The 57,671-nt window shown below is 69.3% G+C and carries 51 protein-coding genes and 3 pseudogenes (2 of these 54 running past the window's edge); 31 read left to right on the top strand and 23 right to left on the bottom strand.

The window, feature by feature from the left end; all coding sequences use genetic code 11:
* Positions 1-141 carry the 3' portion of a MarR family winged helix-turn-helix transcriptional regulator gene (locus OH768_RS29990; RefSeq protein ID WP_406458734.1) on the top strand. It extends 333 nt beyond the left edge of the window, so 141 of the gene's 474 nt are visible here — the last part of the coding sequence; its start codon lies off the left edge, out of view; it ends in the stop codon at positions 139-141.
* Positions 142-145: 4 nt separating this feature from the next.
* Here the strand turns inward: OH768_RS29990 and OH768_RS29995 are convergent, their stop codons facing one another.
* Entirely contained in the window at positions 146-556 is a 411-nt protein-coding gene (locus tag OH768_RS29995) for a winged helix-turn-helix transcriptional regulator (RefSeq protein WP_406458736.1), read from the bottom strand.
* Between the two features lie 166 nt (positions 557-722).
* On the opposite strand from OH768_RS29995, the gene OH768_RS30000 reads away from it, so the two are divergent.
* Together OH768_RS30000 and OH768_RS30005 are read left to right on the top strand one after the other, a co-directional pair.
* Complete coding sequence (locus OH768_RS30000) at positions 723-1,613, top strand: NADP-dependent oxidoreductase (protein WP_406458738.1); 891 nt, start codon at positions 723-725, stop codon at positions 1,611-1,613.
* Positions 1,614-2,481: 868 nt separating this feature from the next.
* Positions 2,482-3,078, top strand: coding sequence for a hypothetical protein (locus OH768_RS30005; RefSeq protein WP_406458740.1), 597 nt, complete (start codon positions 2,482-2,484; stop codon positions 3,076-3,078).
* On the opposite strand, the gene OH768_RS30010 is transcribed toward OH768_RS30005, so the two are convergent.
* The 3 genes from OH768_RS30010 to OH768_RS30020 form a co-directional block, all read right to left on the bottom strand.
* Positions 3,047-3,739 (bottom strand): response regulator, encoded by a 693-nt coding sequence (locus OH768_RS30010; RefSeq protein ID WP_406458742.1) that lies wholly within the window; start codon positions 3,737-3,739, stop codon positions 3,047-3,049. The two genes, OH768_RS30005 and OH768_RS30010, sit on opposite strands and share 32 nt — an antisense overlap.
* Complete coding sequence (locus tag OH768_RS30015) at positions 3,736-4,899, bottom strand: sensor histidine kinase (RefSeq protein WP_406458744.1); 1,164 nt, start codon at positions 4,897-4,899, stop codon at positions 3,736-3,738. Before OH768_RS30015 ends, OH768_RS30010 begins: the two co-directional genes overlap by 4 nt.
* A 93-nt stretch (positions 4,900-4,992) precedes the next feature.
* Complete coding sequence (locus tag OH768_RS30020) at positions 4,993-5,826, bottom strand: DUF6597 domain-containing transcriptional factor (RefSeq protein WP_406458746.1); 834 nt, start codon at positions 5,824-5,826, stop codon at positions 4,993-4,995.
* A gap of 127 nt (positions 5,827-5,953) precedes the next feature.
* Here OH768_RS30020 and OH768_RS30025 point away from each other — a divergent pair, with 127 nt between their 5' ends.
* The 4 genes from OH768_RS30025 (at position 5,954) to OH768_RS30040 (ending at position 10,004) form a co-directional block, all read left to right on the top strand.
* Complete coding sequence (locus tag OH768_RS30025) at positions 5,954-7,045, top strand: LLM class flavin-dependent oxidoreductase (RefSeq protein ID WP_406458748.1); 1,092 nt, start codon at positions 5,954-5,956, stop codon at positions 7,043-7,045.
* Positions 7,042-7,629 carry an FMN reductase gene (locus OH768_RS30030; RefSeq protein ID WP_406458750.1) on the top strand — a complete coding sequence of 196 codons (588 nt, stop codon included), beginning with the start codon at positions 7,042-7,044 and terminating at the stop codon, positions 7,627-7,629. Before OH768_RS30025 ends, OH768_RS30030 begins: the two co-directional genes overlap by 4 nt.
* Before the next feature lie 161 nt (positions 7,630-7,790).
* Positions 7,791-8,558 (top strand): response regulator transcription factor, encoded by a 768-nt coding sequence (locus OH768_RS30035; RefSeq protein ID WP_406458752.1) that lies wholly within the window; start codon positions 7,791-7,793, stop codon positions 8,556-8,558.
* On the top strand, positions 8,559-10,004 hold the full coding sequence (locus OH768_RS30040; protein ID WP_406458754.1) for an ATP-binding protein: 1,446 nt from the start codon (positions 8,559-8,561) through the stop codon (positions 10,002-10,004). It abuts the gene before it with no gap.
* Between the two features lie 29 nt (positions 10,005-10,033).
* On the opposite strand, the gene OH768_RS30045 is transcribed toward OH768_RS30040, so the two are convergent.
* The 5 genes and pseudogenes from OH768_RS30045 to OH768_RS30065 form a co-directional block, all read right to left on the bottom strand.
* The gene (locus OH768_RS30045) at positions 10,034-11,404 is read right to left on the bottom strand and encodes a histidine-type phosphatase (protein ID WP_406458756.1); all 1,371 of its coding nucleotides are present in this window, start codon (positions 11,402-11,404) and stop codon (positions 10,034-10,036) included.
* A 332-nt stretch (positions 11,405-11,736) separates the two neighbouring features.
* Positions 11,737-11,868, bottom strand: a pseudogene (locus tag OH768_RS30050) (ArsR family transcriptional regulator); the annotation flags it as partial.
* Between the two features lie 119 nt (positions 11,869-11,987).
* Positions 11,988-12,338: pseudogene (locus OH768_RS30055) on the bottom strand (recombinase family protein); the annotation flags it as partial.
* 247 nt (positions 12,339-12,585) lie between these two features.
* Positions 12,586-14,952, bottom strand: a complete 2,367-nt coding sequence (locus OH768_RS30060; protein ID WP_406458758.1) for an ABC transporter permease — start codon at positions 14,950-14,952, stop codon at positions 12,586-12,588.
* Positions 14,949-15,641, bottom strand: coding sequence for an ABC transporter ATP-binding protein (locus OH768_RS30065; protein ID WP_406458760.1), 693 nt, complete (start codon positions 15,639-15,641; stop codon positions 14,949-14,951). Before OH768_RS30065 ends, OH768_RS30060 begins: the two co-directional genes overlap by 4 nt.
* A 202-nt stretch (positions 15,642-15,843) precedes the next feature.
* On the opposite strand from OH768_RS30065, the gene OH768_RS30070 reads away from it, so the two are divergent.
* Both OH768_RS30070 and OH768_RS30075 read left to right on the top strand, forming a co-directional pair.
* Complete coding sequence (locus OH768_RS30070; protein WP_406458762.1) at positions 15,844-17,082, top strand: sensor histidine kinase; 1,239 nt, start codon at positions 15,844-15,846, stop codon at positions 17,080-17,082.
* Positions 17,079-17,795 carry a response regulator gene (locus tag OH768_RS30075; RefSeq protein WP_406458764.1) on the top strand — a complete coding sequence of 239 codons (717 nt, stop codon included), beginning with the start codon at positions 17,079-17,081 and terminating at the stop codon, positions 17,793-17,795. The genes OH768_RS30070 and OH768_RS30075 overlap by 4 nt, the downstream gene beginning before the upstream one ends.
* 28 nt (positions 17,796-17,823) lie before the next feature.
* On the opposite strand, the gene OH768_RS30080 is transcribed toward OH768_RS30075, so the two are convergent.
* Positions 17,824-20,886 (bottom strand): Tn3 family transposase, encoded by a 3,063-nt coding sequence (locus OH768_RS30080; protein WP_406458766.1) that lies wholly within the window; start codon positions 20,884-20,886, stop codon positions 17,824-17,826.
* Between the two features lie 126 nt (positions 20,887-21,012).
* Positions 21,013-21,588, bottom strand: a complete 576-nt coding sequence (locus OH768_RS30085; protein ID WP_406458768.1) for a TetR/AcrR family transcriptional regulator — start codon at positions 21,586-21,588, stop codon at positions 21,013-21,015.
* Between the two features lie 74 nt (positions 21,589-21,662).
* On the opposite strand from OH768_RS30085, the gene OH768_RS30090 reads away from it, so the two are divergent.
* A complete protein-coding gene (locus OH768_RS30090; protein ID WP_406458770.1) occupies positions 21,663-22,712 on the top strand; it encodes a zinc-binding dehydrogenase in 1,050 nt (349 codons plus the stop codon).
* Here OH768_RS30090 and OH768_RS30095 read toward each other — a convergent pair.
* From OH768_RS30095 to OH768_RS30105, 3 genes are read right to left on the bottom strand one after another with little or no spacing between them, the layout of a single operon-like run.
* Positions 22,699-22,914: a DUF397 domain-containing protein gene (locus OH768_RS30095; RefSeq protein WP_406458772.1), complete on the bottom strand. Its 216-nt coding sequence runs from the start codon at positions 22,912-22,914 to the stop codon at positions 22,699-22,701. The genes OH768_RS30090 and OH768_RS30095 overlap by 14 nt on opposite strands.
* A gap of 10 nt (positions 22,915-22,924) precedes the next feature.
* A complete protein-coding gene (locus OH768_RS30100) occupies positions 22,925-23,110 on the bottom strand; it encodes a DUF397 domain-containing protein (RefSeq protein WP_406458774.1) in 186 nt (61 codons plus the stop codon).
* A gap of 10 nt (positions 23,111-23,120) precedes the next feature.
* Positions 23,121-23,966 carry a helix-turn-helix domain-containing protein gene (locus OH768_RS30105; protein ID WP_406458776.1) on the bottom strand — a complete coding sequence of 282 codons (846 nt, stop codon included), beginning with the start codon at positions 23,964-23,966 and terminating at the stop codon, positions 23,121-23,123.
* Positions 23,967-24,184: 218 nt separating this feature from the next.
* Here OH768_RS30105 and OH768_RS30110 point away from each other — a divergent pair, with 218 nt between their 5' ends.
* Positions 24,185-24,601, top strand: a complete 417-nt coding sequence (locus OH768_RS30110; RefSeq protein ID WP_406458778.1) for an ATP-binding protein — start codon at positions 24,185-24,187, stop codon at positions 24,599-24,601.
* 43 nt (positions 24,602-24,644) lie between these two features.
* Positions 24,645-25,361, top strand: coding sequence for a GPP34 family phosphoprotein (locus OH768_RS30115; RefSeq protein ID WP_406458780.1), 717 nt, complete (start codon positions 24,645-24,647; stop codon positions 25,359-25,361).
* 267 nt (positions 25,362-25,628) lie between these two features.
* On the opposite strand, the gene OH768_RS30120 is transcribed toward OH768_RS30115, so the two are convergent.
* Positions 25,629-26,447 carry an SAM-dependent methyltransferase gene (locus tag OH768_RS30120; RefSeq protein ID WP_406458782.1) on the bottom strand — a complete coding sequence of 273 codons (819 nt, stop codon included), beginning with the start codon at positions 26,445-26,447 and terminating at the stop codon, positions 25,629-25,631.
* 301 nt (positions 26,448-26,748) lie between these two features.
* Here OH768_RS30120 and OH768_RS30125 point away from each other — a divergent pair, with 301 nt between their 5' ends.
* The 4 genes from OH768_RS30125 (at position 26,749) to OH768_RS30140 (ending at position 30,838) form a co-directional block, all read left to right on the top strand.
* A complete protein-coding gene (locus OH768_RS30125) occupies positions 26,749-28,518 on the top strand; it encodes a DEAD/DEAH box helicase (protein WP_406458784.1) in 1,770 nt (589 codons plus the stop codon).
* A 2-nt stretch (positions 28,519-28,520) separates the two neighbouring features.
* Complete coding sequence (locus OH768_RS30130; RefSeq protein WP_406458786.1) at positions 28,521-29,069, top strand: hypothetical protein; 549 nt, start codon at positions 28,521-28,523, stop codon at positions 29,067-29,069.
* 132 nt (positions 29,070-29,201) lie between these two features.
* Entirely contained in the window at positions 29,202-29,807 is a 606-nt protein-coding gene (locus OH768_RS30135; RefSeq protein ID WP_406465504.1) for an RNA polymerase sigma factor, read from the top strand.
* The gene (locus OH768_RS30140; protein ID WP_406458788.1) at positions 29,804-30,838 is read left to right on the top strand and encodes a CU044_5270 family protein; all 1,035 of its coding nucleotides are present in this window, start codon (positions 29,804-29,806) and stop codon (positions 30,836-30,838) included. The genes OH768_RS30135 and OH768_RS30140 overlap by 4 nt, the downstream gene beginning before the upstream one ends.
* A gap of 139 nt (positions 30,839-30,977) precedes the next feature.
* Here the strand turns inward: OH768_RS30140 and OH768_RS30145 are convergent, their stop codons facing one another.
* The gene (locus OH768_RS30145; RefSeq protein ID WP_406458790.1) at positions 30,978-32,036 is read right to left on the bottom strand and encodes a LacI family DNA-binding transcriptional regulator; all 1,059 of its coding nucleotides are present in this window, start codon (positions 32,034-32,036) and stop codon (positions 30,978-30,980) included.
* A 148-nt stretch (positions 32,037-32,184) separates the two neighbouring features.
* On the opposite strand from OH768_RS30145, the gene OH768_RS30150 reads away from it, so the two are divergent.
* From OH768_RS30150 to OH768_RS30165, 4 genes are all read left to right on the top strand, one after another.
* Complete coding sequence (locus tag OH768_RS30150; RefSeq protein WP_406458792.1) at positions 32,185-33,303, top strand: substrate-binding domain-containing protein; 1,119 nt, start codon at positions 32,185-32,187, stop codon at positions 33,301-33,303.
* 183 nt (positions 33,304-33,486) lie between these two features.
* Complete coding sequence (locus tag OH768_RS30155) at positions 33,487-34,521, top strand: ABC transporter permease (RefSeq protein WP_406458794.1); 1,035 nt, start codon at positions 33,487-33,489, stop codon at positions 34,519-34,521.
* A complete protein-coding gene (locus OH768_RS30160) occupies positions 34,518-35,300 on the top strand; it encodes an ATP-binding cassette domain-containing protein (RefSeq protein WP_388113565.1) in 783 nt (260 codons plus the stop codon). The genes OH768_RS30155 and OH768_RS30160 overlap by 4 nt, the downstream gene beginning before the upstream one ends.
* Positions 35,297-36,340, top strand: coding sequence for an aldose 1-epimerase (locus OH768_RS30165; protein WP_406458797.1), 1,044 nt, complete (start codon positions 35,297-35,299; stop codon positions 36,338-36,340). The genes OH768_RS30160 and OH768_RS30165 overlap by 4 nt, the downstream gene beginning before the upstream one ends.
* 19 nt (positions 36,341-36,359) lie before the next feature.
* Here the strand turns inward: OH768_RS30165 and OH768_RS30170 are convergent, their stop codons facing one another.
* Together OH768_RS30170 and OH768_RS30175 are read right to left on the bottom strand one after the other, a co-directional pair.
* A complete protein-coding gene (locus OH768_RS30170) occupies positions 36,360-37,424 on the bottom strand; it encodes a carbon-nitrogen hydrolase family protein (protein ID WP_406458799.1) in 1,065 nt (354 codons plus the stop codon).
* Between the two features lie 19 nt (positions 37,425-37,443).
* The gene (locus tag OH768_RS30175) at positions 37,444-38,463 is read right to left on the bottom strand and encodes a phenylacetaldoxime dehydratase family protein (RefSeq protein ID WP_406458801.1); all 1,020 of its coding nucleotides are present in this window, start codon (positions 38,461-38,463) and stop codon (positions 37,444-37,446) included.
* A 209-nt stretch (positions 38,464-38,672) separates the two neighbouring features.
* Between OH768_RS30175 and OH768_RS30180 the strand changes: the two genes are divergently transcribed.
* The 5 genes from OH768_RS30180 to OH768_RS30200 all read left to right on the top strand — a co-directional run bounded on the left by OH768_RS30180 (position 38,673) and on the right by OH768_RS30200 (position 49,410).
* Complete coding sequence (locus OH768_RS30180; protein WP_406458803.1) at positions 38,673-39,638, top strand: helix-turn-helix domain-containing protein; 966 nt, start codon at positions 38,673-38,675, stop codon at positions 39,636-39,638.
* Positions 39,639-39,820: 182 nt separating this feature from the next.
* Positions 39,821-40,276 carry a hypothetical protein gene (locus tag OH768_RS30185; protein ID WP_406458805.1) on the top strand — a complete coding sequence of 152 codons (456 nt, stop codon included), beginning with the start codon at positions 39,821-39,823 and terminating at the stop codon, positions 40,274-40,276.
* Between the two features lie 623 nt (positions 40,277-40,899).
* The gene (locus tag OH768_RS30190) at positions 40,900-47,715 is read left to right on the top strand and encodes an RHS repeat-associated core domain-containing protein (RefSeq protein WP_406458807.1); all 6,816 of its coding nucleotides are present in this window, start codon (positions 40,900-40,902) and stop codon (positions 47,713-47,715) included.
* 8 nt (positions 47,716-47,723) lie between these two features.
* A complete protein-coding gene (locus OH768_RS30195) occupies positions 47,724-48,167 on the top strand; it encodes a hypothetical protein (RefSeq protein ID WP_406458809.1) in 444 nt (147 codons plus the stop codon).
* 283 nt (positions 48,168-48,450) lie between these two features.
* Positions 48,451-49,410, top strand: a complete 960-nt coding sequence (locus tag OH768_RS30200; protein WP_406458811.1) for a DUF3710 domain-containing protein — start codon at positions 48,451-48,453, stop codon at positions 49,408-49,410.
* A gap of 180 nt (positions 49,411-49,590) precedes the next feature.
* On the opposite strand, the gene OH768_RS30205 is transcribed toward OH768_RS30200, so the two are convergent.
* From OH768_RS30205 to OH768_RS30220, 4 genes are all read right to left on the bottom strand, one after another.
* Positions 49,591-49,944: an ASCH domain-containing protein gene (locus OH768_RS30205; RefSeq protein WP_406458813.1), complete on the bottom strand. Its 354-nt coding sequence runs from the start codon at positions 49,942-49,944 to the stop codon at positions 49,591-49,593.
* Positions 49,941-51,062, bottom strand: coding sequence for a hypothetical protein (locus OH768_RS30210; protein WP_406458815.1), 1,122 nt, complete (start codon positions 51,060-51,062; stop codon positions 49,941-49,943). Before OH768_RS30210 ends, OH768_RS30205 begins: the two co-directional genes overlap by 4 nt.
* A 67-nt stretch (positions 51,063-51,129) precedes the next feature.
* Entirely contained in the window at positions 51,130-51,561 is a 432-nt protein-coding gene (locus tag OH768_RS30215; protein WP_406458817.1) for a hypothetical protein, read from the bottom strand.
* Positions 51,558-51,974: a hypothetical protein gene (locus OH768_RS30220; protein WP_406458819.1), complete on the bottom strand. Its 417-nt coding sequence runs from the start codon at positions 51,972-51,974 to the stop codon at positions 51,558-51,560. Before OH768_RS30220 ends, OH768_RS30215 begins: the two co-directional genes overlap by 4 nt.
* Before the next feature lie 119 nt (positions 51,975-52,093).
* On the opposite strand from OH768_RS30220, the gene OH768_RS30225 reads away from it, so the two are divergent.
* The 4 genes and pseudogenes from OH768_RS30225 (at position 52,094) to OH768_RS30240 (ending at position 54,519) form a co-directional block, all read left to right on the top strand.
* Positions 52,094-53,137 (top strand): helix-turn-helix domain-containing protein, encoded by a 1,044-nt coding sequence (locus OH768_RS30225; RefSeq protein WP_406458821.1) that lies wholly within the window; start codon positions 52,094-52,096, stop codon positions 53,135-53,137.
* Positions 53,134-53,823, top strand: coding sequence for a YdcF family protein (locus OH768_RS30230; protein WP_406458823.1), 690 nt, complete (start codon positions 53,134-53,136; stop codon positions 53,821-53,823). The genes OH768_RS30225 and OH768_RS30230 overlap by 4 nt, the downstream gene beginning before the upstream one ends.
* A pseudogene (locus OH768_RS30235) lies at positions 53,765-53,932 on the top strand (hypothetical protein); the annotation flags it as partial. The gene OH768_RS30230 and the pseudogene OH768_RS30235, both read left to right, overlap by 59 nt.
* 101 nt (positions 53,933-54,033) lie before the next feature.
* The gene (locus OH768_RS30240; RefSeq protein WP_406465506.1) at positions 54,034-54,519 is read left to right on the top strand and encodes a WbqC family protein; all 486 of its coding nucleotides are present in this window, start codon (positions 54,034-54,036) and stop codon (positions 54,517-54,519) included.
* Positions 54,520-54,625: 106 nt separating this feature from the next.
* Here the strand turns inward: OH768_RS30240 and OH768_RS30245 are convergent, their stop codons facing one another.
* Positions 54,626-55,063, bottom strand: a complete 438-nt coding sequence (locus OH768_RS30245; protein WP_019061278.1) for a hypothetical protein — start codon at positions 55,061-55,063, stop codon at positions 54,626-54,628.
* Positions 55,064-55,633: 570 nt separating this feature from the next.
* Here OH768_RS30245 and hemL point away from each other — a divergent pair.
* Positions 55,634-56,998 (top strand): glutamate-1-semialdehyde 2,1-aminomutase, encoded by a 1,365-nt coding sequence (hemL, locus tag OH768_RS30250; RefSeq protein ID WP_406458825.1) that lies wholly within the window; start codon positions 55,634-55,636, stop codon positions 56,996-56,998.
* Positions 56,995-57,671, top strand: the 5' portion of a protein-coding gene (locus OH768_RS30255) for a histidine phosphatase family protein (protein WP_406458827.1). 13 nt of this gene lie beyond the right edge of the window; 677 of the gene's 690 nt are visible here — the first part of the coding sequence; its start codon is at positions 56,995-56,997; the stop codon falls past the right edge of the window. The genes hemL and OH768_RS30255 overlap by 4 nt, the downstream gene beginning before the upstream one ends.

The following is a 57,671-nucleotide window of genomic DNA, read 5'->3' on the forward strand; positions in this document are numbered from 1 at the left end:
TGGAACCGGCTGGGCGGTGGCTGGTTCATGCTCTTCGACGACCTCGCCGACGCCGAACTCGCCGTGATCGTCGGGCACATGAGGCGGACGGTGGAGTTCAGCGGGCAGCAGATCGCGCGGCTGCGGACGGGGGAGGTCTAGCTGGCTAGGCGGGCACCGGCTCGTCCCCGTCGTAGCGCCCCCGCGCCTCGTGGACTTCCTCGATGTGGGTCTCCGCCCAGTCCTTCACGGCGAGCAGCAGCATGCTCAGGCTGGCGCCGAGCGGGGTGAGTTCGTAGTCGACGCGGACCGGGACGGACGGGGTGACCGTGCGCGAGAGGATGCCGTCGCGTTCCAGTGAACGGAGCGTCTGCGTCAGCATCTTGGGGCTGACGCCGGCGATCTTGCGGGCGAGGTCGCTGTAGCGCATCGGGCTCGGGGACAGGGCGGCGACGACCAGGCTGACCCACTTGTCGCTGATGCGGTCCAGCAGCTGGTTGGTGGGGCAGCTGCGGATGAACGCGTCGTACTCGACACGTGCCTGTTCGCGCTTCTGGGCCGCTGTCATGGTCGCCATGGGCCGTGGCCTCCGTTCACTTCCGGTCACTTCCGGGGTAGGTACGCACCTTCAGGTAACTACTTCCCGATGGATAGTAGCTCTCCCTAGGGTTGTCGGCAGCCGAGGGGATGCCCCGGCGAAGCCCTTACATCCCTTACAACCCTTATAAGAGGAGCTGTCTGTCATGCGTGCTGCAATGGTGACGACGTTCGGCGGGCCCGAGGCGGTTCGGGTCGTGGAGACGGAAATTCCCGAGCCGGGCGCCCGGCAGGTGCGGATCAAGGTCGCGGCGGCCTCGCTGAACCCGGTGGACGCCGGAGTGCGTGCGGGCGCGTTCGGAGGCGCGGGCGAGCGGCTCGGATTGGGCTGGGACGTGGCCGGGACGGTGGACGCGACCGGCGTCGCCGGCGCGTGGCAGGTCGGCGACGAGGTGGTCGCCCTGCACTACGGCGCGGTCAAGCCGCTGGGTACGCACGCCGAGTACGTCGTCGTGGACACGGACGCGGTGGCGAAGGCGCCGGAGGGCGTGGACGCGGTGCACGCCGCCACCCTCCCGCTGAACGCGCTGACCGCCGTACAGGCCCTGGATCTCCTGGAGTTGACGCCGGGTCAGACGCTGTTGGTGACGGGCGCGGCGGGGGCCGTTGGCGGCTTCGCAGTTCAACTCGCCGCACAGCGCGGGGTGTTGGTGACCGGGCTCGCCCGCACCGGTGACGAGGAGTTCGTACGGGCCCTGGGCGCCGCCGAGTTCACGAGCGAGGGAGTGCCGACGGGGAGCGTCGACGCGGTGCTGGACGCGGCGGTCCTCGGGGAACGGGCGCTGGCGTGGGTGCGGGACGGGGGCGCGTTCACCGGGGTGATCCCGCAGGCAGCGCCGGCCCCGGAGCGCGGGGTGCGGACCGGGGCGGTGGAGGTGAGCGCGGACGGGGCCCGGCTCGCCGAACTGGTCGCCCTGGTGGAGAAGGGCGTACTGACGCTGCGGGTGGCGGACACGTACCCCCTGGCGGACGCGACCGAGGCGCACGCACGACTCGCGGAGGGCGGGGTGCGGGGGCGGCTGGTGCTGGTGCCGTAGGGGATTCGGTCCCCTCGGCACCGGGCCCGCTCGGCATCCGGTCCGGTCGGCGCCCGGTCCCCTGGCCATCGGGTCGCCTTGGCACCCCGCCTCCTTGGCACCCGGCCTCCTTGGCACCCGGCCTCCTTGGCACCCGGCCTCCTTGGCACCCGGCCTCCTTGGCACCCGGCCTCCTTGGCACCCGGCCTCCTTGGCACCCGGCCTCCTTGGCACCCGGCCTCCTTGGCACCTGGCCTCCTGGGCATCGGGTCGCCTTGGCGTCTGGGCCCCTTGGCACCCGGCCTCCTGGGCATCGGGTCCTCCTCTGCATTAGCGCCCGGCTCCCTTGGCGCCCGGTCCCCCAGGGGTGCACCCCGGGGCGCTCGCCCCCTGGCGCCGGCTCCCCCGCGGCATCCGGTCTCCCTCGGTAGCCGGTCGCCTTGGCATCCGGTTCCTTCGGCGCCCAGCCCTCCTTGGCACCCAGCCTTCGTCGGCTTCCGGCCTTCCTCGGCATCAGGACCCCTTGGCGCCCGGCTCCCTTGGCGCCCGGTCCCCCCGGGGGCGCCGGCTCCCTGGCGCCCGGCTCCCCCTCCGCATCCGGCCCCCTCGGTATCCGGTCCCGTTGGCGCCCACCCCCGGGGCATCCGGTCCCCTTGGCATCCGGCCCCTTCGGCGCCCAGCCCTCCTCGGCTTCCGGCCCTCCTCGGCATCAGGACCCCTCGGCGCCCGGCCCTCCGGGCGCCCGGCCCTCTTGGCGCCCGGCTTCCTCCGACCCGGCCCCCGAGTTGCCCCTAGGGGAGGGCTCCACCCTGCGTCTCCACCCGGATTTCCACCCGTGGGTCCGGGAGCTTTTCCGGCATCGGCGGGAGAGTCGATCTCAGGAAAACGCGTGGCGGGACGACCGCCGGAGACCGAGGAGTGCGACGTCATGACGGACATGGAGCAGGCGCTGACGATCAGCGGGGGCATCTTCGCGGTGATGATGCTGACGCAGTACGGGCGCCGGAAGTACGACCTGCACAAGGTGCTGATGCCGATCGGCACGGTGTCCGCGGTCGGCTACTTCTATCTGAAGGGGATGCCCACCCAGACCGTCGACATCGTGGTCTATCTGGTGGGCGCCACGATCGGGCTCGCCTGCGGTGTCGTCGCCACCTTCACCACCGGCGTGGAGCGCGACCCTGCCTCGGGCAAGGTCCACACCCGCTGCGGCGCGGGCTTCGTGGCGATCTGGACGGCGGTGGTCGCCCTGCGCGTCGCCTTCATCTACCTCGCCGAGCACAACACCTGGTTCCGCGACCACCTCGGCACGTTCATGGCGGAGCACCACATAGTCCAGGACGCCATCGCACCGTTCTTCGTCATCATGGCGCTGGCCATGGTCCTCACCCGGGTGTTCCTGCTCCTGGCCCGCGTGCGCCTCCTGGCTCCGGCCGGGGCCCAGGGGCAGGCCCTCACCGAGGGGTCTTCACCAGTCCGTGGATGAACGCGTACTTCACGGCATGCGCCCGGTCCCGCAGATGAGCCTTGGAGAAGAGGTTGTTGATATGGGTCTTCACCGTGGCCTCGCTCACCACCAGCCGCTCGGCGATGCCCCGGTTGGTGAGCCCCTCGCCGATCAGCGTGAGCACCTCCACCTCCCGGGGGGTGAGGTCCGGGGCGAGTCCCGCCCCCGCCCGCTGGACGGGGGCCCCGCCCCGCGCGGCGGCGGCGACGAGCCGGTCCCGTACGGCGGGGTCGAGCACGGACTGCCCGGCGGCAGCCGCCCGCACCGCGCGGGTGATGTCCTCCCGGCCGGACTCCTTGGTCAGGTAGCCGCGCGCGCCGGCGCCGAGCGCGGCGAGGATGTACTCCTCGTCGGCGAAGGTGGTGAGCACCACGACGGCGACCCCAGGGAAGCGTTCGCCGATCAGCCGGGTGGCCTCCACCCCGTCCACCCGGGGCATGTTGAGATCCATCAGGATCACATCGGGCGCGTGCTCCTCGGCCGCCCGCACGGCCTCCCCGCCGTCCTTCGCGGTCGCCACGACCTCCACACCGGACTGCAGATCCAGTACGGTCGCCAGCGCCTCCCGCACCGCGGTCTGGTCGTCGGCCACAACTACCCTGACAACAGGCTGCTGTTCGCCCCGCTGCTCGTCGCTCATCCCGGGATCACCACGCGCACCTGCCAGCCTCCTGCGTCGTCGCCGTCCACGATCGGCCCGGCCGCGACCGTGCCGCCCACCAGGTCGAGCCGCTCACGCATCCCGACCAGCCCCATCCCGCTCCCCGCACCGGCCAAGGGCCGCGAGCCCTCCGGCGGCGCGGAGTTCACCACCTCGAAGACGGTCTCCTCGGCCGGCTGTTCCGCATACTCCAGGCGCATGCGGACCGGGGCGCCGGGCGCGTACTTGTGCGCGTTGGTCAGCGCCTCCTGGGCGCAGCGCACGATCACCTGGGCGAGGCGGACGGGCAGTTCACGCGGCGGCCCGTCGACGGTCAGCGTACCGGCGTCGGAGGCGGATGCGAGCAGCGACTGCAGCGTCTCCACCAGCGGCAGCGCGTCCTCGCGCAGGTCCCCGACCGTGCGCTGCACCTCGGTCAGCCCCGAGCGGACCAGGCTCTGCGCCCGCTGGGCCGCCTGCCGGGCCCGGTCGATGTCACCGGACTCCAACAGGGCGTCGGTGACCTCCAGTTGCATGTTCACCCCGGCCAGCGAGTGGGCCAGTACGTCATGCACGTCCCGGGCGATCCGGGCCCGCTCGGCCAGCGCCTCGGCCCGTGCCACGGCCCGCGCGGCCAGTTCGGCCTGCTCGGCGGCGGCCCGCGCGGAGCGCAACGCGTCGGCGTGGGCCCGGTTGGAGATACCGACCAGCACACTGACACCGGTGAAGGCGCCCACGATCCACGAGGTGCCGCCGCCCCACGGCAGCAGCAGCGCGCCCGCGCACAGGGCGCTGGTGAGCGCCGCGAAGGGCAGCGCGCGGCGGGCTTCGAGACGGTACCCGGCGTGCCCGGTCACGAAGTAGGCGAACAGCGCCGACGCCCCGGAGGTCTCCAGGCTCATCAGCGCCGCCGCCCCGACCGCCCAGGCACACAGCACCGCGAGCTGTACGCGGGGCGAGAACGTGCCCTCGGGGATGAGCCGCGTGCACAGCAGCAGCGACTCCAGGACCAGCAGACACAGCACCGCGAGCCCGGTACCGGAGGTGCCGACCGGCCGCACGGCGAGCGCGCCGACGGTGACGGCGACGACGGTGCCGAAGATCTGGACGGGGTTGTTGTCCGCCGTGAACCACCGGTTCAGGGCCTGAGTTCGGTTCACTGCGGCTCTCTTCCCACTCCCGTCCGGGCACTCTTCCCACTGCCGTCCGGCCGGAGCGAAAGCTACCAGCGTGGAGGGTGCGTCCGTCGGCGGTCAGCGCCCGCCCTGCACTCCCTGTGAATACGCCGTCGGTGACACCCCGACCGTCGACGTGAAGTCGCGGGCCAGGTGGGCCTGGTCGGCGTAGCCCAGGTCGGCGGCGAGGCCCGCCCAGGCCACGGGTTCGTCGGCGCCCGCGCGCTCCAGGGCCTCGTGGATGCGGTAGCGCAGGATGACCCACTTGGGGCCGACGCCGACGTATGCGGCGAAGAGGCGCTGCAGCAGCCGTACGGACAGGCCCTCGGCGTGGGCGAAGTCGGTCACGCGGCGGATCGTGCGGTCGGTGCGGATGCGGTCGACGAGGGTGGTGGCCAGTTCGGCCTGCGGGTCCGGGCGTGGGTCGAGGGCCAGCAGGAAGGCGTCGAGCGCGGCGACGCGGTCGTTCTCGTCGGCCGGGTCGAGGACGGTGGCGGGGTCGGTGTCCGGGAACACCTCGGGTTGCCGTATCCGCGCGCCCGTCCACTCCGACACGGGGCGGTCGGGGGCGACGGTCCGGAATGCACCCGGCCGGAACTTGATCCCGCACACCCGACCCCGCCCCTCCAGTTTCTGGGCGAAGAGGCCGTGCGGGATGCCCGCGATCTCGACGAAGGCGTCCTCGCCGGCCAATCGCTGGAAGACGATGTGCACGGCCGGGTGCGGGACGACGTGGGAGACGTAGGGCTCGGTGAGGTCCCAGTCGATCAGCCAGTAGTGCTCGACGTACGGACGGAGGGGTGGGGCCGGTTCGGGGCGGCGGAAGTGCACGCGGGTGAGGAGTTCGGCGGGGTCGACGATTCCCCGGGTGTCGTCGGCTTCTCCGGAGGCGCTGCGGCGTGGGGCGGCCATGTGGGGATCGTAGGTCCGGCCACTGACAGTGGGCGGAAGACCGCGTCCCCGGTGCGTGGAATATGTGCGGCGGGGTGGCCGTTGGGGGGTATAGTTGAATAATCAACAACCTGGAGGGTGAACGACCATGCAGTTCGGGATCTTCAGCGTCGGCGACGTCACACCGGACCCGACCACCGGACGGACGCCGACCGAGCGTGAGCGCATCAAGGCCATGGTCGCCATCGCGCTGAAGGCCGAGGAGGTCGGGCTCGACGTCTTCGCGACCGGCGAGCACCACAACCCGCCGTTCGTGCCCTCGTCGCCCACCACCATGCTCGGCTACATAGCCGCGCAGACCGAGAAGCTGATCCTCTCCACCTCCACCACCCTCATCACCACCAACGACCCGGTGAAGATCGCCGAGGACTTCGCGATGCTCCAGCACCTGGCCGACGGCCGGGTCGACCTGATGATGGGCCGCGGCAACACCGGCCCGGTCTACCCCTGGTTCGGGCAGGACATCCGGCAGGGCATCAACCTCGCCATCGAGAACTACGCCCTGCTGCGCCGCCTGTGGCGCGAGGACGTCGTGAACTGGGAGGGCAAGTTCCGCTCGCCGCTCCAGGGCTTCACGTCCACGCCCCGCCCGCTGGACGACGTACCGCCGTTCGTCTGGCACGGCTCGATCCGCTCGCCCGAGATCGCCGAGCAGGCCGCCTTCTACGGCGACGGCTTCTTCCACAACAACATCTTCTGGCCGGCCGACCACACCAAGCGCATGGTCGAGCTGTACCGGGAGCGGTACGCGCACTACGGCCACGGCACCGCGGAGCAGGCGATCGTCGGCCTCGGCGGCCAGGTCTTCATGCGGCGCAACTCCCAGGACGCGGTGCGCGAGTTCCGCCCGTACTTCGACAACGCCCCGGTCTACGGCCACGGGCCCTCCCTGGAGGACTTCACCGACCAGACCCCGCTGACCGTCGGCTCCCCGCAGGAGGTCATCGAGAAGACCCTCGCGTTCCGGGACTACGCCGGTGACTACCAGCGCCAGCTGTTCCTGCTCGACCACGCCGGGCTGCCGCTCAAGACGGTTCTGGAGCAGCTCGACCTGCTGGGCGAGGAGGTCGTACCGGTCCTGCGCAAGGAGTTCGCGGTGAACCGCCCGGCGGACGTGCCGGAGGCGCCGACCCATCAGTCGCTGCTCGCAGCCGCATCGGAGAAGGTGACCGTCGCATGAAGCTCGTAGTCGTCTCGGCGGGGCTGAGCGTTCCGTCGTCCACGAGGCTGCTGGCCGACCGGCTGGCAGCGGCGGTGGACCGCCGGACCCCCGTCGACATCCAGGTCGTGGAGTTGCGCGACCTCGCCGTGGAGATAGCGCACAACTTCACCAACGGCTTCCCCGGCCGTTCCCTCGCCGCCGCGCTGGACGCGGTGACGGAGGCGGACGGGCTGATCGTGGTCACCCCGGTGTTCTCGGCGTCGTACAGCGGACTGTTCAAGTCGTTCTTCGACGTCCTGGACAAGGACGGCCTGGTCGGAAAGCCGGTGCTGATCGCCGCGACGGGCGGCAGCGCACGGCACTCCCTCGTACTGGAACACGCCCTGCGCCCGCTCTTCGCCCACCTGCGGGCCGTGGTCGTCCCGACCGCGGTCTACGCCGCCTCCGAGGACTGGGGCGCGGAGGGCCTGCCGGAGCGGATCGAACGGGCGGCGGGGGAGCTGGGCGCGCTGATGACGGGCCTGTCGACAGCACGCCCGGAGAAGAAGCCGGCGGTCGTTCCGTTCGCGGAGCAGCTGGCGGCACTGGCGCCCACGAAGTAACAACACCGGTCGGCACGAATCAGCCTGTCGGGCGCCGACCGTGAGAAGACGGTAGGAGGTCGGCCCGGGTTGCGTCCACCACGGTGAGAGGCAGGTAAAAAGGGTGATCGTAGACCTGCCCCCACCGCCCTACCGCCGGAGGCCTTGGCACACTGGGGGACGTGCCCCAGACTGTGCTGCTCGCCGAAGACGACCGCGCCATCCGTCATGCCCTGGAGCGGGCCCTGACCCTGGAGGGCTACCAGGTGACCGCGGTCGCCGACGGCGTCGAGGCGCTCGCGCAGGCCCACCGCACCCCACCGGACGTGCTGCTTCTCGACGTGATGATGCCCGGCATCGACGGCCTCCAGGTCTGCCGGGTGCTGCGCGCCGAGGGCGACCGCACCCCGATCCTCATGCTGACGGCCCTCGTGGAGACCGCCGACCGTATCGCGGGCCTGGACGCGGGCGCCGACGACTACGTGGTGAAGCCCTTCGACGTCGAGGAGGTCTTCGCGAGGCTGCGCGCCCTGCTCCGCCGCACCAGCCCGGTCCCGGCGAACGGCGTCCCCGGCACCTCCGCCGACGCAATGCGGGAGGACCCGCAGCAGTCGGCGTTCTCTTCCTCTTCCTCTTCCTCCTCCTCCGACAAGCAGGTCTCGGCGGCCGGCCTGCGCATGGACCTCCAGGCCCGCCGCGTCTGGCGCGGGAGCCGCGAACTGGAGCTGACCCGGACCGAGTTCGAACTCCTCGAACTGCTGGTCCGCAACGCGGGCATCGTCCTCGACCACTCCACCATCTACGACCGCATCTGGGGTTACGACTTCGGCCCCGGCTCCAAGAACCTCGCCGTCTACGTCGGCTATCTGCGCCGCAAGCTCGACGAGCCCGGCGCACCGCAGCTGATCCACACGGTGCGTGGCGTGGGTTACGTGCTGCGGGAGGACTGAGTGGGCCGCCTGCGGCGGCTGGTGGCCGCCCGGCGGCCCCGACTGGTCTCCCTCCGCACCACGTTCGTGCTGTCCTTCGCGGCGGTGACCGCGGCCGTCACCCTCCTCGTCGGTGTGCTCTCCTACGACGCGGCGGCCCGGCTGGTCCGGGTCGACCAGGAGTCCGTGTTCGACCAGGTCGTACAGGACCTGCAGGACGAGGTGCGCACGCACCAGATGACGCCCGACGACTTCTCCTCCTCCGCGCCCGGCCACGACATCGTGCGGCCGGCCCGTACGGATGTGCAGGTGCTCGGACCGGCCGGCGGGGTCCTCGACAGCGGCAGCCCGGCGCTGCCCGTCACCGGTGACGACCGGGCGGTCGCGGGCGAGAAGGTGGCCGGGAAGACGGTCGAGCACAAGGACGTGGCCGTCGCCGAGGACGTGTACCGCATCGCGACCGTCTCGCTCGGCCGTGGGCAGGGGGCGGTACAGGTGGCGCAGGAGTTCAGCGACACCGAGGATCTGCTGCGGGCCCTACAGCAGCGGACGTTTGTGCTGATGGCGGCGGTCGTGGTGCTGGCCGGCCTGTGCGGCTGGTGGCTCGCCCGGCGCATCACCCGGCGCCTGATCATCCTCACCGCGGCGGCCGAGGACGTGGCCCGCACCCGCCGCCTCGGCGTGCAGGTCCCCGTCACCGGCTACGACGAAGTGGGCCGCCTCGGCCGCGCCTTCGACCGGATGCTCGGCCGGCTCGCGCAGTCGGAGGAGGACCAGCGCCGCCTGATCCAGGACGCGGGCCACGAACTCCGCACTCCCCTCACGTCGTTGCGCACGAACATCTCCCTGCTCCGTCGCATGGACGAACTGCCGCCCGAGACCCGCGAGGAACTGGTCGCGGACCTCTCGCAGGAGGCCCGCGAACTCACCGACCTGGTCAACGAGTTGGTGGACCTGGCGGCAGGACAGTCCGACACCGAACCGCCCCAGCAGGTGGACCTCGCCGACATCGCGGAGGACGTCGCGGTCCTGGCCCGCCGCCGCACCGGCCGCGACATCACCGTCCGCGCGAGCGGCGACACGACGACCGACGGCCGCCCCGGCATGCTCCAGCGCGCGATCTCCAACCTGGTCGAGAACGCGGCCAAGTTCGACCGCGCGGGCCGGACCCCGATCGAGATCGCGGTCTCCGGCCCGGCACGCCCCGGCACGGTCCGCGTAGAGGTCCTGGACCGAGGCCCCGGAGTCTCGGAGACCGACCTCTTCCGCATCTTCGACCGCTTCTACCGCGCCGCCGACGCCCGCTCCCTCCCCGGCTCGGGCCTCGGCCTCTCGATCGTCCGCGAGGTGGCCCTCGCCCACGGGGGAGCGCCGTTCGCGCTGCAGCGGGAGGGGGGCGGTGCGGTGATCGGGTTCACGGTGGGCGGTGTGACCGGCCCGGGAACCGGGCCACGAGGCCGGGGCTGAGGAACTGACGGGCTCGGAGCGGGAGTTGATCAGCCGTTGGAGGCCGTGCGCCCGAAGCAGCGCTCCAGCTCGTTCAGGTCGTAGAACTTGCTGCCCTTCGAGACGGGACGGCAGCCGGTCTTGAACGTGGTCTCCTTCTCGTTGTAGAGCATGCGGACGAGGTAGGTGTTGCCCTTGCGGAACACGTCCCACTGGATGTTGGAGCCGAGGGGCGCGACGGCCGCTCCGCGCCACGGGTTGCTGCCGTAGGTGTACGGCTTGGCGGTGGTGACGCCCGTCGTGCTGCCGGGCAGGCCCATCAGCGCGGCCAGCGGGATGATCTCCTCGGCGTGCGTGAACCGGAGTTCCGCGCCCAGGTCGCTCGTGCCGTCGCGCTTGGCCTCGGCCTTCTTGAAGAAGTCGTAGAGCAGGACGCCGGCCATCTTGTACGTGATGTCGCTGTCGGCGAAGCCCGGCCCCTTCTCGTAGAAGTCCTCGGCGTCGGAGATGTACCCGAACCAGTCGGCGTCGCGCGCCGAGATGTACCGGTCCATGCCCCAGCCCTTGCCGCCCGGGCTCTCCGCGCTCATCGCGGGGGCGATGGCGTACAGGTTGTAGACGGCGGTGGCGGCCTCGACGTCCGTGCCGATCGACGAGAACTCGCCCGCCGTGATCCGGTCCACGAACGCGGGCTTGAACAGCTTCTTCAGTACGTCGCGGGCGGCACGGTGGGTCTTCGGCTGGTCGGTGATGGTGTTGAGGGTGGTGGCGAGCCGCTGGTCGTTGGCGATGTAGTCGCGGTAGGCGGCACCGCCGGCGGCCTTGTGGAAGTAGAGGAGGTCCTTGTCGGTACGGGTCGTGCCGATGAGGGAGGTGAGGTCGGGGTCGGTCCGGGCGAGGGCGGCGCCGTAGAGGTTGGCGCTGTCGACGGCGCGTCCCTGACCCGAACTGACGACGTCGATGGGCTCCTTGTTCTTCGCGATCGAGGCGAAGAGGGTCGGCAGCCGCTTCGCCATCCGGGTCGCGGTGGCCTGGATCTCCGCCTTGCCGCGCGCGCTGAGGTTGCCGTAGCCGATCGTGCTCATGGCGGCTTCGAGGGCCTGCGCCTTCGGCCCGAACTCCCTGCCCTTCGCGGCGAGTTGGCCCTCAGCCTCGGCCTGGTTCCAGAGCGCGAGGATCAGGTCGCCGTCCGAGCTGTCGGTAGCGGACCGCGATCCGTGCCGGGACACGTTCTCCGTGAAGACGGGGGTGAAACCGGCCGGGGCCTTCTGGTACGACCGGGAGTTCTGCTCCGGCGCGTACACGGCCTTCGTGCCGTAACTGTCGGTGTGGGCGCTGCCGCCGGGGGCGGCCTGAGCGGCGAACGGGGTGGCCAGCAGCGCGGCCGTGCCGAGGACCAGGGCGGGGATGACACGTCTCATGGGGCGCATGTTTCGCGGGGGACGTGAACGCCGGGTGCATTCGGGGTGACTCCGGGGGCCTGGTCTGCTCGGAATTTTCCCGGCTGTGCGTCGCGAGTGGATCAGTAGGGATCCACCTCGCCTGCCGCGTGCACGGCAGGGGTGGTACGGCTGGGGACAGCGAGGCAGTGGTGTCGGTGAGCCGGGCAGGCCCTAGTGGGGGTGCCAGTAAGAACTGTGTCACCAGCCGCAAACGGCGAGGGTAGTCAGTGATGTTCAGGGCGTCGTGGCAGTGGTCTTGGCTCCGTAGTCCTAGCTCGGACACCAGAGAACGAGTAACCCGCCGGTAGCTTTCAGGGCTTTACCGTGACGGTCTTCTTCGGCTGGCGGGGGACGGTCTTGGTCTTGTCGAGGTGCCCGTACACCGTCGACCGGGGGACGCCGAACATGTCGGCGATCTGCTGGACGGTCTTCTCCCGCTCGTCGTAGAACCGTTGGGCAAGCGCGGCATGGTCCGCTGTGAGCTTCGGCCGACGCCCGCCGACCCGCCCCGGGCCCGCGCGGAGGCGAGCCCGTCGTTCGTGTTCGCCACGATCAGCTCCCGCTGGAGCTCAGCGAGTACGGACAGCATCCCGAACATCGCCCGGCCCTCCATGGTGGCGGTGTCGATGCCCTGCTCGATGACGTGCAGCCCGATACTCCGCTCGCGCAGCTCGGCGCCGAGGGTCACCAGGTGCAGCACCGAGCGGGAGAGCCGGTCGAGCCGGGTCACCTTCAACGTGTCGCCCGGGCGCAGCAGCTGCATAACGAGGTCCAGCTTCGGGCGGGACGCCTTCGCGCCGCTGGCGACATCGACGTGGATGTTGTCGCGGCCGACGCCATGGCGGAGTAGTGCGTCGATCTGATGATCGGGGTTCTGGTCGGCCGTCGATGTGCGGCAGTAGCCAATGAGCATCGTCGGAAACTACCCGAAGGATCGTTCTCCGACGTTGATTTCCGACGCGAGTTGCCGACACTACCCACCTGCAGGTTCGTGATCGCCAACCCGAGTGTCGGCAGACGTTCGTTTGCCGACACTTGCAGCGCGGCGCTTCGGCAGGGGGGCAGCCAACGCTAGGCATCGTCGCAACCGAGAGCGTCGGGTGCTGTCCGCGTGTTCCTCGCGGACAGCAGCCCAGCACTTTTGTTTCGAGCTCCGGTTTCTATTCGGTGCGTAGGGCGGCGGCAGTGCGGGTCCGGGCGGCCCATCCCGCGGGCAGGAGGGCACCCAGGACGGCGATGAGCAGACCGCCGAGTCCGAGCAGGACCAGTTCGGTCGGGTGATAGACCTCGATAACCGAGGCGGGCATGTTGATTCCTGCGCTGTGGCCCATGGCGGGCACGATCGCCGCCTGCAGGACCGCCCCGACGGGAACGCCGGTGGCGCCGCCGATCAGGCCGATCACCACGACGGACGCGATGACCATGGTGACGGCCTGCCGAGGTGTCATGCCCAGCGCCTTGTGGACGCCGAGGTCGTGGACGCGTTCGCGGGTGTCGAGCACGACCGCGTTCAGCACGCCCAGCCCGGCGGTGGCGACGAGCATCAGTGTGAGGATGGCAGTCAGCGCGTCCAGGGCCAGGATCACATCGCTCTTGCCCTGGAACTGGTCGCTTTGGGCGCTGACGCCCAAAGGCCGTAGCGCGGTGTCGAGTTTGTGGATGTAGCCGAGCACCTCCGTGCCGGGCTTGACGGCGATGGAGTAGGTGTCAGGGTGCAGGTTCGGCTCCGCGGCGGCGAGCGTCGCGGCGTCGGTGAGGACCTCCATGGTCTGAGTGTGGGGGTCGAAGACCTCGCCGACGATACGGACCGGGACCGCCTTGCCGTGGTCCTCCAGCGTGACGGTGTCACCGACGCGGGTGCCCGTGGCGGTCAGGAACGTGGTGGGCACGACTGCCTGGCCGGGACCGTGGAACCAGCTCCCCGAGATCATCCGGTAGCCGGCCCAGGAGGCGTTGCCGGTGAAGGCGAAGACGGTGGTGGAACCGGTCACGCCCGCGACGCTCACCTCTGTCTCGGCGGTGCCGTAGTACGCCCGGGTCCCGGTCTGCGCGTTGACCGCGGCGGTGATGGCGGCGGGATCGGCTGAGGTCGGCGTCCGCGGTCCCCGGTTGCGAGCGACGGGTCCATGCCCGGACTGCGGGGCGAACGTGGGGACGATGACATCGGCGTTGTCGTGGTTCTTCGCGGCCTGCACCTGGGCCAACGAAGCGCCTACACCGATGGCGAATGTGGCGGCGGTGGCGCCGAACACGATCGCTGCGACCATCGCGGCGGTGCGAGCGGGGCGGGCGAAGGGGTGGGCGAGGCCGAGGCTGACCGGCCGGGGCAGCGGGAGCCGTGCTGCCAGCCGGGCTGCCCGCTGGCCGCGGCCGGGGCGCGGGGTGCGCCCGACGGCGAGCGCATCGACGGTGCGCAACCGGCCCGCCCGAAGGGCGGCCGCCCAGGCGGTCACGGCCGTCAGGCCGAGTGCTCCGGCGATCACCGCAACATCGACCTGGGGGGCAACGCCCGAGGTGTTCGTGCCGTAGAGCTGGTTGGTCGTGGAGAGCACCGGGATGGCGAGGGCGTTGCCTGCGACGACCCCGATCACGGTGCCGACCGCCGCGGGGACCAGGGCCTGGCTCATGTAGGCCCGTACGACCTGGGCCGGGGTGAATCCGATGGCCTTGAGGATGCCGATCCGTCGCGTACTGACACCGACCGCGCCGGCGACGACGTTGCCGACGATGAGTACCGACATGACCACGCCCAGGACGCCGAACGCGATGAGGAACGGTATGAACAGTGCGGTGTTGCGGTCGGTGCCCAGTTTGACGTTGAGCCAGGACTGCGCCCCGGTCAGCGCCCCTGCGGGGACCGCCGCGGATATCGCGGCGCGGTCGGCGGCGATCTGCTCGGTGGTGCCGGCCGCGGCGAAGCGGTACAGCATCTGGTATCGGCGTGGCGCGCCGGGTGCTGTCAGTGCGGTGATCTCGGACGGTGTCACCCAGCCGTCGGCGGTGCTGCTGACCGACCGGGCGACGCCGACCACGGTGAGCGTCGGGCTGCCGGGAAGGCCGAGAACCCGGAGGGTCGAGCCCAGGGGGATGCCGACGGACACGATCTCGCCGGGGCCGGTCACCCACCTGCCCGCGGTCAGCGTGACGTCGTCGACGGGTCCGCCGGGACCGGCGCGACCGACGACCGTCATCGGCGGCAGGTCCACGCCGGGCGGCAGGGCGGTACCGGCGCCGCTGTGCGCGGTGATCGTCGCAGTCGGGAACGGCCCCGACGCGGCGGCGACGCCGGCCACGTGCGCGGATGCCGACAACTGGGCGGTCGTGGTCCTGCCCGCGTCGAACTGCGCGGTCAGATGCGCTCCGTGCTGCCCGGCGAAGGCGTGGTCGAACGGAGCGGTGGAGGCCACGAGCAGCGACCCGCCCAGCACGGACGCGGCCACCGCCATCATGGCGGCCAACCCGGTCACTACCGTCTGGACCCGGCGGCGGCCCACGCCCGCGCGCACCACCTTCCCCAGCGTGCTCATCGGTCCGCCCCCACGTGCGAGTCGGCGGCGATCCGGCCGTCGACGAGCTGGATCGTGCGCGTCGCGCAGGACTGTGCCAATGCCACATCGTGGGTGACCAGGACGATGGTCTGGCCGTCGGCGTGCAGGTCGCCGAGCAGGTCCTTTACGTCCTCACCGGAGGCGGTGTCCAGCGCGCCGGTCGGCTCGTCGGCCAGCAGTAGCGCTGGACGGTTCATCAGAGCCCTGGCCACCGCGACCCGCTGCCGCTCACCGCCGGACAGCCTGCCCGGGTAGGCATGGGCGTGGCGGTCGATGCCGAGCGCTTCGAGCAGTTCCGCCGCGCGTCGGCGCGCCTCGCCGCGCGCCAGGCCGGCCAGTTGCGCCGGCAGCACCACGTTGTCGACGACGGTCAGGTCGTCGAGGAGGTTGAAGAACTGGAAGACCATCCCGATGCTGGCCCGTCGGTAGCGTGCCGAGGCGGCCTCGCCGAGCTCGTCGACCCGTACACCGGCCACGGTGACGGTCCCCGCGCTCGGCCGGTCAAGCCCGGCGAGCAGGTTGAGCAGGGTGGACTTGCCGCTACCGGAGGGCCCGAGGACCGCGACCGCCTCACCGGGCGCAACGGTGAGCGACACCTCGGCGAGCGCGGGCAGAGCGTCGTCGTATCGGCGGCTCACATCGCGCAGTTTGATCAACGGCGTGGTCATGGTCGTCTCCCTGGATGGCCCTGAATGGCCTGGTCGACGCTAGGTGCGCCGCCGGGCACGGTGCGTCCGCCGCGGGAGGCATTCCCGGTACCGCGTCGGGACGAGGCTGACCGCTGTCATCCCTGCGATGTAGTCCACGGATGTATCCCGCCTGATCACCAGGTGGATGCCGCGAGGCCGCGGCGGCGGCGAGAATGAGCGGATGGTGAACGTGCCGATCATGGACCGACTGCGCGAACTGGCCGGGCAGATGGCGCGCCCGACCGGTCAGCTGCCACGGCCCACCCCGCGCAGCCGGGCATTCGACGTAGCGTTGGCGCTGATCCTCGCCGCCGACGGCATCCGCTACGTCACGATCATGAACAACGGGGCCGGGCCGGTTGACTGGACCGGCGCGGTGCTCCTCGTGCCGCTCGCCTCGGCGCCCCTGGCGCTGCGCCGCCGGTTTCCGCTGGCGGTGCTGTGGACCGTGACGGCCGCGACTCCGCTGATCATGCGCGACTCGGGGGACATCGCCTTCTACGCCGGCGTCGTCTGCCTCGTCGCCGTCTACAGTGCTGCGGCCTACTGCTCCCACCCGGTGCCGACGCTGGTGAGCCTGCCGGTGGCGGCCGTGGTACTGGTGGTCCTGTTCACCAACGCGAAGCTGCCCCAATTCCGGAACGGTGTCGTCGCGGTCCTGGTCCTGATCCCGGTGTTCGCAGCGGCCTACGAGGTCCGCATGTGGCGGCGCAGGGTCGACGCGGGACACGCACGGCTGTCCACGCTGGAGCGCGAACAGGTCGAGGCGCTGAGCCGGGCGGTCGAGCTGGAACGCGCCCGCATCGCCCGCGAGTTGCACGACGTGGTGACGCACAACGTCAGCGTGATGGTCATCCAGGCCGGCGCCGCCCGCAAGATCATGGACGCCGACCCTGACCAGGCCCGCGAGGCGCTGCTCGCGGTCGAGACCGGCGGCCGGGCAGCGATGAGCGAGCTGCGCCAGGTCATGGGGCTGCTCACGACGGACGCCGAAGGACCGGACGGGGACCCGTCGGCGGATCTCGCCCCGCAGCCGGGCCTCAACCGGCTGGAGACCTTGGTCGCAGGTGTGCGGCAGTCCGGAATGGCGGTCGAGTTGACCGTGACGGGGCAGCCCCGCCCTGTTCCGCCCGGTGTCGAACTCGCTGCCTACCGGGTCGTGCAGGAGGCGCTGACGAACACCGTCAAGCACGCCAGTGGCGCGTCCACGGAAGTGATCGTCGAATACGCCGCCGACCAACTGCGCGTGGAGGTCGCCGACACCGGTGGCCGCCCGAGCGCCTCCGCGTCCACCGGCAACGGGCGCGGACTGATCGGCCTGCGCGAGCGCCTCGCCGTCTACGGTGGGACCCTGCACACCGGCCCCAGACCCCGCGGCGGCTTCCGCGTCACCGCACTGGTACCCCTGGAGGCATCATGACCGAGCCGCTGCGCGTGGTGGTCGCTGACGACCAGGCGCTGGTGCGTACCGGCTTCAGGATGATCCTGGCGTCCGAGGGCATCAAGGTGGTCGGCGAGGCCAACAACGGAGTTGAGGCCGTCGACGCGGTCCGGCGCACCCTGCCCGACGTGGTTCTGATGGATATCCGCATGCCGGAGATGGACGGCCTGGAGGCCACCCGGCGCATTCTCACCGGCTCCGGCGGCGAGGGTGCCGATGGCCCGCGCGTGATCATCCTGACCACCTTCGACCTCGACCGTTACGTCTACGCCGCCCTGTCCGCAGGGGCCAGCGGCTTCCTCCTCAAGGACGTCAGCCCCGAACACCTCACCGCCGCCGTCCGCATGGTGCGCACCGGCGACGCGCTGCTGGCCCCCGCCATCACCCGCCGCCTGGTCGAGCGGTTCGCCCGCCGCGACTCCGCCACCGCGGCGATCCACCGAGACCTGGCCGCGCTGACCCCGCGCGAACTCGAAGTCATGCGCCTACTGGCCCAGGGGCTGAGCAACGCCGAGCTCGCCGCCCGCCTCCGCCTCTCCCAGGCGACCGTCAAGACCCACGTCGCCCGCATCCTCGCCAAGCTCGGACTCCGCGATCGCGCCCAGGTGGTCGTCGTCGCCTACGAAACGGGCCTGGTCAGCGTCGGCGGAACCGAGGCCGCTTCGCGGCCCGCCGGTCAGCAGCGCGTGTGACCAGCCACTTCACGGCGTCCGAATACCCTCAGGGCAGGGGCAACATGCCCTGACGATCCTCAACCGGCTCTCTGCCGTCCGTCTCTTCCGCAGCACGGGGTCTGGGCACCGTGGTCGAAGCAAGGCTCAGGCGGACGGCCATGTCGAGGTTTACCTCGCCGTACGGGCGCACATGGGACCAGAACAGCGGGGTCAGGCCGCGCCGGTCGGCCGGGGTGAGGAAGTCGGCCCACTCCGGTTCTCCGAGGATGTCCTGGAGCATCAGGGTGTTCACGTAGACCAGGGCGGACTGGAGGATCCGCAGGCACAACACGAACATCTCCTGCTCGTCCCGCCTATTCGACGCGATCTCCCCGCCCTTGCCGTAGGCGATCACCGAGTTCGCACCGTTGGAGGACTCCATGACGTTCAGGCCCTCCTCGATCTCCCGCTGAAGGTCGCGCATCCGCAGATAGCGGGCAACAAAGATGGTCTTCTGGGCACGGCCGACCTCCAGCATCGCCGCGTAGGTGGGATGGGAGGCGTTGCGAGTGAAGCGCCGCAGGATCGCCTCGGTCGAGGCGGTACGCGTACGGATCGCGGTAGCGTACTTGATCATCTGGTCGTACTGCTGAGCGATCAGCTCCCAGCGGATCGGGCGGGTCAGCGCCGGGGTGAGCCGCGGGTAGGCGTCCGCCTCGCCGGCCGTCGGCCGGTACAGCTTCACCTTGTTGATCCGCTTGATCCTGGGCAGCAGGTCGAAGTTCAGCAGTCTCGTGATTCCGAAGCCGATTTCCGACTGGCCATGCGAATCGGTGTAGTTGGCCTCGACATCCATCGTGGTGCCGTGCCGCATCGCGCCCTCGATCATCGGGGCGACCTCGGACGCGGTGCAGTTGATCAGCTGGGAGTGGATGGCCAGGGACTTCTTCTCCACGTGCCAGTAGATGAGCACCCCGCGGCCGCCATAGCGCGAGTGCCACTCGGTGAACAGGTTCTGGTCGTACGCTCGGACGTGCGTGGAGTCGGAGGCGACCGCGGTCGAGCCCTGGCCCCACAACTCGGTGCTGCGGGCGGCGAACGTGGCGTTCGCGATCTGGACGGCGATGGCGCGAGCGGCCTCGGCGGACAGATACCGGCGCCGTACGTACCGCAGTTCGTCCTCGGTGTGGCCGTGGCCGCCGGATACCACGGCTTTGATCCCGGTGTTCGTGCCGTACGCGTAGATGACCAGCAGCAAGCGTTCGGCCAACACCTCCGGCGAGAGGCTGCCGCCGCCGGAGACGGAGGTGACTGCATCCAGGCACCCGGTCCGCAGCACCGCCTCCTTCAGCATGTCGATCAGCGGCACGATGCCCCAACGCCGCGCAACCTCGCCTTTGATCCTGCGCAGATTACGCGGTTCGGGCTGGGCCTCGGCCGCCGTGAGCCGGATCGCCCCGGACTTCCGCTCGGCGATGTCCAGCCAGGACAGCTTGGGCATTCGCTCGTTCAGCAGGGTCAGTTCGGCCGTCATCTGTTCGCGCAGCTCGTCGACGAAGACGGCAGCATCCAGCGGTTTGCGCAGCTCGCGGTAGTTCTCCTCGCGCCGCTCGGCGAAGTCCTGGGGCAGGTCCTCGTCGGGGTTGCGCCACTTGTCGGCGCCGACGACCCAGATCTCCTTGCACTTGAGCTGGTCGCGCAGGGCCTGGAAGGCGACGACCTCGTAGACCATGCGCACCACCCGCCGCCGGCCGCGTTTGTCGGCGCGGTGGACGACCTCCGCCCAGTCACCGCCCATCGCCTTGTGGACCGGCACCGTCTCACCCAGCGGGTAGTACGTCGTGTTCCCAGCGCTCGTGTACCGGGCCACCAGCGCCAGGGCCTCGATCACCGGCTGGTGGGTGTGGTTGGACGAGCGGAACTCCAGCACGTCCAACAGCTTGATCAGCCCGCGCCGGTAGTGGTTGGTGTACGACGCCTTCAGCGTGGTCTGCACCGTGCGCCGGTAGACCGGGCCGCGAGTCTTGAACTCGTGCACCAACTCCCGCAGCGTCGCCTCGCCCCCGGACACCGCCGGGAAGACCACCTGCCGCACCGTCCCCTCCGGGGTGCCGAGCGACGCCTCAGCGAGCTTGAAGAGGATGTTCTCCTTGCCCGACACCTTCTTGAACGCATTGATCAGCTGCTCGGTGACCTTCTTCTCCGCCCGCGCCCCGATCCGGTGCACCGTGGAGATCAGCAGCTCGACCAGTGCGTCGGTAATCTCCCGCTCCCGCTCGTGCAGCAGTGTGGCCAGCAAGGTCACCCGAAGCGGTACCGGGTGCGTCCGCAGATGGGAAGGCGACTCCACCGCGGCCCGCGCCCGCCAGCCGGCCACGACCTTCGGCGCGACGTCGATGAACAGATCCGGCGGCAGGCCGACCGCCCGCACGGCCAGGAGCTTGTCGATCTCGGTGAGCATCGTCTCCAGGCTCACATTGCCCGGCGCTTCCTTGATCTTCCCCAGCACCGGCGGCCCGTCCCCGCCTTCCGTGCCGCCACCGCCGGGCCCGGCCTCATCGTCTTGGTCGGTGCCGACGGCCACCAGAGCCACCAACCGCTCGATACTCTCAGCGGTCAACCGAGAGGAGATCCGCGCCGTCAGCGACTCCTCGGCCGCCCGCAGCGCAGCCGCGACGATCCGGTCGCACCGGCCCAGCGTCGGTGGCTCGATACTCTCCGCGCGGCACCTCGCCAACAGCTCCACCCGGACCTGCTCGGGCCTGCGTTCCTTGTGCGCGACGCGCTCGGCCAGATACGCCGTCAGCTTCTCCGCGTCCGCGACGCTGCACTCCCGAAAGCCGAGGTGGCCCCGGACCTGCGCCCGGTGGTACTCGACCGTACGGCCCGTCCAGTCGTATAAATCCAGCTCCGAGGCGGGAACCTGCACCTGCCGGGCGACGAACTCCACGGCCTCACCGGGTAGCTCGGCCCGGTTCCGGGGAAACCGGCCGTACTGCGTATAGAACTTCAGCAACACGGCGAAGCCCAGTCGCGTCGCACCGCGCTTGCCGGACACAAGTCCCTGCTCGTCATTCAGCAGCGTCCAGTGCTCGACCAGCTCATCCAGGTCCAACGGGGTACGGGCCACGATCGTCGATCGTCCTCGCGGGGCTTCACACACCGCAGCCGTACGGCGCCGGACTCACCCACACGGGTGACGCCCGCGCAAGATCACCGCCGTTTGCGGCTGGTGACACGGTTCTTACTGGCACCCCTAGTGGCGGCGCGATGTGCCGGCTTGAACCAGGACTCGTGCCAGGGCAGTGCTCTCCGGAAGGGTGTCGAGCGAGAGGGGCTGCGTGGCGACAGCGCCCTCGTGCAGCACGAGGAGTTGGGTGGCGAGGGCGGCCGGGTGCGAGCGGCCCGCCGTGACGGCGAGTTCCTTGAACAGGTTCAGCAGCCAGCGCTTCTGGTTCACGGCGACGCGGTGTGCGGGATGCGAGGGGTCGGGGAGTTCGGCGAGCGCGTTGATGAAGGCGCAGCCGCGGGTGTTGGTCTCGCACCAGGTCCGCAGTGCTTCGAAGGGCGCGGTGACGGCCTCGACGGGAGTGTCACTGGCATCGACGGCCGCACGGACGACTGACCGCCAGCGCTGGTCGCGGCCCGTGAGATAAGCCGCCACGAGGTGGTCTTTCGAACCGAACTGGTTGTACAGGGTCCGCTTGGTCACCCCTGAGTGCTCAGCGATCAGATCCACACCGACCGCTGTGATTCCGCGGTTGTAGAACAGCTCTTCCGCGGCCGCCACGATGCGGCGGCCGGCCGGGGTCAAAGGCCGCGCTTCCTGCACTGCAGGCCCCTTCACTGATCGGTGTACGGTGAGAGATGTTCACAGATCAGTATACCTGCGAGGAGGTTCAGGCGATGAGTACGTCCCGGTTCATGCGAGCGGTGCGGATCACAGGGCACGGAGGCCCCGAGGTCCTTGAGCCGGCGGAGGTCGCCGTCCCTGCCCCGCGGGCGGGAGAGGTGCTGGTCCAGGTCGGCGCGGTGGCCCTGAACAACACCGACCTGTGGACCCGGGAGGGCGCCTACGGCCGTCCGGGAGACCCGACGGCGAGGTCGGGCTGGCGCGGCCCGATCGACTTCCCGCGCATCCAGGGCGCCGACGTGGCCGGCCGCGTCGTGGCCGCCGGGACCGGAGTGGAGGGGAGCCTCGTCGGACGCCGGGTGGTCGTCGACCCCGCGATCTACGACACCGAAGGACCGGACGCCAACCCGGTGGGCCTGATGGGGAGCGAACGCGACGGCGGATACGCCGAGTACGTGACAGCGCCGGTGGAGCGAGTGCATGACGTGACGGAATCCCCGCTCACGGACGACCAGCTCGCGGCGTTGCCGACCGCCTACGGCACGGCGCTGGGCATGATCGAGCGGGGCCGGCTGCGGAAGGGGGAGACCGCCCTGGTCTCGGGAGCGTCCGGCGGCGTCGGCCTCGCGCTGGTGCAGATCGCCCGTGCGCGTGGTGCGAGAGTGCTCGCCATCAGCAGCGGCACCAAGACCGACGCGGTGCGCGAAGCGGGCGCGCACGAAGTCGTCGACCGCGCGGGAGGCGTCGCCGAGCAGATCCGCACCGCCGCCCCGGAGGGCATCGACGTCGCCCTCGACGTCGTGGCCGGCGAACTGGTCGGCGAGGGGCTGCCGTTGCTGCGCGAAGGGGGCCGGTGGGTCATCGCCGGCGCACTCGGTGGATACGACGTGACCTTCGACGTGCGCCGTCTCTACCTGCACAACGCCCAGGTCATCGGGTCCTCGATGCACACGCCGACACACTTCGGCCTCCTCGTGGACCTGGCCCGCCGGGCGGAGGTCCAGCCCGTCGTCGCCGCGACCTTCCCTCTGGACCGGGCCGCTCAGGCGCAGGAGGAACTCTCCCGCAGGGAGCACGTGGGGAAGATCGTCATGCACCCCTGAGTCCGTTCCATCCGGCTCCACCGCCACTCCGGCAGGTGCGGAGGAGGGCGTGGAGGGCGGTGGGGGTGGGGGCGAGGACCGTGGTGGGGTGGTCGCTTTCGCGGAGGTGGAGGGTGGTGGGGTCGGCGGCTATTTCCAGGCAGTCCTCGCCGCTGCCGCCTCCGGAGAACGACGACTTCTGCCAGTGGAGGGGAGAGGACACGGCTGGCCTTTCACAGTTCCTGAGCGATACGGCGGATCAGGGCGTGGAGGGCGGTGGGGGTGGGGGTGAGGATTGTGGTGGGGTGGTCGCTTTCGCGGAGGTGGAGGGTGGTGGGGCCGGCGGCTATTTCCAGGCAGTCTTCAGCACCGCCACCTCCGGAGAAGGAGGACTTCTGCCAGTGCAGGTTGAGGGACATGGAGGGCCTTTCAGAGGTTCTGGGCGATGTGGCGGATGAGGTCGAGGGAAGCGGATTGGTCGAGGGCGGCTCCGGTGACGCGATCGAGGCGTGCCCGGTAGCGGTGTAACTGGGCGGCGGCATCGATGAATTCGGCTCCGTGGACCGTGTCGATCTGAACGGTATCCAACTGGGGGACGACTCCACCGATGTACTGCATCGGGTGCCCGGCACCGGCGAAACCCTCCGCGCTGAAAGGGATCACACGAAGCGTCAGGTTTTCCCGCTCGGACTCCTGGATGAGGCGCTCAAGTTGTACGCGGGTGACCTTGGCCCCGCCGACACGCATGCGCAGGGCAGCTTCGTGGACGACCGCCTCGTACAAGGTCCCGGATTCGAGCACCTCTTGGCGTCGCAGCCGGAACGACAGGCGGGCCTCGCGGTCGGCGTCGGGGAGGCCCGGCTCCGCGAAGATCGAGGCTGCCCGCATGTGTTCCTCGGTCTGGAGGACGCCGGGGATGTGCACGGCCTGGAAGGCGCGGACGTACGTGCCGTGGTGTTCCAACTCGGCGAGATCGAGGACTCTCGGAGGTAGCACTCCCCGGTACTCCTCCCACCATCCCTTGTCCCGCTCATTGGCCATGCGGACCAAGGCGTCGATGAGTTGGGCGTCGTCACAGGCGTAGTGCGCGGCGAGTCGGCGGAGCCGCTCTTCGCTGATCCCGTGCTTCCCGGCCTCGATGTTGCTGATCTGCGCCTGGCTGGTGCCCAGCCAGGCGGCGACATCTCGGGAGACCAGTCCCGCCGCCTCGCGCAGCTTGCGGAGTTCCGCGCCCAGACGCCCCTGACGTGCGGTGGGAGTGACCCTTGGGGGCATGCCGTGCTCCTCGATTCTGCTGACGCGGTTGCGTCGTTGCAAATATACCGGGTACCGTCATCGCGTACTCACGGAGAGTGTCCATGGCGTCACCCATCCGCAACTCACCCCTGCCCCACGCCAGTTGGAAGTGCACCCCGGGCCGTCGACACCCGAGGCGAAGCCACCCGCACGGCGCGGAAACCAATCCACCCCCCGCTCCCCGGAGTCGATGCCGCATGCCCACGTACACCCTGTTCTGCCCACCCCTCGAAACATCCCCCCGCATCGCCCGCGACTTCGTCGCCTCCGTACTCCGCGAACTGAGCCTCGACACCGCGCTCGTGGAAGACGCCACCCTCTGCACCTCCGAACTCGTCACCAACGCCTGCGTGCACGCCAAGGGCGACGGTGCCGCGCTGTGGCTGTCGGCCGACCCGCAGGGCATCCGTGTCGTGGTGTACGACGGCGACGAGAACCCGCCGGTGATAAGGGAGTTGACGCCGGAACGGTGGGAGACGGGTGGCCGGGGTCTGTTCCTGGTGGACGCCCTCACCCGCGGCAGCTGGGGCCACGGCGTCGCCGTACCGTACGACGGTCTGTCCCGCCCGGAGGGCAAGGCGGTGTGGTTCGACCTGCCCGGTACCGCTTCCTGATTCCTGGCGGCGGACGACCGCCCCGCCGTGCAGAATGCAGCGCATGTTCGGACCCGCGCCGCTCCAACGCCTGTCCCTGCCCGAGGAGTTCACCCTGCTGTCGTACGGGGAGAACGGCAGGGTGCCCAACTCGGCCCAGACGGCGGCGGGTTGCGCGGCGGCGGAACTGGGTGAACTGGCCCTGCGGAGAAGGCTGTTGATCAGACCGAGGAAAACCAGAAAACTGGGCCTCGAGATCTACCGGAACCGCGGCGAGATCGAGCTGTCGGCCAACCCGACCCGCACGGGCCTGACATGGGCAGACGACCTGCTGTCCGCCGTGGGGACGCGAGCCGCCCAACTCGCCCCCCGCCCCCTGACGGTGACCCGCTGGCTCAGGGAACGCGGCCGGGAAGCACTCGCCCTGCACACGGGCGCACTCATCGAGCGAGGCGTGCTGCGCCACAGACCCGGCACCCTCCTCACCAGGACACGCCACCACCCGGATCCCGCACTCCGTAACGCCCTGCTCGACGGCGTCCGTGCCGTCCGCGCCGAACAGGTGCCGCTGGACGAACACATGCTGTTCCTCTGCGACTTGCTGGACGGCGCCGGTCTGACGAAGGACTTCGGCCTCACCATGACCCGCCCCCAACGCCTCGAACGCGCCCGGGGCATCGGCGCGGCAGGAGCCCTCCCGGAAGCCCTGCGCGACACGAGCACCGTGCTGGGCTTCTCGCTGCCGGCCCGGGAGGGCCGGACGATCACGGTCGGCGACTAGGGGGCCTGTCCGGCGGATCCTGTCGCAGACGCGGGGGTGGCACGCACTCCCCCACTGCCCTAAAGGCGTGGGGGGACCCCCAGCCGCGTTGTCGTCACTCGCCGACGTCCCCCAGCCTTCGGCCGGGAGGTGCCCCCACCGCGTCGCCCGCGGCGGAGCCGCTGATGTCAACGTCTCCTCCGCCTTGCAGCCGCACGCACCACACCCCGCTCACCGGTGCCGATCAGCCACCGTCGCTTTCCTGCGACCTGATCCGCCGGACGGCCCCTAACTGTCCTTCCGGGCCACCCCGCCGTAGATGCCGATGGGCGGGGCGTCCGGGTTCGGAGTCTGCTCGGGGCGCCAGTGGGTGACGCGGACCAGGCCCGGGTCCACGAGGGTGAAGTCGCCGAAGAAGTCCAGGACTTGGGCGTGGGTGCGGAGGTTCAGGGTGGCGGTGGCGCGGTTGTAGACGGAGGCCGCCTCCTCGCGCTGGTCCTCGTGGACGTCGCCGGTGGCGTGGGACAGGACGAGATAGGAACCGGCCGGCAGCGCGTCGCGCAGGGTGGCGACGATGCCGTACGGGTCCCCGTCGTCGGCGAGGAAGTGCACGACCGCGACCAGCAGTACGGCCACCGGCTGGTCGAAGTCGATGGCCGCGCGCACCTCGGGGTGGTCGAGGATGGAGCGCGGATCGCGCAGGTCGGCCAGGATGACCGAGGTGTCGGTGTCCTCCATGAGGGCCATCGAGTGGGTGCTGACGATCGGGTCGTTGTCGACGTAGACGATCCGCGTGTCCGGGGCGACGGCGTGCGCGATCTGGTGCACGTTCGGCTCGGTGGGCAGCCCGGTCCCGATGTCGAGGATCTGCCGCACCCCGCCCTCTTCCACGACGTGCCGGACGGCCCGGTGCATGAAGCGCCGGTTGGCCCGGACGCCCTCCCGCACCTCGGGAGCGGCCTTGATGAACTGCTCGGCGGCGTCCCGGTCGACCGGGTAGTTGTCCTTGCCGCCGAGGAAGTAGTCGTACATCCGGGCCGGGTGGGGCCTGCTGGTGTCGATCTGCAAGGGCAACGCACCGCTGCTGCCGCCGCTGGGAGAGGTCATGAGGCCAGGCTCCGTCTTGGTGAGTGGCTGTCAGATCATCATCCTGACACGCCCGCTGTCGTCCGGGAGACGACTCCGTCGGATCGGGAATTGACAAAGGGGCTTGCGATATGTCCTCGGTGGATTTCTGGAACCGGCCGTTATTTCTCTTGAATCAATTGACAGAGAGGGGCTGGTATGGCCTTGGTAACTCCCTCTGGGAATGGACTGGTTCATGGGAAAAGGGAATTGACAGGGGTCTTTTCGTTCCCTACGGTCCAGGCGTCAGTTCTTTGTCGAGCGCACCCGGGGTTGTTTCTTCGTGCAGGCTACCTATCTGCCCGACCGGCACATGTTCGCCCTGTGGAACTGGTCCGGCGGAGCCGCGGGCGCCGCTCCGCCGGCCGATGACGTCGAGGCAGTCGCCCTGGTCGTACCGGCCCCGGACCGTGACGGGTTCGAGGTGACCGACGTCGACTGCGCGCTCATCGAGCCGGACCGGCTCGCCGACGCGCCCCTCGACGTGCCCGGCCGGTCGGTGGATGCCTGGCGGCAGCTGCTCGCGGGGGGCGACGCGGCCCTTCCGATCGCGGCGCACGCCGTCCCCGACGCCACCGGTGCCGCCGTGACGTCCGCCGAGCACGCCGTGGCCGTCTTCCGCCACACCCGCGCCGTCGCCACCGAACTGCGCGACACACTGACCGCCACGCCGCGGCCGTACCAGGTGCGCGGGGTGAGCTGGCTGCGGGAGACCGTCGACGCGCACGGCGGCGCGGTGCTCGCCGACGAGATGGGACTCGGCAAGACGCTGCAGGCCATCGGCTACCTCACCGGGCGGGCCGCGGAGGGGCCCCAACTGGTGGTGTGCCCCACGTCGTTGGTCGGGAACTGGGCACACGAGATCGAGCGGTTCGCCCCCGGCCTGCGGACGGCGGTCTGGCGCGGCGGCCCGCTGGAGACAGCGGCCGGCGGCACGGTCGTCCTCACCGGCTACCCGACGCTGCGCCTGCACGGCCCCGCCCTGGCGGAGCATCGGTGGATCACCGCGGTGTTCGACGAGGCACAGGTTTTGAAGAACCCCCGCACCCAGGTGTCGAAGGCCGCGCGGACCCTCGCGGCCGACACCCGGATCGCCCTGACCGGAACGCCCGTCGAAAACCACCTGGAAGAACTCTGGGCACTGCTCAACCTGGTCGCACCGCACCTGTTCGGGAACAGGACGCAGTTCCGCCGCCGCTTCGTCCGGCCGATCGCGGACGGCTCCGCCGCCGCCGCCGCCCGCCTGCGCGGGGTGATCGAGCCGGTCGTCCTGATGCGGAAGAAGGCCCAGGTCGCCGGCTCGCTCCCGGCCAAGATCCACGCCGATCTGATCTGCGACCTGACCGAGGAACAGCAGCAGTCGTACGACCGCGTCCTGGAGCAGGTCATCGACGACGGCTTCGGCAGCGGTGCGCAGCGCCGGACCAGGGTGCTGGCGGCCCTGACCGCGCTCAAGCAGGTCTGCAACCATCCGGGTCTGCTCAGCGACGGCCTGGATGATCTGGCCGAGCTGGCGGGCAGGTCGGGGAAGCTCGACCTCTGCACCGACATCGTGGCCAACAACCTCGAAACGGGCTCGCCCACCCTGATCTTCACGCAGTACGTGCGGACCGGTGAACTCCTGGTGCGGCACTGCGCGGAACAGTTCGGGATCGGCGTGCCGTTCTTCCACGGCGGCCTGGACCAGAAGCAGCGGTCCGGCCTCGTCCGCCGGTTTCAGGCCCCCGACGGCCCGCCGGTGATGGTGCTCAGCCTGAAAGCCGGCGGCACCGGGCTTACGCTCACCCGCGCGGCCGACGTCATCCACTTCGACCGCTGGTGGAATCCGGCCGTGGAGGCACAGGCCTCCGACCGGGTCCACCGGATCGGACAGACCCGCACCGTCACCATCACCACCCTGACCACGGGGACGACCGTCGAGGAGCACATCGCGGCCATGCACTCGCGTAAAACCGCGCTCTCCGACATCGCCGACATGTCCGGTGTCGCGGGGCTGGCGCGCCTGGACGACGACCGCCTCATCGAGGTCCTGCGCCGGAAGCGGGACAACTGACCATGCCCGACAGCGATTTCGGATACACGCCGTGGGGCAGGGACTGGGTCCGGCTCGCCGAGCCGCTGCGCCAGACCCGCCCCGATCCGCAGCTCCCACGTGCGCGCAGACTCGCCCGTGACGGGAAGGTCGAGATCACGATCGACGGCCGGACCGTACGAGCCGTCATCCACCACGGCCGCAATGTCTTCGTGGCGAACATCGAGGTCGCGGCGATGCCCCGGGAGGTGATGGCCGGCATCTCCCGCCGGCTGTCCGGCGTCCGGCCCGTCCTCACCGACGAGCTGTACCGCGCGCTGGCCGACGACGGACACCGGCCCGTACCGCACGTCGTCGGCATCGACTGCGGCTGCCCGGCCGACGCTCCCCGATGTGTCCATGTGCTGGCCGTCTACTACGAGATGGCGCGCCGCGTCGACGACGACCCCCGGATCGCCCTCGACGCCCAGGACTTCTTCCGCGCCTCGTCGCACGGCGCCGACGTACCCACCGCCACGACACCGCAGCGGTGGATCGCCCTCAACTCCCTGAAGCCGGACAACTACTTCTGAAGGCGATGTAGACGGCGATCCGACGGCGGGTGGCACGGTCCCCTTCAGCAGCCGTACCGGCAGGTGACGCAGACCACGGGAACTCCACCCGCTTCATGGAGAGAAGAGGGTGTGAAGGACTCAGAGAACGAGGTGCGCCGCCGCGTGCGCGAGGGGGACCGCGTGGCGTTCGCCGAGCTGTACGAGGAGTTCGCCCGCGCCGTGTACAACCACGGGTTGCGCCTGACCGGCGACTGGTCGACAGCCGAAGAGATCATGTCCGAGACGTTCCTGGCCGCGTGGCGCACGCGGACGCGGGTACAGGAGGACGGCGGTTCCCTGCTGCCCTGGCTGCTGGGCATCGCCACCCACAAGGCGGACAACGCCCGGCGGAGCCTGCGCCGACGCCAGCTGTTCCTGGCGCGGCAGCCCCGGCCGCCGAGCGTGGAGGACTTCGCGCCCGAGCTGGCCGGACGCATCGATGACGCGCGCCGCCTGCGTGCTGTTCAGGTCGCCCTGGACCGGCTGAGACGCCAGGAGCGGGAGGTGCTGGCCCTGTGCGTGTGGTCCGGCCTGGACTACCAGCAGACGGCCGAGGCTCTGGGCATCGCGGTCGGGACCGTACGTTCCCGGCTCTCGCGTGCCCGCAAGAAGCTCGCCCGTCTCGCTGAGGAAAACCTGGAACCGGGCTCTGCCCGCGGAGAGATGACAAGTGCGGCCGCGATCGCGGCCCTGCCCGTGCGGGAGGAGCTCACATGAAGGACAGGACCACCTCCGCTTCCCGGGAGTGGCGCGGCGACCGCGAGGAGATCGCCCGCCTGCTACCGCCCCCGGCCGACTGGGACGTTCCGCGCGAGCAGCACCTTCGTCACAAGGATCTACTGATGCACACCATCGACCGCGACCAGGCCGTACCTACCCGGCCGACCCGTCGGCTGCTGCGGCCCGCGCTCCTGGCGCCGGCGACCGCACTTGCCCTGGCCTGCGCACTGACCGCGGGAATCGCCCTGACCGACAGCGGCAAGGGGGCCTCCGGCACCGCGTCGCACGGCGTGGCCACGGACATGCAGCCTGCCGCGGCCCTCCTCGACCGGATCTCCGCCGCCGCAGGGGGACACCCTGCCCGCACCGTGCGGGACGATCAGTTCGTCTACACCAAGGAGAAGGCCCGCGGTGCCGACCTCACCACCGGGAAGGCCGTACTCGGCCCGCTGACGGTCCGTGAGGTGTGGTCCGCCCAGGAGCCGGGGCGTCTGCTCAAGCTCGGTCTGATCCGCGAAGACGGTGAGACCCTGCCCATCAACGCCGAACTCGGCGACACCCACGGCACGGCGGCCGGCATCAACCGGCCCACCTACCACTGGCTCAGCTCCCTGCCCACCGACCCCGACAAGCTGCTGGCCTACCTGTACGCGAAGACCCCGCACGCCACGGGCCGCGAGCGCGACCAGGCGGTGTTCGAGCAGATCGGCTCGCTGCTCGGCACGTTGACGCCGCCCCGCACCGCTGCCGCCCTCTACCGGGCCGCGGCGAAGATCCCCGGTGTCACCCCGGCCCCGAAGGCGCGCGACGCCATCGGCCGGCAGGGTCTCGGCATCGCGCGTGACGACACCCGTTACGGCGTCAGGACCGAGTGGGTCTTCGACAAGAAGGACTACGCCTTCCTCGGTTCCCGCAGCTACCTGACCAAGGACGAGTCCTACGGAGAGTCCGGCACCCTGCTGTCCAGCAGCGCCGAGTTGGACCATGCCGTGGTCGACAAGGCCGGCGAGTCGCCTGCCGCTGGGTGACGCATCACGTGAGAGTGGCCGCGCCGGCCCAAGCGCTGCCCTGGGTCCTGGGCCCTGCGCCTGGGGCCAGGGACCTGACACGAGTGAATGGCTGTCCGCCGAAGGCGTTGCCGACCCGGCCGCCGTCGCGTGCGGCGGTTCAGTCGTGGCGGGGCCCTCCGGCCGTGATCTCGCCGGATCCCCGCTCGATCAGCCGGGTCGGAATGGTGACCGCGCGGGTGGGTGACCGGTCGCCGTCCAGTCTGCTGAAGAGCATCTCGGCGGCCGTCCTGCCCAACTGCTCGACGTCCTGGGCGATGACGGAGATCCCCGGGCTGAGGATGTCGGCGAGAGGGAAGTCGTCGAAGCCCACGTGGGCGACGGTTCCCTGCAGACCGAGTGCGCGCAGGGCTCGCACGGCCCCTATCGTGACGAAGTTCTGGCTGGTGAACAGCGCGGTGGGCGGGTTCGGCAGCGCCAGGAGCCGCCGGGTCGCGGCGATCGCGGATTCCTCGCTGGCCCCGGTGTGCCGGACGATCTCCTCGTCGTACTCGATGTGCCCGACCTCCAGGGCGTGCCGGTAGCCGTCGAAACGCTGGGCGGCGGTGGAGATCGTCGCGCGGTCGCCGAGGTAGGCGATGCGGCGGTGGCCGGACTTCAGCAGGTGGTTGACGCCGGTGACGGCACCCCGCCGGTTGTCGGAGACGACGGTGTCCGCGTCGAGCAGGCTGGGCTCACGGTCGACGAAGACCATGCAGGTGCCCGAACGCTGCTCGCTGATCAGATAACTGTGGTCGCGGCCGGCCGGCACGATCACCAGGCCGTCCACCCGCCGGTCGATGAGAGCACGGGCCAACTCCCGTTCCCGGGCCGGGTCCTCGTCGAGGCTTCCCACCAGCACGAGCACTCCGCGCCCCCGTGCCACGTTCTCGACGGTTCGGCTCAGGGCCGCCGAGAAAGGGTTCGCCGCGTCCTCGACGAGCATCCCGATCGTGGCCGTACGGCCGTCCCCGCGGCGCAGGCTGCTGGCGGTCAGGTTCGGCCGGTAGCCCAGTTTGTCGGCCGCGTCACGCACCCGGGCGGCAATGGCCGGATCGACGGTGGGAACCTCGTTGACCACGCGGGAGACCGTCTTGATGGCGACGCCTGCCAGTGCCGCCACCTCGCGCATGGTGGGGCGGCTGCGGGGGGACGGCGACGGCGGCTCGCCCAGAGTCATCGTTGTCTCCAACTGATTGCGCGTTACCTACTTGTTGCCGACGCATGTTTACCAGTGTCTTGACGCGCTCGTCCATACGGGCTCACTATCCCGTCGAGTCAACGTTGTCTCAGCGTCGACCAAGGGACGGCTCGAAAGGGATCACGTCATGAACCTCTCCTCCAGGCAGGCGTCGGGCCTCCGCAGTCGACGCACCCGGGCGGCAGCCATCGGCGTCACTATCTGCCTCGGCGCCACCCTCGCCGCCTGCGGCTCCTCCGACTCAAGCTCCTCGTCGTCCGGCAGCGGGAAGGTGGGCGTGTCACTGATCCTGAAGACGCTGAGCAACCCGTACTTCGTCAGCATGGAGAAGGACGCCAAGACACAGGCCGCCAAGGACAAGGTGAGCCTCACCGTGGCGGCGGGAACGTCGGACGGCGACACCCAGACCCAGATCACCGCCATCGACAACGCCGTCTCGCGCGGCGACAAGGGCATCCTGATCACCACCAACGGCGACGCGGTGAACACCGCGCTGAAGCGCGCCAAGCAGGCCGGCCTCTTCGTGATCGCCCTGGACACCGCACCGAACCCGGCGAACGTCGCGGACATCACCTACGCCACCGACAACGAGCAGGCGGGCAAGCTCGACGGCCAGTACGCGGCGGCGGCCCTGGACGGCAAGCCCGCGGTCATCGCCATGCTCGACCTGTTCAACAACCAGGTCGTCTCGGTGGACATCGACCGCGACCACGGCTTCCTGGAGGGCATGGGCATCGACCCGGGCAGCAAGACCGAGAACGGCAAGGAGGCCAAGACCGGGAAGTACACCGGCGGCAAGGGCGGCACGTACACGGTCGCCTGCCACCAGCCCACCCAGGGCGCCATCGACGGCGGACGCACCGCGATGGAGAACTGCCTGTCGGCCAACCCGGACATCAACGTGGTCTACGCGATCAACGAGCCGGCGGGCGAGGGCGCGTACAACGCGCTGAAGGCGGCGAACAAGGAGAAGAGCGTCGCGATCTACGCGATCGACGGCAGCTGCTCGGGCCTGAAGAACGTCACCAGTGGCGAGTTCGCCGCCGACGCCGTGCAGTACCCGGGCAAGATGGCGGCCCTCGGCGTCAGCTCCATCGCGAAGCTGGCCCGCGGCGGCAGCAAGCCCAGTGTCACCAACGGCAAGTCGTTCTACGACACCGGCACCGCGTTGGTCGCCGCCAAGGCCATCGGGGGGCTGACGGTCCAGTCCACGTCGCAGGCCGCTTCCGCCTGCTGGGGCAGCTGACCCGGTCGGCCGGGTGGGCCGCCGGCAGCCGTCACGGCACCGGCGGCCCACCCGCACCACACGAGCCGATGAGCCGTACGTCATGAGCTCGTGCTCGTACGTCATGAGCCCGTATGTCATGAGCCCGTACCTCATGAGCTCCTTCGAAGGCCCGCACGAGGGACAGAACCGGAAGGACCCCCTGTGACCACCCACGTGGACAGTGAAGCGACACCGGCGCCGGCGGAGGACTTCCTCAACCGGCCCGCCACGCCGGCCCAGCGCATCCAGTCGGTGCTGCACCGTCAGCCGGCACTCAGCCCGGCGATCGTCCTGGTGCTCGCCGCCATCGTGTTCTCCCTGGTCAACGACCGCTTCTACGCCTTGCAGAACCTGTCGCTCGTCGCCCAACAGGTGGCCGTCATCGGCTCGTTGGCCGTCGGCCAGACCGTCATCATCCTCACGGCCGGCATCGACCTGTCCATCGGCGCGGTCATGGTGCTGGCCTCGCTGCTGATGTCGAAGCTCGTCGCGGACAACCACCTGCCGGGCGTGCTGGCCCTGCTCGCGGGAGCGGCCGTCGCCGTCGCCGCGCAGGCCGTCAACGGGCTGCTGGTGACCAGGATCAAGCTGCCGCCGTTCATCGTCACGCTCGGCACCCTCAGCATCTTCACCGCGATCACGCTCATCTACGCCAAGGGCCAGACCGTCTCGCTGCAGCCCGGCAACATCCTCATGTGGAGCGCGGACACGGTCTCCATCGGGCAACTGAACCTGACCACCGGCGTCCTGCTCATGATCGCCCTGTACGCGGTGGTCGGCTACGCGCTGCGCTACACCGCCTGGGGCCGGCACCTGTACGCCGTGGGCGACGACATCGAGGCCGCCCGCCTGGCCGGCATCTCCGTCAACCGGGTGCTGCTGAGCGCCTACGTGGTCGGTGGCTTCGCCATCGCGGTGGGCGCCTGGATCCTGGTCGGCCGGGTCGGCGGCGGCGACCCCAACAGCGGCCTCAACGCCAACCTGCAGTCCATCACCGCCGTCGTCATCGGCGGCACCAGTCTGTTCGGCGGACGCGGCGTGGTGCTCGGCTCGCTGATCGGCGCGCTCATCGTCCAGGTCTTCGTCAACGGTCTGGCACTGGCCGGGATCGACCCCAACTACCAAGTCCTGACAGTCGGCGTGCTGGTGATCGCGGCTGTCTCCGTCGACCAGTGGATCCGGAGTGTGAAGTCGTGACGACCCCCACCGCCCCCGTTCTCGAAGCCAAGGGCCTGGTCAAGGTCTTCGGCCGGGTCGTCGGCCTGAACGACGTCGACCTCACCCTCCACCCCGGCGAGGTCCTCGCCGTCATCGGCGACAACGGCGCCGGCAAGTCCACCCTGATCAAGTGCCTCTCCGGAGCGCTCGTCCCCGACCGGGGCAGCATCCTGGTCGACGGCTCCGAGGTCAACTTCAAGCGGCCGCAGGACGCCCGCGAGGCCGGCATCGAGACGGTCTACCAGACCCTCGCCGTGGCCCCGGCGCTGGACATCGCCAGCAACCTGTTCCTCGCCCGCGAGATCCGCCGCAAGGGTGTGCTCGGCTCGGTGTTCCGCATGCTCGACACCGGCGAGATGAAGCGCCAGGCGTCCGACCACATCAAGCGGCTGGGCATCAGCACCCTGCAGAACATCAACCAGGCCGTGGAGACGCTCTCCGGCGGCCAGCGCCAGTCGGTGGCCGTCGCCCGCGCGGGCGCCTTCGGCGGCCGGGTCGTCATCCTCGACGAACCCACCGCGGCGCTGGGCGTCCGCGAGACCGGCCAGGTGCTCAAGCTCGTCCGCGACCTGCGCGACCAGGGCCTCGGCATCATCCTGATCAGCCACAACATGCCCAACGTCTTCGATGTCGCCGACCGCATCCACATCCAGCGCCTCGGCGGCTGCGCCGGGGTCATCACCCCGCAGTCGCACTCCATGGAGGACGCGGTGGCCATCATGACGGGCGCGAAGAAGCTCGTCCCGGAAGCCGGGTGACAGGCAGAGACGGTGGCGATGGCGCTACGGCCGACACGTTCCGGATCGCCGAGGGCCGCCTCGGCGACGAACCCACCGTGACGGTCTCCGCGCCGGACGGTGCCGTGCGCGCCGTCCTCGCCCTGCGCGGGGCGACGCTGCTGAGCTGGCGGCTCGGACGCGGAGCGGCCGGGCAGTTGAGGGAACTGACGGACGGCTACCGCGACGAGGCGGAACTGCTCTCGCAGGACGGCGTACGGGCGGGCCTGCTCGCCCCGTTCCCCAACCGCGTCGCCGACGGCCGCTACCACCACGGCGGCCGCGACCACGACCTGCTGCCCGGCCGCGTCGGCGACCGCACGGTCTACCACGGCTTCGCACGCGAAGCGCCGTTCCGGCTCGTCGCGGCCACCATGACGCCCGACTCGGCACGGCTGCTGCTGCGCAGCACGACCATCCGACCGGGCCGGTACCCCGGCTACCCGTTCGCGCTCGACCTCGACGTGGAGTACACGATCGGCCGCGGTGACCTGGGCATCGAGATCAGGGCGACGAACGTGGGGGAGACCACCGCTCCCTACGCGGCGGGCTGGCACCCGTACTTCACCCTCTCCCGCCCCATCGACGACCTGGTCCTGCAGATTCCCGCCCACACCCTGATCCGTACCGACGCCTCCCTCATCCCCCTGCGCGGAAAGAACGCCCTGCTGCCCCTGGACCGCTGCCCCGACATGGACTTCCGTACGCCCAGGAGGCTCGGCGCCGCCGTCGTCGACGCCTGCTTCGCGGACCTGGCCCCCGGACCCGGCGGCCGGACCGAGACGGTACTGAGCGACCCCGCGACCGGAGCCGGACTACGGGTGTGGCAGCACGGCGGCTACCTGCACGTGTTCACTGGCGACACCCTGGCCCGCGACCGGCGCGGGTCCATCGCTCTGGAGCCTGTCGAGGTGCCCACGGACGCCTTCAACCGCCCGGAACTCGCCACCGCCTTGTCACTGGAGCCGGGCCGGCGGCGGGAGTTCCGTTTCGGGGTCGCGTACGTGCCCTCGACGCACTGAGCTGGGGTGGTGCCGGGCCTCAGCCGACCGCTGTCGCCTCCGGCTCCCGCTCCGGCTCTGGCTCCGGCTCCGGCTCCGTGATGATCGCCTCGACACCGTCGAAGTGCCCGGCCGGCAGGGCGGCGTGGGTGGCGTACTCCACGGGGCGTCGCTCGGCCCGGTTGAGGAGGAGCCGGGTGACGTCGGGGCGGGCGTAGTGCCCGACCGGGTCGGCGGCGGCCTTGGCGAACGGGATCGCGGTCAGGTCGATGTCGGCGTACAGGATGCCCTCGGCGTCCTCGGGCAGCGGGTCGGCCAGTGGGCGGCCGTCGGGACCGTAGATCCGGGCGAAGCCGCCGCCGCGCTGCAGCAGTTGCTGCTTGACGGGGGTGTCGCAGAACAGCTCGACACCTGCCTCGCCGACCACGGCGCACGGGGCGAGTACGAAGACCTGGCCCTCGGCGGCGTAGATCTGGGAGGCGGCGGTGTTGACCTCCGGGCCGAGCGCGTAGGCCGCCCCCTTGTACACGGAGAAGCTGGGCCAGGCGGCCACGTGCACCTGCTCGTGCTGGCTGAACATGGCGTACTTGGTCAGCGGCTGGAGGTGCTCCCAGCAGCACAGCGCCCCGATCCGGCCGAGTTCGGTGTCGTGGACCACCAGGTCGGAGCCGTCGCCCTCCCCGAACATGGTGCGTTCCACGTGGGTGGGCTTGAGCTTGCGGCGGGCTCCGACGAGCTTGCCGTCCGCTGAGATGACCGCCTGGCCCATGTACAGGCTGCCGCCGCCGCGCTCGCTGAATCCGAGGACCACCGCGATGGAGTTCGCGCGTGCGGCGTCGAGCAGTCGCTGGAGGCGCGGGCCGTCCAGGGTCAGCGAGTTCTCGTGGTAGCGCCCGACGAACCGCATGCCGGCGGCCGGGGAGTCCAGCCACAGCCACCAGGGGTAGCCGGGAACGAAGGTCTCCGGGAAGGCGATGAGCTGCGCCCCCGCACGGGCGGCCTCCTCGATCAGGCCGATGCTCTTGTCGATCGTGGCGTCGGCGTCGAGCCATACCGGCTCGGCCTGGACGGCGGCCGCCTTGAACGCACCTGTGTACTCGACCATGGTCAACTCTCCTCTGTTGTCAGGTGGTTGGGGACAGCGGCAGGAAGCCGGTGCGCGGGTCGCAGTTGACGTACTCGGCGGTCACCGAGCCGCTCGGCAGTACGGAGACCTCGTGCCAGAAGGCGACGTCCAGCGGGCCTTCCCCGCCGCCGACCATCCGGAAGAAGCTGGCGTAGATGTCCAGGTGCGTGCGGTGCGACCGGCACCAGGTCATCAGGTGTTCGAGCGAGGCGAACCAGGCGATGGTGCAGGCGCGGTCGAGCGGCGCCCCGTCGGCGGCCTCCTCGGTGAGGTTGCGGGCGGCGATACAGCCGGATCCGGCGTTCTCCGCCAGGAAGTCGACGCCCCGGTCCTTGACCGGTTTGACGTCGGCCAGGTACGTCTCGCGGTAGAGGGTGCTGGCGGACCAGTCCTGCGCGGTGCGGATCAGCGCCACGTTTCCGGGTACGTCGACGCTGACGCGGCGGCCACGAGTCTCCCGGGTCGCGGGATCCTGCGGTTCGAAGGCCGGCATCTCGGGCTCCAGCGCCTCGGAGGCCGACGCCGCGATGCGGTCACGGGCGGCGCCCCAGTAGTCGTGCACCTGGGTCTCGGGGAGATCGAGGGCGCCGGACTGCGAAAGACCGCTGGTCGCGTAGTCCTCACGGCGGTGGGTGTGCAGTGTCTCGTTCCGCTCGACGGGGACGAACGACTCCTCGCGCCAGTGCCCGACCGGCCCCTGCGAGGGGAGGCCGTCCCAGGCGGCGCGGACGGCTGCCGACTCCCGCCAGCGCCGGTGGCGGCTCGGGTCGTACCAGTACGCCAGCAACGCCACGTTGTACGCTCCGGCGGTGTCGTAGAACGATCCGCGGTCGACCAGGTCCGGTCCGTCCGGCCCGGTGAACAGCGTGGCGAGGCCCGCCGCGGCCCGCTCGGCCTCCTCCCGGGACGGCGCCTGGCAGCCGTACTGCGCGAAGACGAAGGCGTCCGTGCCCTCCGGGAACCGGGCACTGTAGGCGGTGAAACGAGGGGTGTGCCCCGGTGGGGCCGTTCTCGGCATGGCGCGCTCCTTCGACGAACTGTCCGTGACTCGAAGCGTGGGCCGCCCGACGGCCGCGGCTTGACCGCCAGCGCACCGGAACTTGCCCGAGAGTGAACTCGCGGGTCCGCGGGCCGGGGGGTCACAAAACCGATACGCGCACGTGACCTCGGAGAAGCGCTGGGCGAGGCTAGATAGGACGAGCACGTCGGACATCCGGTGGAGGCGCCGTGAGCCTTGTCCTTTCCACGGACTCCGTGCCCGCAGGCGAGCGGCGGGCCTACTGGCACGATGCCGTCTGGCGCACGTTCGTGCCCCTGGACGTCTCCACCCCGAAGGACCCCGCGGACGCGCCCTTCTCCGGAGCGGTCAGGACCGACCGCCTCGGCCACCTCCAGATCTCCACCGTGGACGCCGACCCGGAGCGGGTCTTCCGTACCCCGCGGCTGATCGCTCGGGACAGCGCCGAGTACATGCTCATCGGCCTGCAGGGGCACGGCCCCGCCGTCATCACCCAGGACGGCCGGGACGCCTTCCTTCGGCCGGGCGACTTCGCTTTCTACGACACGACCCGGCCGTACACGCTGAGCTTCCCCGACCGCTTCCAGATGAAGGTCTTCCAGCTCCCGCGACAGGCGCTCGGACTCCGGGAGTCCGACCTGCGGCGTATCACCGGCATCACCCTTCGCGGTGACGAGGGACCGGCCGCCATGGTGGCCCCCTTCCTGGCCGGTCTCGCCGCCGGAGCCACTTCCTGCCGCCCCCCGGTCGGCGAAATGCTCGCGCGCAACGCCGTGGACCTGCTCACCACCCTCATCGCCGAGCACCTCGGCCGGGACACCGCGGGTACCGACGCCGCCCACCGGGCGCTGCTGGTACGGATCCGGGCCTTCATCGACCACCACCTCGCCGATCCCGGCCTCTCGCCGGAATCGATCGCCGCCGCCCACCGCATCTCCGTCCGCTACCTGCACCGGCTCTTCCAGGACGAAGGCCCCACCGTCAGCCGCTGGATCCAGCACCGCCGCCTGGAGGAATGCCGGCGTGAGCTGAGCCGCCCCGGCCGCATGAGCCCGCCCGTGTCCGCCGTCGCCCACCGCTGGGGCTTCGCCAACCCCGCGCACTTCAGCCGGGTGTTCCGGGCGGCGTACGGGATGTCCCCGCGCGAATGGCAGGGCGGGAGCGGCGGTGCCTGATACGCCGGCCGGCGCCCCGCATTCCTCGACGATCAGTCCCCCAGGTCCCGAAAGCGACTCGACTCGGCCGTCGGAGCCGATGGGATGTCGAGCTCGCCCGGTCCGAGAACACGGACCGCGCGGCGGACTTGCCGAGGATTTCGACGGTCGCCCTCCTTACCGCTCTCGACCGGAATGGCCAAGTGCTGCCACGGGTGCTGGACTTCGGCTCGCCGGCCGACGGCCGACCGCTGCGGCTGGTGCTGGTGGCCCGGGAGATGGGGGTGCCGACGAGCACGGACAGTGCCCCGGCGTACTGGCTGGACCACCTCTTCGTCGACGCCGACGGCGTGCCGACCCTGGTCGAGGTCAAGCGGGCCACGGACACCCGCATCCGGCGTGAGGTCGTCGGCCAGATGCTCGACTACGCGGCGAACGCCGCCCTTTACTGGCCGGCCGCACTGCTACGGCGTTCCTTCGAGGACACCTGCGCCAAGGACGGCCGGTCGCTGGATCGTCTAACGCAGCAGACGTACGAGGGCTTCGAGCCGGTCGGCTCCGGCGGCTTCGTGTCGTCCTTCGGTGCCGGAGTCAGGTCCGGCTGGCCGGTGTTGACATCTGCGACGGAGCCCGGTCCGGAATCGGCGGCGGCCGACTGAGCGGCGAGCGGTGCCAGGCAGAGCGCGCTGACCGTGGCAAGGACCAGGAATCTGCCCGGTATTCGCGGGCTATTTCTGAATGGGCCACCGGAGGAAGGTCGGCGGAAACGGTCGGACATCTGCCCCCCAATTTGAGTCCGAGTGAAAAGCGCCTACGGGCGCGAGGGAGGCTACCCGCAATCAGGGCAAGGCGACAACAGTCCCGAGCCGGAAACCGCCCGGGTATGGCTTCGGCGGACATGTAGATGAGGTGTGCAACTTTGCTGTCTGGTGAAGTGGTTGAGGCTGTTGTTAAGTAATCGACCATATTCATGGGGAAGTTGACGCATTTGACCTTAAGTTTTGGTCGAACAGGGGGCGATGCATGGTGATCTCTATACCTTTTGAACATGTGGAGACCCTGTGAGGAGGCTCTTCGATCTGATCCAATAGGCCCTCGATAGCCGTGCTGGAATGGGGGGTCCGGAGTGCGTCGCAATTCACGTTGGCGGATTTACAGAAAGACCATGCGGATACGCAGGGTGCCCGCTTTGTGGATCGTCGCAATAGGTGTGCTCGGCCTGCTGGTCGGGTTTATCGCGCCGACAGACGCGCTCGCTGCTGAACAGCATACGAATTACCTTGTGAAGGCGAAGAAGGAACCGTCGGTTCCCGTCACGCCGGTCAAGGGCAAGGCCGCGAAGGTGCCGCAGATGGCGCGCTGGAGCGCGGCACAGGCCCACAAGACCTGGCCCGCCAAGGGAGCTGCCGATGTGGCGGTTCCCGCACGTGGAGCTGCCGCCAAGCGGGCTGACGGAGTCCCGGTGACGGTTGCGCCGGCGAAGGGAGGGCACAGGGCCGACGCCGGCACCCGCGTCCACGTATCGCTGCCGGGCCAGACGGCCGCACGGAAGCTCTCGCTCAGTGGCGTCGTTCTCACCGTGCAGCCGGACAGCGCCACTTCTTCGGGCGGCACCGCCCAAGTGGGCCTGAACTACTCGGCGTTCAAGGACGTCTACGGCGGTGACTGGGCAGGCCGACTGCGCCTCGTCCAACTGCCGGCCTGTGCCCTGACCACGCCACAAGCCGCCGCCTGCCGCAAGCAGACCCCCCTGACCTCGACCAACGACGCCAAGACGCAGACGGTCTCGGCCGAGATCGCACTGCCCGCCACCACCACGGCGCAGCCGATGGTGCTCGCGGCGGAGGCTGCCGCCACGGGCGGCGGCGGCAGCTATGCGGCCACCTCGCTGTCCCCGTCGGGCCAGTGGTCGGCCGGCGATTCGGCCGGAGCCTTCAGTTACTCGTACCCCATCTCGGTGCCCGACGTGCCCGGTGGTCTGGCCCCGAACGTGTCCCTCGGCTACAGCTCGCAGAGCGTCGACGGGCGCACCTCGTCGACGAACGCCCAGTCTTCCTGGATCGGCGACGGTTGGGACTACTCGCCCGGCTTCGTCGAGCGCAGCTACGCCTCCTGTTCCGACGACACGGCGAACGGCACGCCCAAGACCTCGGACGAGTGCTGGTCGGATGACGCCGACTCGCTCACGCTGTCGCTGAACGGCTCGTCCAACACGCTCATCCACGACGACAAGACAGGTACCTGGCGCCCGCAGGGCGACAACGGCGAGAAGATCGAGGTCAAGACCGACACGGTCAACGGCGACAATGACAACGAGTACTTCGTCGTCACCACCGCCGACGGCACGCAGTACTACTTCGGCAAGAACCGGCTGCCCGGCTGGGCGACGGGCAACGCGACCACCAACTCGGTGTTCACCGCGCCCGTCTACGGCAACGACGCCAACGAGCCGTGTCACGCCGCGACCTTCGCCGACTCCTGGTGCCAGCAGGGCTACCGCTGGAACCTCGACTACACCGTCGACCCGCACGGCAACGCCATCAGCTACTGGTACACGCCCGAGACCGGCTACTACGGCCGGGACAACGCCACCACCGCGACCACGTACGCCCGCGGCGGCTACCTCTCCAAGATCCAGTACGGGCAGCTGGCAGGCAAGGTCTACGACAGCACCGCCCCGGCCGCCGCCCAGGTCTTCTTCGACACCTCAGAGCGCTGCCTGGCCGACTCCAGCTTCGACTGCGCCACGACGAAGATGACGACCGCCAACGCCTCGCACTGGCCGGACGTCCCCGTCGACCAGACCTGTGCCTCGACGGGCACCTGCAATAACCACGGCCCGTCCTTCTTCAGCACCAAGCGCCTGACGGGCATCCGCACCCAGACCCTGGTCGGCACCGGCTACCAGAACGTGGACGCCTGGACGCTGACCCACACCTTCCCGTCGACCGGGGACACCACCACCCCGTCGCTGTGGCTGAGCCAGATCGTGCACACCGGTAAAGACGGCGGGAGCCTCGACCTGCCGCCGGTGAAGTTCGCCGGGCAGGCACTGGCCAACCGCGTAGACGGCCTCGACGGCTACCAGCCAATCACCCGGTACCGGATGACCACGGTCACCACCGAGTCCGGCGAAGTGACCACCGTCAACTACACCAGCCCGCAATGCCATCGCACGGGCACCCCGGTGCTGCCGTCCAGCGAGGACAGCAACACCTACCGCTGCTATCCGCAGTACTGGACGCCACCGGGACAGACCTCACCGCAGCTGGACTGGTTCAACAAGTTCCTCGTCAACTCCGTGACGACCCAGGACCCCACCGCCGGCGGGCTCCCCGTCCAGACGTCGTACAAGTACGTCGGTGACCCGGCCTGGCACTACAACGACGACCCGCTGACCCAGGCCAAGTACCGCACCTGGAACCAGTGGCGCGGCTACGGCACGGTCGAGACCCGCACCGGCACGGCCCCGGAGAAGATCACCCTGTCCCGGGAGACGTACTTCCGCGGCATGGACGGCGACAAGACCTCCAGCGGCACCCGCAATGTCACGCTCAACGACACAGCGAACGACGACCCGCAGAAGGACTCCGACTGGCTGGCCGGCCAGACCTACGAAGCGCTGTCCTACAACGGCGACGGCGGCGCACTGCTCTCGGACAGCGTCACTGACCCCTGGACCTCGGCGGCGACGGCCACCCAGTCCCGTACGAAGGCGAGCCTGGACCCACTGGTCGCCCACCGCACCAACGTCCAGCGGTCCCGCACCGTCACCACCAAGGCGGACGGCACCAAGCTCACGACCGAGGTCGACTACACGATCGACGACGCCACCGGTCTGCCCAAGGCCGTGGACGACCAGGGCGACACCGCGACGCCCAGCGACGACAAGTGCAGCCGCACCTGGTACGCCACGGACGCCTCCGGCAACCTGCTGCCGATCCCACGCCGCGTCCAGGAAGTCTCCGTCTCCTGCTCCGCCACCCCGAAATACCCGCACGATCTGATCAGCGACGACCTCACCTTCTTCGACGGCTCCACGGACAACACCGCCACGCCCACCAAGGGCGACGTCACGATGGTCCAGAAGGCCGACTCGGTCGACGACAACGGCACTCCGCACTACGTCACGGCACTGAAGAACACCTACGACTCCTACGGCCGCGAGCTGACCGAGACCGACGCCGACGGCCGCGTCACGACCACCGCCTACACCCCGGCCGCCGGCGCGTCCCCGACCGCCATCACGGTCACCCGGCCGAAGGTCACGGGCCAGACCGCGGGCTTCGCCACCACGACCACGCTCGACCCGGCCCGTGGCCTGGACCTGAAGACCACGGACGCGGCGGGCTACTCCACCACCAGCACCTATGACCCGCTGGGCCGCCTGACCGCAGTGTGGAGCCCGGGCTTCCCCACCGACAACAACCCCAACATCAAGTACAGCTACAACCTCACGCCGTCGGCGCCGTCCACGGTCACTACCCAGACCCTCACCGACGACAACGCCTACCGCACCTCCATCTCGATCTACGACGCGATGCTGCGTCCCCGCGAGACGCAGACGGCGACCGTCGACGGCGGCCGTACCGTCACCGACACCGTCTACGACACGCACGGCTGGGCGGTCAGCTCCTCCGACGCGTACTACAACAGCGGTGCCCCCTCCGGCACGCCGGTCGACGCGCCCGACAACCAGACCCCGTCCCAGACCGGCACGTTCTACGACGGCGCGGGCCGGGTCACGGCCTCGGTCGCCTATCACTTCGCGTCCGAGACCTGGCGCACCACCACCGCCTACCCCGGCGCCGACCGCGTCGACGTGACCCCGTCCGCCGGGACCACGCCCTTCGGCGCCACACCCACCACCACGTACACCGACGCCCGCGACCAAGTGGTCAAGCTGCTGCGCTACCACGGCACCACAGCCGGCGGCGCCGCCGACACCGTCACTTACTCCTACGACACATCCGGCCACCAGACCGGCGAGGACGACGGCCAGGGCCACACATGGTCCAGCGGCTACGACCTCCTAGGCCGTCGTACCTCCCAGACCGACCCCGACACCGGCTCCTCCAGCTCGTCGTACGACAACGCCGGCCAGTTGATGAACACGACTGACGCGCGTGGCAAGACCATCAGCTACACGTACGACGAAATGGGCCGTAAGAAGGCCGAGTTCGACACCACGGGCGGTGCCGCGCAGTCCACCAGTAACGAGCTGGCCGCCTGGACGTACGACACGCTGAAGAAGGGCGAGCCCACCGCCTCGATCCGTTACGTGGGCGGCACCGGCGGCTCCGCCTACACCAACAAGATCCTCGGCTACGACAGCCACGGCTGGGCACAGGCGAGCGAACTCGTGATCCCCGCCGCCGAAGGCGCCCTGGCCGGCAACTACATCCACCAGAACACGTACAACCTCACCGGCACGCTGAAGAACTACACCGACCAGGGCCCCACGGCCGTCAAACTGCCGCAGGAGACCGTCTCCTACAACTACGACGCCTACGGCCGCCCCACGTCCGTCGGCGGCACCACGAACAGCTGGGACTACGTCGACAAACTCAGCTACACGGAATTCGACGAGCCCTACCAGCTCACCTACGGCACCTCCGGCAACTTCGCCCAGCAGACCCTGAACTACGACGACCAGACCCACCGGCTGACCGACTCGACCACCATCACCAAGTCGGGTGCCGCGATAGCCGACAAGACCAGTTACTCCTACCAGCCGTCCGGCAACGTCACGAAGATCACCGACAAGCTGGAGACCGGCTCGACCGACACCCAGTGCTTCGACTACGACTGGGCACAGCGCCTGAAGGACGCGTGGACGGCCACCGACGACTGCGCGGTGACCCCCGCGTCCGGCGCGTCGACGACCGTGGGCGGCCCGTCACCGTACTGGCAGTCATGGTCCTACGACGCCACCGGAGCCCGCTCCTCGCAGGTGGACCACGACACCACGGGCGACACCTCCCACGACGCGACGGCCTCGTACACCCCGTTCGCGGCGGGCAAGGGCCCCGCCCACGCGGTGTCGACGGTGAACACGGTGGTGCCGGGCGACTCGACGGCGAACACCACCAACGCCTACACCTACGACCAGGACGGCAACGTCCTGACCCGCACCACCCGCGCGGGCACCGACACCCTCACCTACGACGACGAGGACAACCTGTCGGAACTGTCCTCCACGGGATCGAGCGGCGACACCAAGTACCTGTACGACGCCGACGGCAGCCTGCTGCTCCGGCACAGCCCCGACGGAACGACCCTCTACACGGGCGACGAGGAGATCACCCTCAAGGCCGGGGCCACCAGCGCCGACGGCGTGCGCTACATCTCCATCGCCGGCGAGACCGTGGCCACCCACTCCTCCGACGGCAAGTTCACTTACCTGATCCCCGACCGCCAGGGCACCGGCGCCCTGGAGATCGACTCCCAGACACAACAGGTCACCCGCCGTCAGTACAAACCCTTCGGTGAAACTCGCGACCAGACCGGGACCTGGATCGGGCAGCAGGGCTACGTCGGCGGCACCCAGGACGACAACACGGGCCTGACCAACCTCGGCGCCCGCGAGTACGACCCGTCCATCGGTCGCTTCCTGAGCCCCGACCCCGTCATGGATCCCGGCTCCCCGCAGTCCTGGAACGCCTACGACTACGCGGACGACACCCCGGTCACCACGTCCGACCCCAGCGGCGGCTGCGCGGACATCGACTGCCCGACCCGCAACTGCCCGGCCTGTCTCAACCGCACACCCACCGACAAGAACCCCAACTCGCCGGCGCTGCACGACTCCCCGGGCTCGGGCAGCACGCCCACCAACACCAAGTCCTACGCCAAGAAGTACAAGGCCGACGTCAGCAACAGCTCGCAACGTGTCCACGACGAGGAACGCGCCCTGGAGCGCCAGAAAGCAACGGCGGACGCCGCAGCCGCCGCGGCGAAAAGACAGGCCTCAGGCTTCAAACACCGCCTGCTCAGTTTGGTCGCGGACGTCATCGGCCTCACCGACGCCTACAACTGCTTCACCAAGGGCGACGTGATGGGCTGCGTCAACACGGCCCTGACAGCGGTGCCCTGGGGCAAGGTCTTCAAAGCCATCAAGGTAGGTGTCGAGGCGCTCAAGGTCTGGCGAGCCCTTGACCACGCGTACACCGCGGTCAAGGACGCGGAGGAAGCCGCGAAGATCGCCGACGACGCCGTCAAGGCCGAACACATGGTCATGGAAGCGGAGAAGACGGAAGGAGCCGGCGCCGAAGCAGCCAGCTGCGCAACCCACAGCTTCGTACCCAGCACGGAAGTCCGCCTGGCAGACGGCTCGTCCAAACCGATCAGCAAGGTCAAGGCCGGCGACACGGTCCTGGCGACGGACCCACAGACGGGCGTCACGGCCCCGGAGAAGGTCCAGCACGTCATCGTCACCACGACGGACAGGGACTTCACCACCCTGACCCTGGACACGGCACCGGTCCGAGGCCCGCCCCAGCATGCGCAGTCCCACACGTCTGCCAAGCAGATCCTCACCACCACCTGGCACCACCCCTTCTGGGACGCCACCCACCACCGTTGGATCGACGCGCGCTACCTCACCGTCGGCACCAATCTTCGTCAGCCAGACGGTACGACGGTCGTCATTCGCGGGGTGCGGAACTTTCATCAGCACAGCACCACGTACGACCTCACCGTCGGTACCCTCCACACGTACTATGTGCTGGCTGGAACTGCTCCGGTGCTGGTGCACAACTGCGACGAGATTGATGAACCTCACGTTCATGTCAACAGCTTGAACGATGCGCGGGACAGCGCCCGTACCTCAGCAGGGCTGGGAGACGACGCCGTACCGTTCCAGCAGGAACTCGGTCCGCTAAAGGGTAAGTATTACTCCGGAATGCAGAGTTCGGACGGATTGCGTGGTTGGCGGATGGACTTCGATCCCCGCTCCGCGAAGGGCGTACACATCAACTGGTGGGACAAGACGAGCGGTTCGAAACGAAACTCCGGGTGGAAATCAGGTGCTGTAATTCTGAATGGGTTCACGGAAGGTGACTTCCGTGGAATCGTAAACAGTTTCCCACTAACGTGAGCCGAGTCATGAACTACATCGACAGCGAGCACTTGGAGAGCTGGATCGAGGGCGGCCAGGCTTGGGTGGCTGGGGGCGACGTCTGCCAGGCTTTCCATGATGTCCTCTTGGAGTTCCCGTGGACGCCTACGCGAATCGACTGGAGAGCGGTGGAACACGTGACGATCGACCTCGACGAGATCGACGACGAAGCGGTCGCCGCCATGGCAAGAGCCCAAAAGGTACCTTTGCACACTCACGTGCTGGTGCTCTTCTCACCAGATCAGCCTGGTCTCATCTGCGAGACGGAGAACGCTCTGGAAAACCTAGACCACCTTTACTGGAAGGCTCCGGGCGCACGGTACTTCTGCGGGGCCGATGTCGACGAAAGTGGGTGGCGGTATCACTACCGCGACTTCGGGGAGTTCGACGGAACTGCAAAGGTTACGCTGCGGGTGCAGGGGAGCGTTTGAAGCCCGTCGAAGCGTGTTCGTGAGGCCAAATGAAGATGAAGCTTGCGGTATTTATCATCTGTGCCACATTCTGGGATCCGATGAGAGTTTGACCCAGGCTTCGGCTATTCCAATCGGATATGCGGTTACCAGGGAGTCCGCGTTATCTCCATGAGAATTTTCTCCCTGGAAGTATGAAGATTAGCTTCGAGGCGACAGATCCGGTCAGCGGTGACTGTGACCATTGCTGTCGGAATCGACGCGTTCAAGAAGGGGGTAGCGCGCAGGGCACGAAGGGCGACTGATGAACCGGGTCAGGGCGGATGTCGAGGCGATCATCGAGCAGTACGGCAGGGACGGACGGCTGTCTTCGGAGAGCCACGCTTTGTCGGAGTTCGGTATTTGGGACCGGCTGACTCCAGGCACGCTCCTGGGCCTGGCCCTCTGCGTCGCCGTGGCTGAGGACCCGGCGTTCGCCGATGAGATCGCGGAGTCGGACGACACGCTACTGGCCGGGTTGATCTCGGGAGACTTCCGCGCGATTGAACTGGGCGTCGAGGACGCGACTAAAAGCTGGGATCAGATTGTTGCCCGGCTCGTAGAGTACGTTCAGCGCCCGGATGCGTCGCCGGGCACCCTCGACGTTCTGTTGTCGGAGGCGGAAGAGCTCTGGTTCGAGGTGCTTGATTCCGGCGAGATGACGCGTCCTCAGGTGAGGGATGGCGAGTTCGGGCCCTGGGACGCGACTGAGACGCCGGTGTTCGCCGGAATGGAGCGGCTCGACTACGGCGTGTTGAGGGTGCCGCTGTTGGAGGGCGCGGGTATGCATCCGCTGATGGCTGGTGGGCGTGCCGTCGGGGTGATCGTCTCTCTCGGTGGTCACGCCTTCAGCCTCCAGGCGTTCAGGGTTCCTGCGGGGCCGGTCTGGAGGAAGACCCTCCCGAAGATCATCCAGGGGATCCTGGATCAGGGAGGTACTGCGGAGGAGGCCGAGAGCGGTCTCGGATCCGAGGTCCGTGCGCGGATCTTTGTTGTGAAGGACGGGCAGCGAGTGCTTCAGCCGACGCGGATCGTCGGGTGCGACGGGCCGGGATGGCTGCTGCGTGGGACCTACGGTGGGCCAGCGGCACTGACGGACTTGGTGGACCCGCGGGCCCATCACCTCTTCACCCAGACGGTGGTCGACCTGTCGGCGGCGGAGGGCCAAGCGGACGCGACCCAGGAGATCACGAACCTGGAGATCCGCTGGCCTACCACGGAATGAGCCGACTGGGACGGGTGTTCGGGTTCACCCCGTTCGGCAGCTCAGCGTAGGGCAGCGAGTTCCCGCGTCCACGCAACTGTGAATGCTCCCGGAACGCGAGCACGCGGGACTCGATTCCGTGCTGAAGGGCGGGCTCATCACCGAACGATCGCAGCGACCTCGCTGGGCGGGAGATGCTGGTTAGCGGACGAGTTGGATCTCGATGGCGAGAGCGCCGAGAACTTCTTTCTCGGGCGGGTAGATGGCGCGGATGTTGGCGAGCTGCTCGTCGTGAGTGGCGGTCGGGTTGACGTTTGCTGGCCCCTCGCCGTCGAGCAGGGCCTCGAAGTCGGTGTACTCGGTTACGCGCTTGACCTCGACCTCGCAGGTCTCGTCCGTGCCCTTGATGCGGAACTGGATGACGTCGCCGACGGCGAGGTCGGCAAGGTGGGGATATTTGACCCGTACCTCGATGGTCTTGGTGCCGGCGGCGACGAGGTCGAAGTACTGGCGGTAGAGGTTGAGTTCGCGGACGCGCGGGGTGGTGTTGCTCATGGGGAGGGAAGACTCCTGGGGGCTGGTGCGGTGATCAGGCGGCCGATCTCGGCTGCGGAGTACGAGCGGAAGAAGTGCCGGGGGTCCGACAGCAGCGTCTCGGCGGTGGCCAGCAGTTGATCGGCATATTCGGAGACGGTGCCAGGCCATCGTCGGGTGTCGAGCATCCAGTCGTCGGCGCCCTCGGGCAAGGGGACGTGGCCCTCGCGGATGAGGGACTTGGAGAGTTTCGCGCCGGTGTCGGTGACGATTTGCGGGCAGAACAGGCGGGCGGGGAGTTGGGCCCGGGTCAGACCGACGGCTTGGAGGGCTTCATCGACGAGGAGGGAGCCGAAGACCCAGTCGCCGCCCTTGACCATGACGTGCAGGGTTCCACCCGCCCCCGTGCTGGTGAGGGCGAGTTCCTTGACGAGGTTGCGGTAGAGGGTGGCCAGGTCGAGATAGGCACCCGTGGTGGGCGTGATGGTCATTCGGTAGGCGCCGTGGTGGAGGCAGACGGCGGCGACGGTGGCCGTTTCTCGTTCGGTGAGATGTACCCGCGTGCGCTCCGCGTGTTTCTCCGTCCAACCGCAGCCGGGTTGTGGGCAGGGGATGCGCGCGTGTGGGCTGCCGGTGGATGGGGCGAGCCACCAGCGGGCGGCGTCGAGGCGGGGCAGCAGTCGTAGCCAGGTGCGGCGGAAGTGCTCGCCGGCCTGCTGCTGGGTGTAGGTCTCGACGCGGTGTGGGATGCCCAGGCGTCGGGAGAGAGCCGTGAACAGGGGTTGGTAGAGGGCGGCGACGAGGTCGGTCAGGGCCTGGTTGCCGAGGGCCTGGGCGTAGGCGCGTTGGTAGCGGTGGCCGCTGGCCGGGTCCGTGACCAGTTCGTACGGAGCGTTGTCGAGGGCGCTGAAGAGGACCTCGGTGGGGATGCCGAAGCGGTCGCGCAGGCGGGCCGCCATGGCGAAGGCGAGCGACTGTACGAGCGAGGTGCCGATGTGTGGGGCGCCGTTGATCTGCGTGCCGACGACGAGCACGATCCGCTCGGGTGGCGTGGCCAGGATGCGTGGGGTCAGGACGTCCTCGGCGCGGAGAAGGGCATTGGCTAGGACGGTGTTCGGTGAGACGAGATGGGGCGTCACGGATGTCCCCTTGCGGTCACGTCGGACGGACGTAGGTGTGTTGCCGGGGGGTGGGAGGTGCCCGGTCCTAGAGACCGGCGTCAGAGCGCGCTTCTTCTTCGGCACCGGCGACGTACGGGTGTTGGAGCGCGGCGCGGAGGGCGTCCGTCTCGGTGAGGGTGTCGTCGTCCGGTAGCTCGTACCAGCCGCCGAACCAGTCGTCGAGCCGCTCCACGCCGGGTGCGACGAGCCAGGAGTTGGTGGAGAGGTGCCGTACCGGCAGGCCGTCCCAGCAGTCGGCGGTGCCGGTTGCGATGGCGTAGTAGAGGCGCTCGTTGGGTCCGTCGTAGAGGACCGGGCCGATTGATGCGCCGGTGCCGCGAAGGTGGGAGAGGGCCAGGAGGCCGGTCTCGGCAGGGGTTCGCACGAGGTCCCAGTCGTTGCCGACCTTCAGCAGACGCAGTCCGGGTACGTCGCTGACCATGGGCGCGCTGCGCAGCGCGTCGCGTACGGAGATCATGTTTCCCCCTGCGGCTGGAGGTTGGGGCTCGTGCCGAGGGAGGGTGTGGACTCCGTGGACGGCTTGAGGGAGCGGATCACGATCAGGCGGGTGCCAGTTGCTGCTATCTGCCGCATCCGTTCCGTGCTGATGCTTCCGGGGCCGAGGTGGCTGAGGGAGGGGACCACGGCGCCGTAGGTGTCGGGTAGTTCGAGGGCGTCGACCAGCCCGACGAAGGCGGGGGAGCGGATGGCTACCGTGGCGTCGCGGTCGGTGAAGACGCCGCAGAGGGCCAGTTCGTGTCGGCGGCAGTAGTCGGTGAGGCAGTCGATGAGCGCCGCATGGCGGACCAGGCCGCCGGTGACGTGTCGCAGGTAGCCGAAGACCTGCGGGAAGGCGACGCGTCGGCGTTCCGTGATGAGTTCGTCGTCCATGTCCACAGCGTCGGCTGGCGTGAACGGCCTTGAAATGACCTGCTGTTGTACTTCCGTTGCACTTCCCGCCCCACGTCGTCACCGAGAGTGCTTCCATACGTGACGGAGGGAGGTAATCCGTGGTCAGCGTGCAGCAGTGGACAGGCCGGGAAGCGAGCGCTCTGCGCGCTGCCCTGCGGATGAGCACGCGGGCCTTCGCCGAACACCTCGGTGTTGCCCTGCGTACGGTGGCCAAGTGGGAGAGCCTGGGGGCCGAAACTCAACCTCGGCCCGATACCCAGGCGATTCTCGACACCGCGCTCGCTCGTGCTGATGCTGCCGCCCATGCCCGGTTCGAGCTGGTGCTGTTCCCGGAGAGGAAGAGCGCGCGGCCGGCGGACTACGAGACGTGGACTGAGGACATCGAGCGTGCCGTGGTCTGCGTCAGCCGCCAGGACTTTCCCTTCGCCGCGACCTTGTTGAACCGCTGGCTGGCGAGCCATGACCCTCACGTCCTGGATGACAAGGGCCTTTATCTGTACGGGCGTTCGCTCGTCCTGCTCGGTGATGTGCAACGAGACCAGGGCGCGATCCTCGGCCCGCTGTCCGCCCGGCAGTCTTACCTGACCGGGCGCGACATGTTCTCCGAGCTCGCCATCCCGCGCCGGGTCGCCCAGATCGAGCTGTCCCTCACCGTCGTGCAGGAGATGTCAGGTCAGCTGGATGCCTCCGCCCGATGGTACGAGCAACTCGCCGCCGACCAGCGGCTCAGCCGACGGGACCGAGCCCGGGCCCGGTTGTGGATCGGTACGGCTCTGAGCAAGGAGGGCAACAACGAGTACGCCACCAACGTCATGGCTGCTGCCACCCGCGAGTTCGAGGAACTCGGTGAGCCGGAGGACTGGTCCGTGGCACACCAGAAGCTCGCCCTGGCCCACCGCGGCGCCGGCGACCTGAAACAGGCCCTGCACTACATCGACATCGCGCGCACCACTGGCACGGTTGACTCCCCGATGCAGCGAGTGCGGTTGGACACCGCGTACGGGCACATCCTTCTGTCGGATGCGGCGACCCGGAATGATGGGCTGTCCGTCCTCGACCAGGCGGCGCAGGTGGCCCAGCAGTTCGGGCTGAGCCACCAGTTGCGCAGCATCGAGGGCATCCGAAAGGGCCAGCAGGGATGAGTCAGGGAGTGCCAGTGCCGGAGCACCAGCAGCGCCAGATCACCGATGAGCAGTTCTACGACGCGACGTTGATCTGGAACTACCATCAGATGGGACACGAGCTGCGCCCCTGCTCGGCGGCGATCGGCCTGGGCAGCCACGACCTCGGCGTCGCCACCACAGCCGCCGACCTCTACCGCGCCGGCCTCTTCCCCGTTGTCGTGTTCAGCGGCGGCAACAGCCCCACCACCCGCACCCGCTTCCCGCGCGGCGAGGCCGTCCACTACCGCGAGCACGCAATGGGCCTCGGCATGCCAGACGAGGCGATCCTGGTCGAGTCGAAGGCGGCGAACACCGGCCAGAACATCACCTTCTCCCGGGAGTTGCTGGCCGAGGCAGGCGTGGAGGTGGAGTCGCTGCTGCTGATCTCCAAGCCTTACATGGAACGCCGCTCGTACGCGACCTGCCGCAAGCTGTGGCCCGAGGCCGAAGTCGTATGCGCCTCGGAGCCTTTGGAGTTGGACGACTACATCAAGTCCATCGGCGACGAGAAGCTCGTCGTCGACATGCTCGTCGGGGACCTCCAACGGGTGATCGAGTACCCGAGACTCGGCTTCGCCGTCGAGCAGGACGTACCAGGGGATGTGCATGACGCTTACGAGCGCCTCCTGGGCGCCGGCTTCGACAGCCGCCTCATCAGCAGCTGACACACGCCGACTTGGGGCGAGCGGCGGGGCGTGCGCGATCCATCGGCCGAACCTGTTTCCTCGGCTCTCCACGCTGGCCAAGTTGTTCGCCGCCGACCGGTGGATCGTCCTCGACGATGTTCAGTTCGCGCGCCGGGATTACCAGCACCGCACCCGGCTCGCGGCCCTCGATGACCGAGCAGGCAGCAGTGGCTCACGCTCCCCACGTACCTGCCCAACGGACGCCCGACTGTCGTCAACCAGACGTTGCTCGTCGAGCCGCGCCGGTCTCGCCGAACGGTCAGCCTGCTCATTCGCCAGTACTACGGTCGTAGCCGCTACTGGCCTGCGGTGAGTGAGGTCCTGGACGTGGTCCTCGATCGGTTCGAGAACACGGACCGTGTGGCGGACCTCGCGAGGACATCGACCGTTGCCCTGCTCGCTGCCCTCGGCTGGAGCGGTGAGGTTTTGGAGAGCAGCACGATACCGACCCGCCGAGACCGGTCCGAGCGACTGGCCGACCTCGCCGTAGCCACCGGCAGCACCCACTACCTGTGTGGCACCGGCGGCCTGCGCTACCTCGACCATCAGCCGTTCGCCGCGCGTGGCATCACCGTTGTGCCCTTCCACACACCTGTGGATACGGGCGACCGGCTCTGGCAATGGGCCCGACGGGTCAGCAGCCTCTGGGCGTTGAGTGAAGTCGGCCCGACTTAACTGGCGACCAGGTTGGCTGTGGAACGAGAAGGTCATCTCGTTGGAATCCCCAGACATGAAAAAGGCGGGGTCCGAAAACCCCGCCCGCACACCACAAAACCTCAACTCACGGCCACACCAAGCAGTACGGCTGATGCCCCGCCTCATGCAACCGATGGCTGAAGTCCTGCCACTCGTGCAGCAGTTGGTACACATTGAACGCGTCCCGAGGCCCGCCCCGGTCCGGGACCGTCGACCAGATGAACGCTGCCGCGCCCACCGCCTCCTCGCCGATTCCGCGGAGGGGGTCGACGACCGTCATGGGGAGTTTGACGACGGCGTAGTCGGGGTGGAGGACGACCAGTTCCAGCGGGGGCACCTTGTTGAGCGGGACGCCCTCGATGCCGGTGAGGACCATCGCGGCCATCGTCTCCGGCTTGATCTTCGTGAACATGCCGTTCATCCCGAGCTCGTCGCCGCCGAGTTCCTCGGGGCGCATCGAGATCGGGACGCGGGCCGCCGTCGCGCCGTCGGGCGCGCCGAAGTATTTGTACGTCACCCCCACCCGACCACCATTCCTGCTCCCCGCCCGCAACTGATCGATCCGACGTTCGATACGTCGCTCATCGCGATCCGACTCACCCAAACCCGAACCCGAACCCGGGCCCGAGGACGAACCAGGACCTGCACCCGAACTCGAACCTGCACCCGCCCCCGAACCCAAGCCGGATCCAGGGCCGCCTCCCCGCCGAGCCTCGGCGGCTTCCTCCTCGTCGCGCCGGTGCTTCCCCCGCCGGGCACGCCGAGGACCCAGATCGTCAGTCCCCTCGCCCAGTCCGCCACCGCGATGCATATCTCCACCCGACTGCTTTTCTAGGACGCGTGGCCCCAGCCGCGCAACCCGATCATCGTGTCAGTGACCTCCCCCACGGCCGCCCGCCGAAACGTGCGCTGAAACACCTGTCCGCAGGATCTGCGCAAGCCCTGTACACCGGCGCCCGCATGAGCTGTGTGTGTCTGTGTGTATCACCTCCCAGTCTCGCAGATGGGTGGGGCCCGTGCCCGCGCTCCCGCCGCCTACCCTGAGGAGGTAACTGAGGTCCCGGAGTCCGAGAAGTCGGAGAAGTCGCAGGTCATGAGCCAAACGCCCAGCGAAACGCCAAGCGAACCGGCAGCTGTACTGCCCAGCACACTGCCCTATCCCTACGAAGCACCCGTCTCGCAGGCTCTTTTCGACCGTGCGTCGGTCGTCACACCGGGCGGCGTGAACTCCCCGGTGCGCGCCTTCCGCGCCGTCGGCGGCACGCCCCGGTTCATGGTGTCCGGCAACGGCCCCTATCTGACGGACGCGGACGGGCGTGAGTACGTCGACCTCGTCTGTTCCTGGGGGCCCATGATCCTCGGGCACTCCCAGCCCGATGTGATCGCCGCCGTGCAGGACGCCGTCTCGCGCGGGACCTCCTTCGGGACCCCCGGTGAGGGCGAGGTCGCGCTTGCCGAGGAGATCGTCGCCCGGGTCGGGCCCGTGCAGCAGGTGCGGCTCGTCAGCAGCGGTACCGAGGCGACCATGTCCGCCATCAGGCTCGCCCGCGGGTTCACCGGCCGCCCCAAGGTCATCAAGTTCGCCGGGTGTTACCACGGTCACGTCGACGCCCTTCTTGCCGCCGCGGGCAGTGGTGTCGCCACCTTCGCGCTGCCCGACACCCCCGGCGTCACCGGCGCCCAGGCCGGCGACACGATCGTCCTGCCGTACAACGATCTCGAAGCCGTGAACGAGGCCTTCCACCGGCATCCCGGTGAGATCGCGTGCGTTATTACGGAGGCTTCGCCCGGGAACATGGGGGTCGTGCCGCCGGCGGCCGGGTTCAACCAGGGGCTCAAGGACGCCTGCAGCAAGAACGGTGCCCTCTTCATCTCCGACGAGGTCATGACCGGGTTCCGGACCAGCAGGGCCGGGTGGTTCGGGATCGACGGGGTCGTCCCCGATCTCATGACCTTCGGGAAGGTGATGGGCGGCGGTTTCCCCGCCGCCGCGTTCGGCGGGCGTGCCGACATCATGGGGTACCTCGCTCCCGCCGGGCCCGTCTACCAGGCCGGCACCCTCTCCGGGAACCCCGTCGCCACGGCCGCCGGTCTCGCGCAGCTGCGGCTCCTCGACGACGCGGCCTACGAGACCGTGGACGCCGTATCGGCGCAGATCCAGGCGCTCGTCACCGAGGCGCTCAGCAAGGAAGGTGTCGCGCACCGGCTGCAGAACGCCTCCAACATGTTCTCCGTGTTCTTCACCGACCGGAGCGTGCGCAACTACGAGCACGCCAAGGCGCAGGAGTCGTACCGCTTCACCGCCTTCTTCCACTCGATGCTGGCGCAGGGTGTCTATCTGCCTCCCTCGTCCTTCGAGTCCTGGTTCGTTTCCACGGCCCACGACGAACGGGCCATCCAGCGGATCGCCGACGCCCTTCCGGCGGCGGCCAGAGCGGCGGCGGAGGCCACCCGATGAGCAGCAGCGCCACCAGTGACATCACCGTCGTGCACGTGATGCGGCACGGCGAAGTCGCCAACCCCGACGGGGTGTTGTACGGCCGGCTGCCCGGCTACCACCTCTCCGAGCTGGGGCGGCAGATGGCCGACCGGGTCGCCGAGCACCTCTCCTCCCGCGATGTCACGCATGTCGTCGCCTCCCCGCTGGAGCGGGCGCAGGAGACGGCCACGCCGATCGCCAAGGCGCACGGGCTCGACCTCGCGACCGACGGGCGGCTCGTCGAGGCCGACAACGTCTTCCAGGGGAAGACCTTCGGCGTCGGCGACGGCGCGCTGAAGAAGCCGGGGAACTGGAAGTACCTGGTCAATCCGTTCAAGCCGTCCTGGGGCGAGCCGTACGTCGACCAGGTCGTGCGGATGGTGGCCGCGCTGGACGCCGCCAAGGACGTGGCGCGCGGGCACGAAGCGGTGCTGGTCAGCCATCAGCTGCCGATCTGGATCGTGCGGTCCTACGTCGAGCGGCGGCGGCTGTGGCACGACCCGCGCAAGCGGCAGTGCACGCTCGCGTCCCTGACGACCTTCACCTACCGCGGCGACAAGATCGTGTCCGTCGGCTACACCGAGCCGGCCCGTGATCTCGTCCCGGCGCATCTGCTGGCCGGCGCGAAGCCCGTGAAGGGGAAGAGCAAGGC

This window comes from Streptomyces sp. NBC_01622 (assembly GCF_045209635.1).
In the GTDB taxonomy this organism is placed as follows: Bacteria; Actinomycetota; Actinomycetes; order Streptomycetales; family Streptomycetaceae; genus Streptomyces.

Bases quoted from the DNA above. Each gene is read 5' to 3' on its own strand.
- OH768_RS29995 (WP_406458736.1), bottom strand. From the start codon at position 556: ATGGCGACCATGACAGCGGCCCAGAAGCGCGAACAGGCACGTGTCGAG.
- OH768_RS30000 (WP_406458738.1), top strand. From the start codon at position 723: ATGCGTGCTGCAATGGTGACGACGTTCGGCGGGCCCGAGGCGGTTCGG.
- OH768_RS30010 (WP_406458742.1), bottom strand. From the start codon at position 3,739: ATGAGCGACGAGCAGCGGGGCGAACAGCAGCCTGTTGTCAGGGTAGTT.
- OH768_RS30020 (WP_406458746.1), bottom strand. From the start codon at position 5,826: ATGGCCGCCCCACGCCGCAGCGCCTCCGGAGAAGCCGACGACACCCGG.
- OH768_RS30025 (WP_406458748.1), top strand. From the start codon at position 5,954: ATGCAGTTCGGGATCTTCAGCGTCGGCGACGTCACACCGGACCCGACC.
- OH768_RS30030 (WP_406458750.1), top strand. From the start codon at position 7,042: ATGAAGCTCGTAGTCGTCTCGGCGGGGCTGAGCGTTCCGTCGTCCACG.
- OH768_RS30045 (WP_406458756.1), bottom strand. From the start codon at position 11,404: ATGAGACGTGTCATCCCCGCCCTGGTCCTCGGCACGGCCGCGCTGCTG.
- OH768_RS30060 (WP_406458758.1), bottom strand. From the start codon at position 14,952: ATGAGCACGCTGGGGAAGGTGGTGCGCGCGGGCGTGGGCCGCCGCCGG.
- OH768_RS30065 (WP_406458760.1), bottom strand. From the start codon at position 15,641: ATGACCACGCCGTTGATCAAACTGCGCGATGTGAGCCGCCGATACGAC.
- OH768_RS30070 (WP_406458762.1), top strand. From the start codon at position 15,844: ATGGTGAACGTGCCGATCATGGACCGACTGCGCGAACTGGCCGGGCAG.
- OH768_RS30075 (WP_406458764.1), top strand. From the start codon at position 17,079: ATGACCGAGCCGCTGCGCGTGGTGGTCGCTGACGACCAGGCGCTGGTG.
- OH768_RS30090 (WP_406458770.1), top strand. From the start codon at position 21,663: ATGAGTACGTCCCGGTTCATGCGAGCGGTGCGGATCACAGGGCACGGA.
- OH768_RS30100 (WP_406458774.1), bottom strand. From the start codon at position 23,110: ATGTCCCTCAACCTGCACTGGCAGAAGTCCTCCTTCTCCGGAGGTGGC.
- OH768_RS30105 (WP_406458776.1), bottom strand. From the start codon at position 23,966: ATGCCCCCAAGGGTCACTCCCACCGCACGTCAGGGGCGTCTGGGCGCG.
- OH768_RS30110 (WP_406458778.1), top strand. From the start codon at position 24,185: ATGCCCACGTACACCCTGTTCTGCCCACCCCTCGAAACATCCCCCCGC.
- OH768_RS30115 (WP_406458780.1), top strand. From the start codon at position 24,645: ATGTTCGGACCCGCGCCGCTCCAACGCCTGTCCCTGCCCGAGGAGTTC.
- OH768_RS30120 (WP_406458782.1), bottom strand. From the start codon at position 26,447: ATGACCTCTCCCAGCGGCGGCAGCAGCGGTGCGTTGCCCTTGCAGATC.
- OH768_RS30130 (WP_406458786.1), top strand. From the start codon at position 28,521: ATGCCCGACAGCGATTTCGGATACACGCCGTGGGGCAGGGACTGGGTC.
- OH768_RS30140 (WP_406458788.1), top strand. From the start codon at position 29,804: ATGAAGGACAGGACCACCTCCGCTTCCCGGGAGTGGCGCGGCGACCGC.
- OH768_RS30145 (WP_406458790.1), bottom strand. From the start codon at position 32,036: ATGACTCTGGGCGAGCCGCCGTCGCCGTCCCCCCGCAGCCGCCCCACC.
- OH768_RS30150 (WP_406458792.1), top strand. From the start codon at position 32,185: ATGAACCTCTCCTCCAGGCAGGCGTCGGGCCTCCGCAGTCGACGCACC.
- OH768_RS30170 (WP_406458799.1), bottom strand. From the start codon at position 37,424: ATGGTCGAGTACACAGGTGCGTTCAAGGCGGCCGCCGTCCAGGCCGAG.
- OH768_RS30175 (WP_406458801.1), bottom strand. From the start codon at position 38,463: ATGCCGAGAACGGCCCCACCGGGGCACACCCCTCGTTTCACCGCCTAC.
- OH768_RS30195 (WP_406458809.1), top strand. From the start codon at position 47,724: ATGAACTACATCGACAGCGAGCACTTGGAGAGCTGGATCGAGGGCGGC.
- OH768_RS30200 (WP_406458811.1), top strand. From the start codon at position 48,451: ATGAACCGGGTCAGGGCGGATGTCGAGGCGATCATCGAGCAGTACGGC.
- OH768_RS30205 (WP_406458813.1), bottom strand. From the start codon at position 49,944: ATGAGCAACACCACCCCGCGCGTCCGCGAACTCAACCTCTACCGCCAG.
- OH768_RS30215 (WP_406458817.1), bottom strand. From the start codon at position 51,561: ATGATCTCCGTACGCGACGCGCTGCGCAGCGCGCCCATGGTCAGCGAC.
- OH768_RS30220 (WP_406458819.1), bottom strand. From the start codon at position 51,974: ATGGACGACGAACTCATCACGGAACGCCGACGCGTCGCCTTCCCGCAG.
- OH768_RS30230 (WP_406458823.1), top strand. From the start codon at position 53,134: ATGAGTCAGGGAGTGCCAGTGCCGGAGCACCAGCAGCGCCAGATCACC.
- hemL (WP_406458825.1), top strand. From the start codon at position 55,634: ATGAGCCAAACGCCCAGCGAAACGCCAAGCGAACCGGCAGCTGTACTG.